The 57,671-nt window shown below is 71.9% G+C and carries 47 protein-coding genes and 1 tRNA gene (2 of these 48 only partly in view); 24 read left to right on the top strand and 24 right to left on the bottom strand.

The window, feature by feature from the left end; genetic code table 11:
* A protein-coding gene (locus CUC05_RS00680) for a hypothetical protein (protein ID WP_108664148.1) crosses the window boundary here: on the bottom strand, positions 1-427 show its 5' portion. Its footprint begins 107 nt before the window's first position; only the first 427 of its 534 coding nucleotides appear in the window; it begins with the start codon at positions 425-427; its stop codon lies off the left edge, out of view.
* Positions 428-547: 120 nt separating this feature from the next.
* Between CUC05_RS00680 and CUC05_RS00675 the strand changes: the two genes are divergently transcribed.
* From CUC05_RS00675 to CUC05_RS00665, 3 genes are all read left to right on the top strand, one after another.
* On the top strand, positions 548-1,414 hold the full coding sequence (locus tag CUC05_RS00675; RefSeq protein WP_108664147.1) for a PaaX family transcriptional regulator: 867 nt from the start codon (positions 548-550) through the stop codon (positions 1,412-1,414).
* A 67-nt stretch (positions 1,415-1,481) separates the two neighbouring features.
* Positions 1,482-1,554 (top strand) — tRNA-Arg (locus CUC05_RS00670).
* 301 nt (positions 1,555-1,855) lie between these two features.
* Positions 1,856-2,341 (top strand): cyclic nucleotide-binding domain-containing protein, encoded by a 486-nt coding sequence (locus CUC05_RS00665; RefSeq protein WP_108664146.1) that lies wholly within the window; start codon positions 1,856-1,858, stop codon positions 2,339-2,341.
* Positions 2,342-2,347: 6 nt separating this feature from the next.
* On the opposite strand, the gene CUC05_RS00660 is transcribed toward CUC05_RS00665, so the two are convergent.
* The 6 genes from CUC05_RS00660 to CUC05_RS00635 all read right to left on the bottom strand — a co-directional run bounded on the left by CUC05_RS00660 (position 2,348) and on the right by CUC05_RS00635 (position 9,080).
* Positions 2,348-3,499 carry an osmoprotectant NAGGN system M42 family peptidase gene (locus CUC05_RS00660; protein ID WP_205712058.1) on the bottom strand — a complete coding sequence of 384 codons (1,152 nt, stop codon included), beginning with the start codon at positions 3,497-3,499 and terminating at the stop codon, positions 2,348-2,350.
* Positions 3,496-5,307 (bottom strand): N-acetylglutaminylglutamine synthetase, encoded by a 1,812-nt coding sequence (gene ngg, locus CUC05_RS00655; RefSeq protein WP_108664145.1) that lies wholly within the window; start codon positions 5,305-5,307, stop codon positions 3,496-3,498. Before ngg ends, CUC05_RS00660 begins: the two co-directional genes overlap by 4 nt.
* Positions 5,308-5,310: 3 nt before the next feature.
* Positions 5,311-7,086, bottom strand: a complete 1,776-nt coding sequence (locus CUC05_RS00650) for an N-acetylglutaminylglutamine amidotransferase (protein WP_108664144.1) — start codon at positions 7,084-7,086, stop codon at positions 5,311-5,313.
* A 189-nt stretch (positions 7,087-7,275) separates the two neighbouring features.
* The gene (locus tag CUC05_RS00645; protein ID WP_108664143.1) at positions 7,276-7,674 is read right to left on the bottom strand and encodes an FKBP-type peptidyl-prolyl cis-trans isomerase; all 399 of its coding nucleotides are present in this window, start codon (positions 7,672-7,674) and stop codon (positions 7,276-7,278) included.
* A gap of 49 nt (positions 7,675-7,723) precedes the next feature.
* Positions 7,724-8,755, bottom strand: coding sequence for an FKBP-type peptidyl-prolyl cis-trans isomerase (locus CUC05_RS25475; protein ID WP_240606172.1), 1,032 nt, complete (start codon positions 8,753-8,755; stop codon positions 7,724-7,726).
* A 121-nt stretch (positions 8,756-8,876) separates the two neighbouring features.
* A complete protein-coding gene (locus CUC05_RS00635) occupies positions 8,877-9,080 on the bottom strand; it encodes a hypothetical protein (RefSeq protein ID WP_108664142.1) in 204 nt (67 codons plus the stop codon).
* 208 nt (positions 9,081-9,288) lie between these two features.
* Between CUC05_RS00635 and CUC05_RS00630 the strand changes: the two genes are divergently transcribed.
* Positions 9,289-10,152, top strand: a complete 864-nt coding sequence (locus CUC05_RS00630) for an Fpg/Nei family DNA glycosylase (RefSeq protein ID WP_108664141.1) — start codon at positions 9,289-9,291, stop codon at positions 10,150-10,152.
* Between the two features lie 5 nt (positions 10,153-10,157).
* Here CUC05_RS00630 and CUC05_RS00625 read toward each other — a convergent pair whose 3' ends face one another.
* On the bottom strand, positions 10,158-14,873 hold the full coding sequence (locus CUC05_RS00625; protein ID WP_108664140.1) for a DEAD/DEAH box helicase: 4,716 nt from the start codon (positions 14,871-14,873) through the stop codon (positions 10,158-10,160).
* A 116-nt stretch (positions 14,874-14,989) separates the two neighbouring features.
* Between CUC05_RS00625 and CUC05_RS25065 the strand changes: the two genes are divergently transcribed.
* Both CUC05_RS25065 and CUC05_RS00620 read left to right on the top strand, forming a co-directional pair.
* Entirely contained in the window at positions 14,990-15,349 is a 360-nt protein-coding gene (locus CUC05_RS25065; RefSeq protein ID WP_170127869.1) for an ATP-binding protein, read from the top strand.
* Entirely contained in the window at positions 15,346-16,119 is a 774-nt protein-coding gene (locus tag CUC05_RS00620; RefSeq protein WP_205712057.1) for an RNA polymerase sigma factor SigF, read from the top strand. The genes CUC05_RS25065 and CUC05_RS00620 overlap by 4 nt, the downstream gene beginning before the upstream one ends.
* Positions 16,120-16,168: 49 nt before the next feature.
* Here CUC05_RS00620 and CUC05_RS00615 read toward each other — a convergent pair whose 3' ends face one another.
* Positions 16,169-16,888 (bottom strand): YczE/YyaS/YitT family protein, encoded by a 720-nt coding sequence (locus tag CUC05_RS00615; RefSeq protein WP_108664139.1) that lies wholly within the window; start codon positions 16,886-16,888, stop codon positions 16,169-16,171.
* 82 nt (positions 16,889-16,970) lie between these two features.
* On the opposite strand from CUC05_RS00615, the gene CUC05_RS00610 reads away from it, so the two are divergent.
* Positions 16,971-18,332, top strand: coding sequence for a serine hydrolase domain-containing protein (locus tag CUC05_RS00610; protein ID WP_108664138.1), 1,362 nt, complete (start codon positions 16,971-16,973; stop codon positions 18,330-18,332).
* 26 nt (positions 18,333-18,358) lie between these two features.
* Positions 18,359-19,228 carry a DUF1028 domain-containing protein gene (locus tag CUC05_RS00605; RefSeq protein ID WP_108664137.1) on the top strand — a complete coding sequence of 290 codons (870 nt, stop codon included), beginning with the start codon at positions 18,359-18,361 and terminating at the stop codon, positions 19,226-19,228.
* Positions 19,229-19,246: 18 nt separating this feature from the next.
* Here the strand turns inward: CUC05_RS00605 and CUC05_RS00600 are convergent, their stop codons facing one another.
* The 7 genes from CUC05_RS00600 to CUC05_RS00575 form a co-directional block, all read right to left on the bottom strand.
* On the bottom strand, positions 19,247-20,182 hold the full coding sequence (locus tag CUC05_RS00600) for a mechanosensitive ion channel family protein (protein WP_108664136.1): 936 nt from the start codon (positions 20,180-20,182) through the stop codon (positions 19,247-19,249).
* A gap of 119 nt (positions 20,183-20,301) precedes the next feature.
* On the bottom strand, positions 20,302-22,572 hold the full coding sequence (locus tag CUC05_RS00595) for a cell wall-binding repeat-containing protein (RefSeq protein WP_108664135.1): 2,271 nt from the start codon (positions 22,570-22,572) through the stop codon (positions 20,302-20,304).
* Positions 22,573-22,659: 87 nt separating this feature from the next.
* A complete protein-coding gene (locus CUC05_RS00590) occupies positions 22,660-23,241 on the bottom strand; it encodes a hypothetical protein (protein ID WP_157965050.1) in 582 nt (193 codons plus the stop codon).
* Positions 23,242-23,274: 33 nt separating this feature from the next.
* A complete protein-coding gene (locus tag CUC05_RS00585; protein ID WP_108664133.1) occupies positions 23,275-23,955 on the bottom strand; it encodes a hypothetical protein in 681 nt (226 codons plus the stop codon).
* Positions 23,956-24,045: 90 nt separating this feature from the next.
* Positions 24,046-24,552, bottom strand: a complete 507-nt coding sequence (locus tag CUC05_RS00580) for an HNH endonuclease (protein ID WP_170127882.1) — start codon at positions 24,550-24,552, stop codon at positions 24,046-24,048.
* 16 nt (positions 24,553-24,568) lie between these two features.
* Positions 24,569-24,727, bottom strand: a complete 159-nt coding sequence (locus CUC05_RS24370) for a hypothetical protein (protein ID WP_157965048.1) — start codon at positions 24,725-24,727, stop codon at positions 24,569-24,571.
* A 68-nt stretch (positions 24,728-24,795) separates the two neighbouring features.
* The gene (locus CUC05_RS00575) at positions 24,796-25,476 is read right to left on the bottom strand and encodes a GntR family transcriptional regulator (RefSeq protein WP_157965047.1); all 681 of its coding nucleotides are present in this window, start codon (positions 25,474-25,476) and stop codon (positions 24,796-24,798) included.
* A gap of 355 nt (positions 25,477-25,831) precedes the next feature.
* Between CUC05_RS00575 and CUC05_RS00570 the strand changes: the two genes are divergently transcribed.
* From CUC05_RS00570 to CUC05_RS00530, 9 genes are all read left to right on the top strand, one after another.
* Entirely contained in the window at positions 25,832-26,821 is a 990-nt protein-coding gene (locus tag CUC05_RS00570; RefSeq protein WP_205712056.1) for a cation diffusion facilitator family transporter, read from the top strand.
* 43 nt (positions 26,822-26,864) lie between these two features.
* Positions 26,865-28,985: an ABC transporter ATP-binding protein gene (locus tag CUC05_RS00565; protein ID WP_108664129.1), complete on the top strand. Its 2,121-nt coding sequence runs from the start codon at positions 26,865-26,867 to the stop codon at positions 28,983-28,985.
* A 13-nt stretch (positions 28,986-28,998) separates the two neighbouring features.
* Positions 28,999-30,750: an ABC transporter substrate-binding protein gene (locus CUC05_RS00560; RefSeq protein WP_108664128.1), complete on the top strand. Its 1,752-nt coding sequence runs from the start codon at positions 28,999-29,001 to the stop codon at positions 30,748-30,750.
* Between the two features lie 77 nt (positions 30,751-30,827).
* Positions 30,828-31,802 (top strand): ABC transporter permease, encoded by a 975-nt coding sequence (locus CUC05_RS00555; protein WP_108664127.1) that lies wholly within the window; start codon positions 30,828-30,830, stop codon positions 31,800-31,802.
* Positions 31,799-32,695, top strand: a complete 897-nt coding sequence (locus CUC05_RS00550; protein ID WP_108664126.1) for an ABC transporter permease — start codon at positions 31,799-31,801, stop codon at positions 32,693-32,695. Before CUC05_RS00555 ends, CUC05_RS00550 begins: the two co-directional genes overlap by 4 nt.
* A 94-nt stretch (positions 32,696-32,789) precedes the next feature.
* Complete coding sequence (locus CUC05_RS00545) at positions 32,790-33,326, top strand: cupin domain-containing protein (protein WP_157965046.1); 537 nt, start codon at positions 32,790-32,792, stop codon at positions 33,324-33,326.
* Positions 33,327-34,361, top strand: coding sequence for an alpha/beta hydrolase family protein (locus CUC05_RS00540; RefSeq protein WP_108664124.1), 1,035 nt, complete (start codon positions 33,327-33,329; stop codon positions 34,359-34,361).
* A 109-nt stretch (positions 34,362-34,470) separates the two neighbouring features.
* A complete protein-coding gene (locus tag CUC05_RS00535; RefSeq protein WP_157965045.1) occupies positions 34,471-36,747 on the top strand; it encodes a LuxR C-terminal-related transcriptional regulator in 2,277 nt (758 codons plus the stop codon).
* Positions 36,748-36,828: 81 nt separating this feature from the next.
* Positions 36,829-38,079, top strand: a complete 1,251-nt coding sequence (locus CUC05_RS00530) for an EAL domain-containing protein (protein WP_108664122.1) — start codon at positions 36,829-36,831, stop codon at positions 38,077-38,079.
* A 119-nt stretch (positions 38,080-38,198) separates the two neighbouring features.
* Here CUC05_RS00530 and CUC05_RS00525 read toward each other — a convergent pair whose 3' ends face one another.
* Both CUC05_RS00525 and CUC05_RS00520 read right to left on the bottom strand, forming a co-directional pair.
* A complete protein-coding gene (locus tag CUC05_RS00525; RefSeq protein ID WP_108664121.1) occupies positions 38,199-39,746 on the bottom strand; it encodes a GTPase family protein in 1,548 nt (515 codons plus the stop codon).
* Complete coding sequence (locus CUC05_RS00520; RefSeq protein ID WP_157965044.1) at positions 39,743-41,425, bottom strand: GTPase family protein; 1,683 nt, start codon at positions 41,423-41,425, stop codon at positions 39,743-39,745. Before CUC05_RS00520 ends, CUC05_RS00525 begins: the two co-directional genes overlap by 4 nt.
* A gap of 271 nt (positions 41,426-41,696) precedes the next feature.
* Between CUC05_RS00520 and CUC05_RS00515 the strand changes: the two genes are divergently transcribed.
* Positions 41,697-43,772, top strand: a complete 2,076-nt coding sequence (locus CUC05_RS00515; protein WP_108664119.1) for a SpoIIE family protein phosphatase — start codon at positions 41,697-41,699, stop codon at positions 43,770-43,772.
* A 27-nt stretch (positions 43,773-43,799) separates the two neighbouring features.
* Here CUC05_RS00515 and CUC05_RS00510 read toward each other — a convergent pair whose 3' ends face one another.
* Positions 43,800-45,698, bottom strand: a complete 1,899-nt coding sequence (locus CUC05_RS00510) for an alpha/beta-hydrolase family protein (protein WP_108664118.1) — start codon at positions 45,696-45,698, stop codon at positions 43,800-43,802.
* Between the two features lie 58 nt (positions 45,699-45,756).
* Entirely contained in the window at positions 45,757-46,740 is a 984-nt protein-coding gene (locus CUC05_RS24365) for a LysR family transcriptional regulator (RefSeq protein WP_205712055.1), read from the bottom strand.
* A gap of 95 nt (positions 46,741-46,835) precedes the next feature.
* On the opposite strand from CUC05_RS24365, the gene CUC05_RS00495 reads away from it, so the two are divergent.
* The 6 genes from CUC05_RS00495 (at position 46,836) to CUC05_RS25805 (ending at position 53,024) form a co-directional block, all read left to right on the top strand.
* Entirely contained in the window at positions 46,836-47,771 is a 936-nt protein-coding gene (locus CUC05_RS00495) for a DMT family transporter (protein ID WP_170127880.1), read from the top strand.
* Positions 47,772-47,853: 82 nt separating this feature from the next.
* Complete coding sequence (locus tag CUC05_RS00490) at positions 47,854-48,975, top strand: 6-phosphofructokinase (protein ID WP_108664115.1); 1,122 nt, start codon at positions 47,854-47,856, stop codon at positions 48,973-48,975.
* A 76-nt stretch (positions 48,976-49,051) separates the two neighbouring features.
* Positions 49,052-51,253 (top strand): transglycosylase domain-containing protein, encoded by a 2,202-nt coding sequence (locus CUC05_RS00485; protein ID WP_157965042.1) that lies wholly within the window; start codon positions 49,052-49,054, stop codon positions 51,251-51,253.
* A 22-nt stretch (positions 51,254-51,275) separates the two neighbouring features.
* Positions 51,276-52,205, top strand: coding sequence for a diacylglycerol/lipid kinase family protein (locus tag CUC05_RS00480; RefSeq protein ID WP_157965041.1), 930 nt, complete (start codon positions 51,276-51,278; stop codon positions 52,203-52,205).
* Positions 52,206-52,548: 343 nt separating this feature from the next.
* Positions 52,549-52,800, top strand: a complete 252-nt coding sequence (locus CUC05_RS00475) for a WhiB family transcriptional regulator (RefSeq protein WP_108664332.1) — start codon at positions 52,549-52,551, stop codon at positions 52,798-52,800.
* 95 nt (positions 52,801-52,895) lie between these two features.
* Entirely contained in the window at positions 52,896-53,024 is a 129-nt protein-coding gene (locus tag CUC05_RS25805) for a hypothetical protein (RefSeq protein ID WP_276308876.1), read from the top strand.
* Between the two features lie 15 nt (positions 53,025-53,039).
* Here CUC05_RS25805 and CUC05_RS00470 read toward each other — a convergent pair whose 3' ends face one another.
* The 4 genes in view from CUC05_RS00470 to CUC05_RS00455 are tightly spaced (at most 60 nt apart) and all read right to left on the bottom strand, a layout consistent with a single transcriptional unit that may run on beyond the window.
* The gene (locus CUC05_RS00470) at positions 53,040-54,488 is read right to left on the bottom strand and encodes a sensor histidine kinase (protein ID WP_108664112.1); all 1,449 of its coding nucleotides are present in this window, start codon (positions 54,486-54,488) and stop codon (positions 53,040-53,042) included.
* Positions 54,485-54,724, bottom strand: coding sequence for a biotin/lipoyl-binding carrier protein (locus CUC05_RS00465; RefSeq protein ID WP_205712054.1), 240 nt, complete (start codon positions 54,722-54,724; stop codon positions 54,485-54,487). The genes CUC05_RS00470 and CUC05_RS00465 overlap by 4 nt, the downstream gene beginning before the upstream one ends.
* Before the next feature lie 60 nt (positions 54,725-54,784).
* Complete coding sequence (locus tag CUC05_RS00460; protein WP_108664111.1) at positions 54,785-57,460, bottom strand: cell wall-binding repeat-containing protein; 2,676 nt, start codon at positions 57,458-57,460, stop codon at positions 54,785-54,787.
* Positions 57,461-57,503: 43 nt separating this feature from the next.
* Positions 57,504-57,671, bottom strand: partial view of a sigma factor-like helix-turn-helix DNA-binding protein gene (locus tag CUC05_RS00455; protein ID WP_108664110.1) — the 3' portion only. 177 nt of this gene lie beyond the right edge of the window; 168 of the gene's 345 nt are visible here — the last part of the coding sequence; the start codon falls outside the window, past its right edge; its stop codon occupies positions 57,504-57,506.

The following is a 57,671-nucleotide window of genomic DNA, read 5'->3' as shown; positions in this document are numbered from 1 at the left end:
CCTCGATGCGCAGCGTACCGGACTCTGCGCGGACCCGTCGGCGGTCCCCGAACTCGAAGTCGATGACCGCGGCGTCGAGGACCTCGTCGCACGCCTCGTCGGTGGCGCAGTCCGAGCCGACGGGCAGGACGGCCCCTTCCTGCAGCGCGACGGGGTTCTCGAAGATGACCCGCAGCAGCTCGCCGTTGATGTCGCGCGTCACGATGCACACGTCGCGGTCCGGCCCCTCGTTGACGTCGCAGTCGGTCGTGTTGAGGACCGGCAGCCCGTCGCTGACGGCGATCTGGCGGTCGCTGAACAGCCCGGACATCTGCAGGCCGGAGCGCCCGCCACGGGGGTCGGGCAGCACGTCGGGGGCGTCACCGCACGCCGCTCCGAGGACGGCGAGCAGCAGGAGGAGGAGGGGCAGCACTCTGGCGGAGGTCACCCGAGGAGTTGTACCCGCCTGCCGCGGGGCCGCCACAACCCGCGCCCCGGACGTGTGACGCCGCCCCGACGATCCGGGCCTATGCTGTAACACGTCAGGTCACCGTCCCGGGAGGTCCACGTGCGCGCACGATCCGCGCTGTTCACCCTCTTCGGGGACGTCGTCCGGCCGACGGGCGGGGAGGCGTGGCTCTCGACGATCACCGCCGCGATGGGCACCCTCGGGTTCAACCCGCAAGCCGTCCGCACGGCGCTGCACCGCATGACGGGTGAGGGCTGGGTCGAACCCCGACGGGCCGGGCGGTACGCCGCCTACCGGCTGACCGACAAGGGCGTGACGCGCCTGGACGAGGCGGCCGAGCGGATCTACCGGCTGCGAACGCGGCCGTGGGACGGGTCGTGGCGCATGTTGGTCACCCCCGGGCTGGACGAGTTCGACGCCGACGGCGAGCTGGCCGCGGAGCTCGGGTGGATCGGCTACGGACGCCTCGAGCCGACCGTCTGGGTCAGCCCCCACGACCACGGCCGCGCCGTCGAGGCGGTGCTCGACCGCATGCCCGAGGCGGCCCGCGTTGACGTGATGCGGATGACCGCTCGGGTCGAGGGCCCCGACGACACCCTGGCCCACCTGGCCTGGGACCTGGAGCGGCTGCGGGCGGACCACCGGGCGTTCCTCGAGGAGTGGACCGACGTGCAGGTCCCCGAAGACGGCGAGGCCGCGTTCGCCGCCCGGCTGCGGCTGGTGCATCGGTGGCGGTCGTTCCTCTTCGCCGACCCGGGCCTGCCGGCAGCGGTCCTGCCCGACGACTGGCTCGGCCAGCCGGCCGCCGAGGCGTTCCGCCGGGCCTACGAGGCCCTGCTCGGACCCTCGCTGGACTGGTACGCCGACCAGCGCGAGGCCGCTGCCGCGACCGCCGGGCCGACCGAGACCCCGCACCCCGTCACCCCCGACCCCAACCCCTTCGCGCAGGGACTGGCGGCGCTGTAGCCGGGCGATCGGACGCCGCGGCGCCATGTGGCCCGAGCCGCCCCGACCGGCTACCATCCCCTCCCTTGCCCCCGTAGCTCAGGGGATAGAGCACTGGTTTCCGGAACCAGGTGTCGGGCGTTCGAATCGCTCCGGGGGCGCTTGGGACAGCAACGCATAGCGTTGCTGTCTCGCGCCCGAAAGGGCGCTCGAGGTCCCAAGCGCCTACGGCGCTGTCCTCCCCAAGGGGGCTCCGCCCCCTTTCGAACCCCCGAGGGCCGAGTCCCTCAAGCGCGTCGACTCACCGTTGTGGCCCGCCGACCAGGCGACACACACCACAGGCCTGTCGTCTCACCGGCACCCGCCGCCGACCCGGGCGACACGCGTCGGGGTGGGCCGGGCGACCGGCACACGGAATCCGGGGGCGTGTATCAGCGAGGCCGGTCGGCGCTCCTTGAGGGCATGACCATCGCACCCACGCTCCCGGAGGTCCGCGCCATGCGCGACACCACGACCGCACCCGATGACCTGCGTCCGTCCACCTGCCTGCGGATCGGGCTGACGCTGGAGGAGGCGCTGGCCCCACCCGTCCTGCCCGTTCCGCTCGACCCGGCCGAGGTCGAGGTGGCCAGGCGCATGTTCACCATCGTGTCGGTGACCGACGGCGACCGCCTTGCCGTGCCCGGCCCGCCCTCGCCGCGTGCCTTCGTGATCGTCAGCGGCAGGGCAGTCGCCAGCCGTCCCGGCCACCGTGACCTCGTCATCTCGCGCGGCACAACCATCGGCCTGCGCTGCATGCGGCAGCGGCGGATCCAGCTGCGGACCGTGCATGCCCTCACCGACATGCAGCTGCTGCTGATCCGCTGCTCGGTCGCCGACACGCTCGACGCGGCGCTCCCCCGACTCGCCGACGCCCTCGACCGGTGCGTCGACGGCGCGTCGTCCTGAGACCGATCAGGACGGGTCGACCTTCAGGCCGACCTCCTGCTCCTGCTCGGGGAACGTCTCCACCGGCCCGGAGGGCTCGGCGTCGTGGGCGAAGATGAACGGCACCTGGAGGTACCCGGCCACGAGCTGGGCGATCCGCTCGACGCCGTCGATGTGGGTGCGCTCCCAGCCATGGCTGGCGTCGGTGCCGAAGCCGATCAGCGCCGCACGCATCTCGGCCCCGGCCTCCAGCGCCGCCGCGATGTCGGAGCGGTAGAACGTGAACAGGTCCCGCTCGAAGGGGATCCCGAGGTGCCGACACATGGCGTCCATGCGCCGGGTCAGGTGGTAGTCGAACGGGCCCGACATGTCGTGCATCGCGATGTTGACGGTGTCCTCGCGGGAGTGCTGCCCCGGCGCGACGACGGCGGCGTCGATCGACAGCGTCTCGGCCACGTCCGGGCCGAGGTTGGTCGCCCCCAGGCCCACCTCCTCGGCCACGGTGCACACCAGCGTGGCGGTCACCGGGACGGGCAGCCCGGACTCCTTGACGGCCTTGAACGCCGCCATCGCCGCCGCCACACCGGCCTTGTTGTCGAGGTGCCGCGCGTTGATGAACCCCGAGTCGCTGATGGACGGCAGCGCGTGCGGGGCGACGAAGTCACCGATCTGGATGCCGAGGGCACGCACGTCCTCGGCCCCCTCGACCCGCTCGTCGATGCGCACCTCGACGTTGTCCCACGCGACCGGCTGGGTGTCGACCTCGATGTCGAAGGCGTGCCCCGAGGACTTCAGCGGCAGGATCGTGCCGGTGTAGCTGGTCCCCGGCTCGTCGGTGAAGATCGTCACCCGGGCGCCCTCGGCGAAGCGGGCCGCCCACGTGCCCACCGGGACGACCCGCAGCCGTCCGTTGGGCTTGATGTCCTTGACCATGCAGCCGATCGTGTCGGCGTGCACGACGACGACCCGCTTGAGGTCCTCGCGCTCACCGGTCATCTCCGCGTGCAGGACACCTCGCCGGGTCAGCTCGACCGGCAGGCCCAGCTGCTCGACCTCCTCCCCCAGCAGCCGCATGATCTCGTCGGTGCGACCGGTGGGGCTGGGTGTCTCCAGCAGCCGGACCATCAGGTCCACCATGTAGTCGCGGTCGATCTCCAGCAGCTTGGGCTCGGTGGTCACTCGTCGGTCGCTTCCTCGGGGGTGTCGGTGCGGGGCAGTCGGGCGGGGGTGCCTGCCGTCCTGCGGGTGCGCGGGAACAGCAGGTCGAGGAACGCCTGGGCGGTCGGCTGGGGCTCGTGGTTGGCCAGGCCCGGGCGTTCGTTGGCTTCGATGATGACGTACTCGGGGCGTTCGACATCCGGCACCAGCAGGTCGATGCCCACCACGGGGATGTCGAGGACCTCGGCGGCGGACACGGCGGCCTCGGCGAGCGTCGGGTGCAGGCGCGCGGTCACGTCGTGGATCGTGCCGCCCGTGTGCAGGTTGGCGGTGCGACGCACCTGCACCGTGCGGCCGGCAGGTACGACGTCGTGGGTGGCGAACCCCTGGTCGGCGATCGTGTCGTAGGTGTGGTCGTCCATCGGGATCACGGACTCGCCGCCGGTAGCGGCCTGGCGGCGCCGGCTCTGCGAACCGATCAGCTGGTCGAGGGACTTGCGGCCGTCGCCGACGACCATGGCGGGCCGACGCACGGCCGCCGCGATCACCTTCCCGTCGATGACGATGATGCGCAGGTCCTCGCCGTCGACGAGCTCCTCCATCAGCACGATCGGGCAGACCCGGGCGGCCTCGTCGATGGCCCGCATCAGGTGGTCGGGCGTGCGCACGCCGACGGTGATGCCGTTCCCCTGCTCACCACGGGCAGGCTTGACGACGACCTCGCCGTGGGCGTCGAGGAACGTCAGGTCCTCGGCGTCGCGCCCGACGACACGTCCCGCGGGCACCGACAGGCCGGCGCCCTCCAGCAGCCGACGGGTCAGGCGCTTGTCGTCGCAGCGGGTCATCGCCACGGCCGTGGTCAGGTCCGACAACGACTCGCGGGTGGCGATGGTCCGGCCGCCGTAGGTCAGCTTCATCAGGCCCGACTCGGCGTCGACGACATGGACGGCGATGCCCCGGCGGTGGGCCTCGTCGGCGATGATCTTCGCGTACGGGTTGAGCTTGCCCTCCTCCCCCATCGCGGTGTACAGGCCCTCGTTGATGGGGTTCTTGCGCTTGACCAGGAACACGGGGACACGTTCGAAGCCGAGCTTCTCGTACAGGCGGATGGCGGCGGTGTTGTCGTGCAGGACCGACAGGTCCATGTAGGCCCGGCCACGCGCCTTGAACCGCTCCGACAGGTGGCGGACCAGCGCCTCGCCGACGCCGGGGCGGGCGGTCTGGGGGTCGACCGCCAGGCACCACAACGACGATCCCGACTCGGGGTCGCCGAAGGCGTCGGTGTGGTCGATGCCGGTGACGGTGCCGACGATCTCGTTGCGGTCGGTGTCGACGGCCAGCAGGTAGACCACGCCGTTGTGTCGGTGGTTGGCCGACATGACGTCGGGGTCGGCGGTGACCATGCCGCAGGCGGCGTAGATCCGGTTGATCTCCTCGGCGTCGCCCGGCCGGTCCATCGGCCGCACGACGATGCCCTTCACCGGGTCCTTGCGGCTGCGGTAGCGATGCAGCCACAGGCGGTAGGTCAGCGACGGGTCGATGAACAGCTCCGCGGGGGCGCTGCCGACGAGCACCTGCGGGTCACGCAGGTACATGGCGATGTCGCGTTGCCCCGCACCCTCGTCGAGCAGGACGTCACGGATCGACCCGTGGTCGGCGAAGGTCTGGCCGAAGATCAGGCGCCCCCAGCCGAGGTCGACGGTGGACTGGGGACTCAGTCCCTCGGTCAGCCCCTCGACGGAGGGGTCGTGGTGACCTGTGGACAGCCGGTCACCACGGTTGACGCGTGGGTCGAAGCGCTTCGGGTTGCCAGGGTTGGCGGACGCCATGGGTCACACCCCGTGTGTCTGCAGCCACAGCTCGAGCAGCGCGAGCTGCCAGAGACGGTTGCCGCGCAGCGGTGTCAGGTCCTCGTTGGGGGCCTCGAGCAGTCGATCCAGGTAGGCGGGCGCGAAGAGGCCGCGCTGTCGGGCCGTGTCGCCGGTCACGGCCCCACGCACCATGTCCAGCACCTCGCCCTCCAGGTACTTCAGCGCCGGGACGGGGAAGTACCCCTTGGGCCGGTCGATGACCTCGCTGGGGATGACCTTGCGACCGGCTGCCTTGAGCAGCCCCTTGCCGCCGTCGGCGAGGTGCAGCTCCGGCGGGGCGGACGCGGCGAACTCCACGACCTCGTGGTCCAGGAACGGCACACGGGCCTCCAGGCCCCACGCCATCGTCATGGAGTCCACGCGCTTGACGGGGTCGTCGACCAGCATCACGTTGGCGTCCAGGCGCAGGCCCCGGTCAAGGGCGCTGTCGGCACCCGGGGCACCGAAGTGCTCGGCCACGAAGGCTCCGGAGGCGTCGTGGTCCAGCCGGTAGGCCGGCGAGAGGACGTCGGCCATGTGCTCGTGGGGACGGTCGAAGAACGCCGCACGGTAGGTGGCCAGCGCCTCCTCGGGCGTCACGTCGGCCAGCGGCGGATACCAGTGGTACCCGGCGAACAGCTCGTCGGCGCCCTGCCCGGACTGCACGACCTTGATGTTCTTGGCGACCTCCTGGCTGAGGAGGTAGAAGCCGACGCAGTCGTGGCTGACCATCGGCTCGTTCATCGCGGCGATGGTCGGCGGCAGCGCCTCGAGGGTCCGCAGGCCGGGCACGCGGATCTGGTGGTGGTCGGTGTCGAACTCGCGGGCGATGATGTCGGAGTACTCGAACTCGTCACCGGCCTCGCCACGTATGGCCCCGAAGCCCACGGAGAAGGTCGACAGCCCCTGCTGGCCCTGCTCGGCGAGCAGCCCGACGACGAGGGAGGAGTCGAGGCCGCCGGACAGCAGCACACCGACAGGCACGTCGGCGACGAGCCGGCGGGTGACCGCCCGGCGCATGACGTCGAGGGTCCCGTCGACCCAGTCGGCGTGCGTCCAGTCCGAGCGGTCCTCCCGGCGGGCCCACTCGGCCTTCCAGTAGGTGCGCTGGCTGGTCGTGCCGTCACCGGCGATGCGCATGACGGTGGCCGGGGGCAGCTTGCGGACACCGCGCAGGATCGTGCGCGGGGCAGGGACGACGGAGTGGAACGTCAGGTAGTGGTGGAGGGCGACCAGGTCGATCTCGGTGTCGATCCCGCCGCCGGCCAGCAGGGCCGGCAGGGTCGAGGCGAACCGCAGCCGACCGGCCCCCTCCGCGAGGTACAGGGGCTTGATGCCCAGGCGGTCGCGGGCCAGCACCGTCTCGCCGGTGCGCTCGTCGTGGATCGCGAAGGCGAACATGCCCTGCAGGCGGTCCAGCAACCCCTCGCCCCAGTGCATCCAGCCGACGAGGATGACCTCGGTGTCGCTGGTGGAGCGGAACTCCCAGCCGGCCTCGGCCAGCTCCTGCCGCAGCTCGGGGTAGTTGTAGATGCAGCCGTTGAAGACCAGCCCGTACCGGTCGCGACGCATCGGCTGCGCGCCGGCGTCGGACAGGTCGATGATCTTCAGCCGGCGGTGGCCGAGGGCGACGCGGCCGAGGATCTCCATCCCCTGCCCGTCGGGTCCTCGGTCGTCCATGGTCGCGGCCATCCTGGCCACGGCACGATCATCCGGATGGCGTCCGTCGAAGCGATGCTCGCCGGCGAAGCCGCACATGTGTGGTCACACCCTTGGGTGGGATAGAGGTCAAGGTCGGTTCGTCGCGGTCGCCCGACCCGCAGCCCGCAGGGGCGGCGGTGACATCGGCGGGCGGCCTCGATCTGGTCACGCATGGTTCCCAGGACTGGCCTCGGTCATACCTGTTCGGGCCGGCGAACGCCAGCCCGAACAGCTGCATCGTGGGTTCTAGACGGCCACCAGGTCGATGACGAAGACGAGCGTGTCGTTGGCCGCGATGGCGGGGGTGGGCGACTGGGCGCCGTAGCCCTTGTGCGGCGGGATGACCAGCATGCGACGGCCGCCGACCTTCATGCCGGGGATGCCCTCGGTCCAGCCGGCGATGACCTGGTTGAGGCCGAAGGAGATGGTGTCCCCCCGGTCCCAGGAGGCGTCGAACTGCGTGCCCCCGTGGGTCCACGACACGCCCACGTAGTGGACGGTCACGGTCGCGTTGGGGCCGGCCTCGGGGCCGTCGCCCTCGACCAGGTCGGTGACGACCAAGTCAGCGGGGGGCGGCGCGTCGGGGAGGGAGATGACGGGCTTGGCGCCCCGGTCACCGGTGACGGTGATGTCTGCTGCGGACATGGATGACTCCTGTGGATGCTTGGGGGTGTCGGCGGTCGGGGCCGGCTGGTCAGCCGGCGATCTCGACCATGTCGATGACGAAGACGAGCGTGTCGTTGGCCGCGATGGCCGGGCTCGGGGCAGAGGCACCGTAGGCCATGTCCGGCGGGATGATCAGCAGCCGGCGGCCGCCGACCTTCATGCCCGGGATGCCCTCGGTCCAGCCGGGGATGACGCCGGACAGCGGGAAGGTGGCGGGTTCGCCGCGGTCCCAGGAGGAGTCGAACTCCTCGCCGTCGTTGGTCCACGACACGCCGACGTAGTCGGTGGTGACGGCGGCGTCGAACGGCACGACCTCGCCGTCGCCCTCGACGATGTCGACCACGACGAGCTCGGCCGGCGGCTCACCGCCGGGCAGCGTGATCTCGGGCTTGCTGTCCAGGTCGCCCTCGACCTCGACGCCGCGGGCGTCGGTTGTGGGGGTGATGGGCTCCGGCGGCGGGACGACCTCGACGAGGTCGATGACGAACACGAGGGTGTCGTTGGCCGCGATGGCCGGGCTCGGGGCCGCCTCGCCGTAGGCCTGGTCCGGTGGGATGATCAGCAGCCGGCGGCCGCCGACCTTCATGCCGGGGATGCCCTCGGTCCAACCCTGGATCACGCCCGACAGCGGGAACGTCGCCGGTTCGCCACGGTCCCAGGAGGAGTCGAACTCCTCGCCGTCGTTGGTCCACGACACGCCGACGTAGTCGGTGGTGACGGTCGCGCCCTCGGGGACGACCTCGCCGTCGCCCTCGACGATGTCCACCACGACCAGCTCGGCCGGCGGCTCGCCGTCGGGCAGCGTGATCTCGGGCTTGCTGTCGAGGCCCTCGGAGACCTCGACACCGCGGGCGTCGGTCGACACCTCGACGGTGGAGGTGGCGTCGGCGTCATCCTCGGCCGCGGAGTCCTCGCTCGTCGTGTCGGTGGCCGTGTCGGTCGCGGCGGACTCCGAGGCGTCCTCGGTGGTGGCGTCCGTGCTGGCACCGCAGGCGGTGGCGAGCAGGGACAGGCAGGCGAGCAGCACGGCCAGCGTGCGCGTGGAGGGGCGTGAAATCATGGGCGGCGACGGTAGCAGCACGATCGGGGCCCACCGCTCGGCCCCCCGGACCGGTACGGCCGTCCGACCGGCGTATCCAGGCCAGGTCCTGTCGAGCCCGGTCCTATCGGGCCTGGTCGTCTCAGGCCTGGTCTTCGTCCTCGGCGATCCGCTGCTGGCCGAGCACCTCGTCGATGCGGGCGAGCAAGTCGTCGTCGGCGTCCCCACCGGCTGGTGCGGCGGTGTACCGCAGCGGCACGAGTCCCTCGGCGCGGGCGGCAACGCGTTCCTGGCGGTGCCGCGCTCGCAGGCGGAGCTCCCGGCGGTCGATCCGGATCTGCTCCATGCCTGCCCCCTTCCGGGCTGTCACGAGGTCGATTTTCCTTCACCTGTGATATCGGCACGCGGGCGGCCAACTCAAGGATTCGGTGTGGGTGCGATCAGTTGAACGTCGAGAAGTGTCCGATCGGTTTCGCCATGGTTTCCCCCACGAGGGTTTCGTCACACCTGCTCGTTAGGATGGCCACGATGACGACCGGGCTGGATGGCTGAGGGTGCCCGAGGGCGACACCATCTTCCGGGCCGCAGCGACGTTGCAGCGCGCCATGGCCGGCAAGGTCATCACCGGGGTCGACACGACGGTGCCGCAGGTCCGGCGACTGATGCCCGAACGGCTGGTCGGCCAGACCGTCGAACGGGTCGAGGCGCGGGGCAAGCACCTGCTGCACTGGTTCGCCCCGTCGGGTCTGGCGTTGCACACCCACATGCGGATGACCGGGTCGTGGCACACCTATCCACCCGGCGGCAAGTGGCGCAAGCCCGCCCACTTCGCGAAGCTCGTGCTTCGGACCGCCGACGTCGAGGCCGTGGCGTTCTCCGTCCCGGTCGTCGAGCTGCTGTCGGCGGCGCAGGTCGCCAGCCACCGGGCGATCGCCAACCTCGGCCCCGACCCGCTGCACGTCCCCGAGGGCGAGCAGCTGGACCTGCCGGAGTCCCGCAAGCGGCTGGACACGCTGGCCGACACCCCGATCGGCGTGGCCCTGCTCGACCAGCGGGTGCTGGCCGGGGTCGGCAACGTCTACAGGAACGAGGTCCTGTTCATCTGCCGGGTGGACCCGTGGACACCCGTGGCCGAGGTGCCGCCGGAGGTCCGGGATCGACTGCTGGCCGTGTCCGCCGCGCTGCTGCAGGCCAACATCGCCCACGGCGGGTCCGGTCGCATCACCACCCGTCCCCCCGCCCAGGTGGCACGGTTGACCGGCCGCCAAAGGGGATCGGAGTCGGTCTGGGTCTACGGCAAGGCGGGACGGCCGTGCCCCCGGTGCAGCACGCCGATCCGGTCGGCGTCGCTGGGTGATCACGCCCGGGTGACCTACTGGTGCCCCAGCTGCCAGGGGCCCGGTCCCCGTCGACGCTGAGCTGCCTACCGCCGGACCAGGCCCTTGGGGTGGTCGGTGAAGCCGGCCTCACGCAAGGAGGTGATCAGCGGCTGCTGGGCCGGGACCTCGCCGTCGACCTTGGTGATGCGCAGGTCGCGGACCCGGCCGGCCTCGACCAGGCCGGCGGCCGCAGCCGCGGCGGCGTCGAGCCGTGCCCGGTCGTCGGTGAAGGTCAGCACGGTGCGGCCGCCCTTGTCGAGGAACAGCACGAGGTGACCGTCGACCAGCACCACGTGGGCACCGGCGACCCGTCGAGCACGTCCCTTGCCCCCTTCGGAGGGTGTCGGCCAGGCGACCGCGGCGCCGTAGACGTTCGCCGGGTCGGTGGCGGCCAGCGCGATGACCTCGGGTTCGACATCGGGACGTTCGACGTCCTCGCGCATCGATCGCAGCCGGTCAACGGCGCCCGCCAGCGCGAACTGCGCCCCGCCCATGCCCTCCACGAAGTACCCGCGACGGGCACGGCCGGCCTCCTCCATGGCCTTCAGCACCGGGTAGATGCCGCTGAACGAACCCGGCGTCGCCACGTGTGCGGCGTCGATCACGTTGCCCTCTGCCACGACCGAGTCCCTGGTCACGACGCCGTAGCGGGCCAGCATCACGGCAGCCCTGGCGGCGATCCGTTCGGTGGCAGGCACACCCGGTCCGACGACGTCGGCCACGAGCGACCAGCGGCCGGCCGCCGATGGCGGCCCGGTTCGGCTGGCGACACGGCCGGGGCGCCTCGCCCGGCCCGAACGGCCACGGCGGAGCGGGCCGGCCCCGGTCAGGGCGCGCAGCGGCTGGAGGCTGTCGTTGGTGACGAGGCCCTGCCAGACCAGGTCCCACAGGGCCGCCAGCGCGTCGGCTTCGTCGCCCCCACCCGCGGCCCGGTACAGGTCCGGCCAGAAGGAGGCGCCGCGGCTGGTCAGGTGGTCGACGATCGCCTGCTGGGGCTCGTCGAGGCCGTCGGGGACCGCAGGCACGTCGATCAGCAGTGCGGCCTGGTCGCGCAGGTACAGCCCGACGCGGCCGTCGCTGGACCCGAGCGCGCCCAGCCCGGCCCAGACGATGTCGCCGGTCGCCGCGAGCTCGTCCAGCCACGCGGGGGTGTAGCCGCGGACCCTGGTGGACAGCACGTCGCGTTCGAGGATGGACGCAGGGATGGGCGCGCCCTGCAGCTGCTCGACGACCTCGAAGGTGCGGTCCACCCCCGGCGTGCGGGGTGACATCGCCGCGCCCTGCCAGGCCGGGACGAACCGGGCCAGCACCTCGGGGCCGACGGGTTCGACCTCGCGTCGCAGCGCCGCCAACGATCGGCGACGCAGCCGTCGAAGGACGCTGTTGTCGATCCACTCGCGGCCGGCTCCCGGCCGGGCACCACCGACGCCGTCGGGCCTGAAGTGGCCCGAGGTCAGGCGTTGCTGCTCGGCCAGCGCCGCGCAGGCCAGGTCGACGGCGTTGCGTGGCAGCCCGAGCCTGGCCGACACCTCGGCCGGCAGGAACGGGCCATGGGTGCGCGCGAACCGGGCGACGAGGTCCAGCAGCGGCTGCTCGACCGCCTGACCCAGCACCGCGGGCAGCCCGACGGGGACGGGCACGCCCAGCCCGTCGCGCATGCGGGCGGCGTCCTCGACGGCGACCCACCGGTCCTCCCCCGCCACCCGGGCGAGGTAGATCCGTCGTTCGCGCTCGAGCTCGGCCAGCCACTCATCTGCGGGGCCGTCGGTGCGTGCGACGACCTCGTCGGTGCGCAGGTCACCGACGACGCGCAGCAGGTCGGCGACGTCGTCGGCGGTTCGGGCGTGGCGCTCGGGCACCAAGCGCTGCAGCTCGAGCTCCAGCTCGGTCAGCGCGTCGGTGTCGATCAGGTCGCGCAGCTCGTCGGCGCCGAGCAGCTCGGCCAGCAGGTCGCGGTCGAGCGTCAGCGCCGAGGCCCGCCGTTCGGCCAGCGGGGCGTCGCCGTCGTACATGTAGCCGGCGACGTAGTCGAACAGCAGCGACGACGCGAAGGGCGAGGCGATCTCGGTGGCGACCTGGGAGACCCTGACCTTGCGGCTGTTGATGTCGCCGAGCAGGCCGCGCAGCGCCGGGACGTCGAAGACGTCGCGCAGGCACTCGCGATAGGCCTCCAGCACGATGGGGAAGGACCCGAACCGGCTGGCCACCCGCAGCAGGTCCTGTGCCCGCTGGCGTTGCTGCCACAGGGGGGTTCGGCCACCCGGCCGTCGCTTGGGCAGCAGCAGCGCCCGCGCCGCGCACTCGCGGAACCGGCTGGCGAACAACGTGGAGTTGGCCAGCTCGCCGACGACCAGGTCCTCGACCTCGTCGGCGGTGGGCAGCAGCACCTCGAGCAGGGTGCGGTCGTCGGTCCAGTCCGGGACCGGCTCGGGTGCCGGCGCCGCGTCGTCGTCGGCCCCGTCCGGGCCGAAGCCCCCGACACCGAAGTCGTCCAGCCCGTGGAGGCCGGGCAGGTCCCCCCAGCCGGCGTCGGGGAGCCGCAGGACGATCCCGTCGTCGGAGACCATCGTGGCGATCTCGATCCCGAACCGCTCGCGAGCACGTGCCTCGATCGCCAGCGCCCACGGGGCATGGACCCGTCCGCCGAAGCTCGAGAGGATGCAGACACGCCAGTCGCCGATCTCGTCGCGGAACCGCTCGACGACGATCTGCCGGTCCGACGGCAGGACCCCGGTGGCCTCGCGCTGGTCCTCGACGTAGGCGCTGAGGTTGGTCGCGGCCAGCTCGTCCAGGCCGTACCGCTCGCGCAGCGTGGCGATGGCGTCAGCCGGCGCGGACCTGGCGACCTCGCCGAGGAAGGCCCCGACGGCCCTGCCGACCTCAACCGGGCGGCTGGGCGTGTCCCCGTGCCAGAACGGCAGCCGGCCGGGTTCGCCGGGGGCCGGGGTGACCAGCACCTGGTCGCGGGTGATGTCCTCGATCCGCCAGGTCGATGCACCGAGCACGATCGTCTCGCCCGGGCGGGTCTCGTAGACCATCTCCTCGTCGAGCTCGCCCACCCGACGGCCCGGGCCCTCGCCGGCGAGGAACACCCCGTACAGGCCACGGTCGGGGATGGTGCCGCCGGAGGTCACGGCGATCCGCTGGGCCCCGCGACGTCCCGTGATGGAGTCGGCGACGCGGTCCCAGTTGAGCCGTGGGCGGAGCTCGGCGAACTCGTCGGAGGGGTAGCGGCCCGCCAGCATGTCCAGCACCCCGTCGAGCTGCGACCGGGACAGGTCGGCGAACGGCGCGGCACCCCGCAGCACGGCGAACAGATCGTCGACCTGCCAGGTGTCCATCGACACCATGGCGACGACCTGCTGGGCCAGGACGTCCAGCGGATTGCGCGGGTAGGACGTCGTCTCGATCTCGCCGTCGAGCATCCGTCGCGTGACCACGGCCGCCTCGACCAGGTCGCCCCGGTACTTGGGGAAGATCTTGCCGACCGAGGGGGCCCCGACCTGGTGTCCGGCACGGCCGATCCGCTGCAGGCCGCTGGCGACGCTGCCGGGCGACTCGACCTGGATGACCAGGTCCACCGCCCCCATGTCGATGCCGAGCTCGAGGGACGAGGTGGCGACGACGCACGGCAGGCGGCCGGCCTTGAGGTCCTCCTCGATCAGCATCCGTTGCTCGCGGGCGACCGAGCCGTGGTGGGCGCGGGCGATGATCGGCGGGGCACCGGGGGGGTCGGCGCCGTCCTCGGTCGACTGCTCGGCCAACCACCGTTCGGCCGCCAGGTCGTTCAGCCGGGCGCACAGCCGCTCGCTGAGGCGCCGGGAGTTGGTGAACACGATCGTGGACCGGTGGGCCATGACCAGGTCGAGCACCAGGGGATGCACGGCCGGCCAGATCGACCGGCGTGCGTCCATCGACGGGGTCTCCGACATGTAGCCGGTCGACCCGGCCGACGCGGGTCCCTCGGGCGTGGACGGGATCGTCTCGCCCAGCCGCGCCATGTCCTCGACCGGGACGACGACCTCGATGTCGAGCACCTTGTCGCTGGCGACCTCGACGATCCGGACCGGTCGGGGCTGCCAGCCGTCGGCGCCGACCGTGCCGCCGCCGAGGAACGTGGCGACCTCCGTCAGGGGTCGCTGGGTTGCCGACAGGCCGATGCGCTGCAGCGGGCGGTCGGCGCCGGCCTCGGCCCGCAGCGCCTCGAGACGTTCCATCGAGGCGGCCATGTGGGCGCCACGCTTGGATCCGGCGACCGCGTGGACCTCGTCGATGATGACGGTGTCGACGCCGGCGAGGGTCGTCCGCGCCCGCGACGTCAGGTAGAGGAACAACGACTCGGGCGTGGTGATCAGGATGTCGGGGGGGTCCGACACCAACCGGCGGCGTTCCTTGGGGTCGGTGTCACCGGAGCGCAGCCCGACGGTGACGGGGTTCAGCTGCACGCCGAGCCGGGCGGCAGCCTGCTGGATGCCGACCAGCGGTGCCCGGAGGTTGCGGTCGACGTCGTAGGCCAGGGCCTTCAGCGGGGAGATGTAGAGCACCCGGGTGTGATCGGCAGGTGGTTCGGTGGTCAACCGGTCGATCGCGGCAAGGAAGGCCGCGAGGGTCTTGCCCGACCCGGTGGGGGCGCTGACCAGGACGCTGTCCCCCTCCACCGCGTGGCTCCATGCCCCGACCTGGGCGCGGGTGGGCGCGGGGAACGCCGCCCGGAACCACTCCCGCGTGGCCGGTCCGAACCGTTCCAGCACCTCGTCCATCCCGCAGGATCCTAGGTGCCCCCTGTGACATCGGGTGCCCCACGGTCGCGTCGAAGGCACTTTCGGTGTCGGGCCATGCGTGGATCCGCAGGACGTGGGTAGCCTGCCATTCACCCATGATCAGCCTGACCGTTCCCGCAGAGCCCAGTGCCCTGGCCGTCATCCGTGCCACCGCTGGGTCAATCGCCGCCCGTGCGTCACTGACGCTCGACCAGATCGACGACGTCCGCATGGCCGTGGAGGAGGCGGGCGTGGTGCTGCTGGCGGCTGGTGTACCGATCACGATGACGGCGGACCCCACGTCCTCGCCGTTTCGCATCGAGGTGTCGGTGCAGTCGGCGGACGGCGTGGAGATGGGCCGGGACACCCTTGCCTGGGTGATCCTCCAGGGCATGACCGACCACGTCGACCTGCAGCAGTCCACCGGCCAGACCACCGTCGTGATGCAGTTCCAGCAGGTGGCGACCGCCCGGTGAGCAGCGACGCCACCCGCGGTTACGACCGCGACGACACGCGTGAGCTGTTCCGACTGCTCCGCGAGACCGGCGACGAGCAGTACCGGGAACGGCTCTCCGAGCTGCACCTGCCGTTGGTGCGGTACCTCGCCAAGCGCTTCGCCGACCGCGGCGAGCCGTTGGAGGACCTCGTCCAGGTCGGCTCCGTCGGGCTGATGAAGGCCATCGACCGCTTCGACCTGGAGCGAGAGGTCAAGTTCTCCACCTACGCCACCCCGACGATCGTCGGCGAGATCAAGCGGTACTTCCGCGACTCCGGCTGGTCGGTTCGGGTGCCGCGCCGGCTGCAGGAGCTGTCGCTTCGCCTCGGCAAGGCCACGGCTCGGCTGCGCCAAGAGCTCGGTCGTGCCCCGACGGTCGCCGAGCTGGCCGCCGAGCTCGGCGTCACCGAGGACGAGGCCATCGAGGCCTACGACGCCTCCCTCGCCTACTCCACCGGCTCGCTGGACGCCAAGGTCGGCACCAGCGAGGACGGCGCCACCCTCGGCGAGATGCTGGGCGACGAGGACGCACGCCTGGACCAGATGGAGTACTTCGCCTCCATCGCCCCGGCGGTGGCTGACCTCGACGAACGCGAGCAGCGGATCCTGTACCTGCGCTTCTTCCAGGCGATGACCCAGTCCCAGATCGCCGAGGAGCTCGGCATCAGCCAGATGCACGTGTCGCGACAGCTGACGCGCACGTTGCGGTTCCTCCGGGCGCGCCAGGACGACCCGGACGCAACCTTCTGACCCCGACGGGGGCAGCAGCCCTCGACGTTGACGATCGGGCCGGTGGTGTTCAGCCGGTCCGGTCGACCCGACCGGCGACAGCGGTCTCGACCGCCGCAGCAGGTGTGATCTCGGCGCCCTCGGGCGCCGGTGGCCGCATCGCCTCGGGCAGCGGGGTGTCGGCCAGCCGGTGGCCGATCCGCAGGGCAGGCTCGATCAGCAGCGGGACGCCGAGGGTGACCGCGAAGGTGCCGATGCCGAACTGGCCACCCAGCATGATGCCGAGCACCACCACGAGGGCGTCGACGCCGAACCGGACCCACGAGGGACGCAGCCGGTACTTGCGGTAGACCCCCACGAACAACGAATCCTGCGCGGACGCGCCGAGGTCGGAGGCCAGGTAGAAGGCGACGCCGAAGGCGAGCAGGACCATGCCGACCCCGAGCTGGATCGACTGGCCGAGGATCGTGCCGGGCACCGGGACGACGTCGATGGCAGCGGTGATGCCGATGCCGCCGAACGCCAGCAGGACCGTGGCGATCCACGGTCGTTCACCCAGCCAGACCCAGGCGAGCACGATCGCCAGCGCGGCCTCGCCGAGGATCACCAGGTCGAGTCCCGCACCGGTCACCCGGGCGAGTCCCGTCTCCAGGACCTGCCACGACCCCACGCCGAGGTTGGCGTTGATCGACGTGGCGATCCCCACCAGCAGCAGCGCGACGCCGACGCCGAAGACGGCCCAGCGGCGAGGGGTGCCGAGGCCCGGTGTCGGCGTGCGCAACGTGGTCACCGCGCCACGGTAGACGTCCGGTCCGGTGCCACATCCCCGGCCACCGATGACCGTCCGGCCACCCGGTGGCTATGGTTCGCGCATGAGCCGCCGCCGCATGCTCCTCCTCGTCCTGCTCCTCGTCGTCGTGGCCCTCGGGGGCGCCGTCGCATGGGCCCGCCCGCTGCTGCTGACCGGCACCGGGTACGCCTCGCACAACGCCTGCGCCGTCCAGCTGGTCGCCGGCCGCGACGCCGATGCGCCCGCCGCCGACCTGCCGCCCAACCCGCTGGTCCCCGTGATGTCGACGAGCGTGGACGCCTCGGAGGGGACGGCGACCGCGGGGGTGTTCGGACTGTTCCGGCAGACGGCCCACCACATCGACGGCCTGGGTTGCACGCTGGCCGAGGATCGTCCCGACCTGCCGAGCCCACCAGCCGTGACGACCGACGCCGACGGCGAGTGGCCGGACGGCGACCGGGTCGACGCCCCACCGGCAGCGGTCGACACCGGCTTGCTGGCGCAGGCCATCGACGACGCCTTCGCCGAGGACGACCCGGAGGACCGGGCCGTCGGGACCCGTGCCGTCGTGGTCGTCCACGACGGGCGGATCGTGGCCGAGCGGTACGCCGACGGGTTCGACGCCGACACCCGACAGCTCGGCTGGTCCATGGCCAAGTCGGTGACCAACGCCATGGTCGGCCGGCTGGTCGCCGAGGGCGAGCTCGACGTCGAGGAGGACCACCTGCACGAGGACTGGACCGACGGCCGTGCCGACATCACCCTCGACGACCTGCTGCGCATGTCCAGCGGACTGGAGTGGGACGAGGCCTACTCGTTGGGCAGCGTCATCACCGAGATGTTGTACCTGCGCGAGGACATGGGCGGCTTCGCGGCCGCACAGCCCCTGGTCCACGACCCGGGCAGCCACCAGCAGTACTCCAGCGGCACCACCAACATCGTCTGCGACCTGCTGCAGGACCGGACGGGCATGGGCGTCGAGCTGGCCCACGAACTGGTGTTCCAGCCCCTCGGCATGGCGTCGGCCGTGCTGGAACCCGACGCCGACGGCGGGCTGGTCTGCTCCTCCTACCTGTGGGCGACGCCGCGCGACTGGGCACGGTTCGGCCTGTGGTTCGCCCGCGGTGGCGAGTGGGACGGGGTGCAGCTGCTGCCGGAGGACTGGGTCGAGTACTCCAGCCGAACCGAACCCCGGGAAGGCGAACAGGAGGGTCACGCCGCCCACTGGTGGGCCAACCGGATGCCCGACGGCACCCTGCAGCATGCCGACCTCCCGTCGGACACGTTCTGGGCATCGGGCCACGACGGCCAGAAGGTCTTCGTCGTGCCGTCCGCCGACCTCGTCGTGGTCCGCATGGGCTTCACGCCGGAGATCACCGGTGACGAGCTCGGCCTCGACCAGCTCGTCGCCGCTGCCCTGCGTTCGGTCGGCGAGGACAGCTGAGCCGACGCGGTTCTAGGCTCCGCGGCATGACCCGCTCCCGTCGTCCGTCGCTGCACCTCTCCACCTTCTCCATCGTCGGCGCCGACCCGGACGCGGGCGACGTCGGGGTGGCGGTGCAGTCCAAGTTCCTCGCGGTGGGGGCGATCGTGCCGTGGGCACGTGGAGGCGTCGGCGCGGCGGCGGTCCAGGCGTTCCCGGACGTGACCGTGGGGCCCCGGGCGCTCGATCGGCTGGCAGCGGGCGAGGACCCCGACGCCGTGCTCGACGCGCTGGTTCGCGCCGACCCGATGGCGTCCCAGCGGCAAACCGGCCTCGTGGCGGCTGACGGGCGTGCCGCCTCGCACACCGGAGAGGACTGCTTCGACCACCGGGGATCCCTCGTCGGACCGGGCTACGCCGTGCAGGGCAACGTGCTGGCCGGCCCCGAGGTGCTGGCGGCCATGGCGACGACGTTCCTCGACCACACCGGTCCGCTGGCCCATCGGCTGCTGGCCGCGCTGCAGGCCGGTCAGGACGCGGGCGGCGAGAAGCGCGGGATGGAGTCGTCGGCGCTGGTCGTCGCCAGGCCCGGCGGCGGGTACGGCGGCAACCACGACCGGCTGGTCGACCTCCGGGTCGACCACGACGAGGACCCGATCAGCCGACTGGCCGAGCTGCTGGAGGTCAGGGACTTCCACTTCGACCGGACCCCGCCCTCGGCGTGGTTCCCGCTGGAGGGGGAGGTCCGCGGCGAGGTCGCCGCGCTCCTGCGCCGTGGTGGCTGGCTGGACGACCACACCGCCCTGCCGGCGGCGCTGATGGACTTCATGGGCTGGGAGAACCTGGAGGAGCGCTGGGCCGACGACGACCACGTCGACCCCGTCGTGCTGGCACACCTCCGTGGCGTGCACGGCTGAGCCCCCGGGGGGCGACGGTCAGGCCGCCCGGTCCTGGCGACCCCGGGTCACGGCCTCGCTGAACGACGCGCGGGCGTCGAGCTCGATCACGTCGGCCGGCATGGCGATCCCGGCCTCGTTGAGGGCGTTGGTCAGCGCCACGACGACGCGGTCCTGCACCGTCCGGATGTCTGCCTGACGCGAGGAGGTCCAGTACCGGACGTCGAAGTCGATCGTGGACGTGCCGAGCTGGGTGTACAGGGTCTGCGGCGCCGGGTCGGACTCGACGCCCTCCACCCCCTCGACGGCCTCCAGGGCGACCTGCCTGGCCCGCTCGAGGTCGGCGTCGTAGTCGACCCCGACCGCGATGACCGACCGCTTGACGTCGTAGGCGGTCTGGACCCGTACCGAGGAGGAGTAGACGTCGGAGTTGGGGATCAGGATGCGCTGCCCGTCGTAGGTCTTCAGGCGTGTCTCGCGGATGGTGATCGCCTCGACCGTGCCGGTGTGCCCGGCCACCTCTATCTGGTCGCCGATCTCGAACGGCTGTCGGAACAGCAGCAGCAGTCCGGCGAGGGTGTTCTGGAGGATGTCCTTGAACGCGAACCCGATCGCGACCGAGGAGATGCCCAGGCCCCCGATCACGGCCGCGAGGTCGACGCTCGGCACGGCGATGACCAGCGCGACCAGCACCCCGAGGAACACCACGCCTCCTCGGGCGAGACGGGACATGACGTCCAGGAAGGAGTCGGAACGGTCCGTGGTCGAGGAAAGCGCCTTGCGGACGAGCGTCGCGACGAGCCGTCCGAGCAGCACGAACACGACCAGGACGACGATCGCGAGCAGGATCTGCGGGACCTGCTCGGCGATCGACGCCAGCGCATCCTCCGTACCCTCGGCGATCCGGGCCGATGGGTCGACGTCGACCACGGCGTCGGGGGTGGGCGAGGCGGTCTGGGCGAGGATCGTGCGCATGGCCCGTCACCTACCCTGCGCCCCGGCGACCCAACCGCCGAAGGTGGTTCATCACCGTCGGACGACACGACCTCGGGGAGGGGGACTCCCCGAGGCCGTGGTGCATCACGCGGTCGATGTCACTCGTTCAGGGCGGCCTCGGCGGCGTCGCAGGCGGCGCTCGTCGTGGTCGTTCCACAGACGAGCGACGTGCCGCCACCCCGGAGGTAGTCGACGGTCGGGGCCGGCAGCGTCTCGCCCTGGCCCAGCACGATCGGGGCGAGGCTGCGGCTCGCTCGCAGCGCCGCGGGGAAGGCATCGGCCCATGCATCCGGGTCGGCACCGTCCACGAGGATGGTCTCGTCGGCGTCCGCGGCGGTGGGTGCCCCGCGTTCGGCCGCGATGGCGACCGCGGTCGCGTAGCGGGTGTCACCGGCCAGGCGCTCGACGGTGATCCCCAGCGCCCCGAGGTCGGTCACGACCTGCTCGTCGACGGCAGCAGTCCCACCGACCACGAGCACCTCGGTGACTCCAGCGTCGGTGAGGTAGCCGGCTGTCGCCGTCGACAGGGCGCCGGACTCCGTCAGCAACAGCGGGATGCCGAGGTCAGCAGCCAGCGCCCCGGCAGCCAGGGAGTCGGCGAACGCCTGTGTCGTGTCCGCATCACCTGCCGGGTAGCCGCGGACGAGCACGGCCCGGTCCGCTGTGGGGGCGATGTCACCGGCGATCTCGACCGCCGTCTCGATGCGGCTGGCGCCGCCGAGGCGCTCGACGGCGTAGCCGAGGTCAGCCAGGTCGGTGTCGACCTGCTCGGAGAGTGCTGAGGTGCCACCGAGCAGCACGACACGGTTGGCACCGAGCCGCTCCAGCTCGTCGGCGACGCGGGGGTCGAGGCCGTCACCTCCGGTCAGCAGCAGCGGTGCGTCCAGCAGCCCCTGCGCCCCGCCGGAGGCCAAGGAGTCGGCGAACAGGTCGTCACGGCCGACGAGGACCGTCTGGCCCCCGCCGTCCTGGGCGAAGGCGGCCCCGGTGCTCGTCGCCGTGGAGAGGGAGGGACTGCTGCCGTCGAGGGCGGCGAACGCCGGTCCGGTCGAGGTCAACCCGGACCAGGCGATGGATCGGTCGACGTTGTCGCCCGCGGAGTCCACGACGAGCACGTCGACGCCGCTCGGCGGCTCGGCCACGTCGATCGTCACGGTCGCCACGTTGCTTCGCCGCGCGCTCGCCAGGACCGTGTAGGTGAAGGTGTCGGTGCCTGCGAAGTCGGCGTCCGGGGTGTAGGTGAACGCACCGGAGGGATCGAGCTCGACGGTCCCGTTGGACGGGCCGTCCTCGAGGTCAGCGGTGAGCTCACCGAGGTTGTTGGCCAGGTCGTTGGCCAGCACCCCATCGGCGGGGACATCCAGCACCACACCGGCCGTGGTCTCGTAGGCGTCGTCGACCGCGGTCGGCCTGGTGACCGACGGCGTGCCGATGCGAACGGTGTTGTCCACGCTCGTCGAGGCCGGCGTCAGCTCGCCGCCGGGGGCGGTTGCGGCACCGGCCGGCACGGAGACGGTGATGACGCCCGTCCCGGTCGCACCGTCGACCAGCACCTCGTAGCTGCTGCCCATGCCGTTCACGGTCGCCGACAGCATGCCGGGCACGGTGCTGCCGGTGAAGTCGATGTCAGTGGCGTCGAAGCCGGTGACCGGTTCGCTGAACTCCACGTCGAAGGCGACCGGCAGCCGGTCGGTGGGGTCGGGCTGCGCCGCGCCCTGCTCGACGGTGACGGCGAGGGCCGGTCGGGGTGAGGCGTCACCGTTGACCTCGAGCACCATGTGCATGTTCGGGAACCCGAGGTCGCCGGTGGGGGTCGGCGTGGTCACGCCGCAATCGGGCGCGAGCAGGTAGCCGGGCGCCGTCTGGCCATCGCTGTTGGAACCGATGAAGAAGGTGTTGCCGGCACCCTGCCCGTTGGGGGTGAAGACCTCGACGACGAGGTTGGAGTAGTCGGGCACGGCCACCGGGGTGTTCAGCGCCACGTCCAGGAGCGTGAGGCTTTGGTTGCCGACGGCGATGGGGCTGTCGACCAGCAGGGTGAGCCCGTCGATGCCCGGTGTGTCGTTCTGCGTGCTGAACAGCCGTACGACAGCAGGCTGGGTCCCGGAGCCAGAGGACGCCGTTTCCACACCGATCGTCAGGCTGGTCACGTCCATGCCGCGGAGCCCGAGGGCGGGCAGGTCGAACAGCCGGAAGTAGCTGTTGTCCGTGTGCGCGCCGCTGTTGCAGGACACCGAGTTGAACTGGACGATGTTCTGCGTCGCGGTCTGTGACAACGTGGTCGGAACCGCTTGCGCAGGCAGCATTCCCGCCCACAGGACCGACCAGATGACGACCGTGGCCATGGACGACGTACGGATTCTGCGCATGTTGCCTCCCTCGGGTACCCCAACGTCTGCTCGTCGGTGAGAGTGCAACCTACGCACTCGTCCGCTCGTGCACTGCCCAGCCCGCGTTCAGGCAACACGCGTTCCTGAACGTGCGTCACCACCTGACCGGCCGATGACCCGTTCGGTGGCCGACGGAACCCATCCGTCGCCGGGACAGGCCCGCTGCAGGCTGATGCGGTCGAAGGCGCCGTCGACCGGCACAGCGACGTTCCCGTCGGGGTGGTCGAAGGCGTAGGCGCCGCTGAAGGGTGCATGCCGGACGATCCGATCCCAGCAGGACGGGCACGGCAACATGCAGCGGACGACCACGACTCGGCCGGAACGGATGCGCAGCGTCCAGCGGTCCGACGGATGGACCCCGACGACGGTGACGGTGCCGCGAAACCGCGACGTCCCGGCCTCCACGGGTGCGTCCGCGAGGTGGTCGAGCAGGTACGCCGCCCATTCGGCGATGGGCTCGTCCCGGGCGAGCACATCGACCACCCGAAGCGCGCGACCGTCGGCGGTCGGTTCCCACGGCACGACGTCCCCCGGACGATGCGCTCGGCCCGCCGGGTGGACCGACATGGCACGCAGGCGTTCGTGCTCCGCCCGGGTCAGTCGCGGAGACACGGCCAGCACGCCGGTGTGCAGGGGATGGTCCGTCACGGGCACGACACCGCCTCCGTCAGCCGACCGATGTCAGCCGGTCCAGGCCGACGAGTCGTCGTGCCAGCCGAGCGGGCGGGCGTCCGGGATCCGGGACAGGTCGATCCACCAGTCGTGGAGGAAGTCCGGCGACCACGGCCAGGTGATGCTGCGCTGTCGCTCCACGGGCGGCCAGCCGAAGGTGATGCAGCGCGCGTCGTGCCGAGCCGGCAGCTCGGGGACCCGGCCGTCGAGCATGTTGCCCTCCGCCACGGGATGCAGGAAGCGATAGGCGTTGCTCGGCCGCACGGTGAGCAACGTCCCGGCCCAGCAGGACGGACACGGCATCGAGAACCGGTCGACGACCACACCGTCCTCGTCGGCCATCAGCGTCCACCGGTCGGTGCTGATCTCACCGGTGACGGTTGCCTCTCCCAGGACCCGATGGTCGTAGGTGAAGCCCGCGAAGGTGCGGCCCACGAGGGCCGGCCCCTCCTCTCCCAGCAAGTGGGTCCGGAGGAACACGACCCACTCGGCGATCGGCTCCTTGGTGCCGAACTCGACATCCATCGACAGGGTGGCCCCGTCGTCGTCGATCGTCCACGGCAGCGACGACCCCGGCCACCGGCCGCGCGACGGCGTCCCGCGGCCGAGGCGGCGCAGGTAGGCCCGCTCGCGGGGGTTCAGCGGCGGGTCGACGGTCAGGGTGTCATCGGTGGTGCAGGCGTATCCCATGGCCGGATGATCCGACGCCAGGACGGCGCGGCGTCGAGAAACTGGTCCGGCCTCGTGGACAACTCCCGGTCCCGACTCGGGCAGGGCGCCTCAGGCGGCGGGCAGGTACGGCTCCCACGCGCCGCGGCCGAGGCGGGCCAGCTGGCGCGACAGCACGACCAGCCGGCTCGGGGCAACCGGCCGGACGCGCAGGGTGGACCAGTCGGGCATCGCGCTGCCCTTGTCGTTGTTGCACGACAGGCACGACGTGACCACGTTGGCCCACTCGTGCCGGCCGCCCCTGGACCTGGGCACGATGTGGTCGACGGTGTCACCCGGCATGCCGCACCAGCCGCACGACCACCGGTCACGGGCCAGCAGCGCGGACTTGGTGACCCGGGTGTGCACCCCCGCCGGTGACGGAACCCAGCCGACACGCACGATCACGGTCGGGGCCGGCAACGTGACCGATGGGCTGCGGATCACGCCCTCGCTGGCCAGCGTCTCGGCCCGCTGGGTCATCACCAGCGAGACGGCGCGGGACAGGGGAATGGCACCGAGGGGCAGGCCTGCACCGTTCAGGACCAGCGTTGGCCTCGTGGGCTTCACGGGGATCATCCGGTCCTGCACTGCGCTACCTCCCGAGGGGTCCTGGTGGCGACATCCGGGCGCCGCTGGGCCCGTGGAGCAGCATCATCTCCTCGAACACGTCCGTGTCGGCGGCCACGACGACACCGCGACCGCGGTCCCTGCGGACCGCCCCTGGCGCCTCGGCCGTGGTCACGTGCGTCACGTGTCCAGTGTTGCGCGTCCGGCGGTGTCGTGGGGCGGAACTTCGGCTGATCGTCCCGCGAACGGGTGTCAGGCGGTGGGCTGCTCGCCTCGGTACAGGTTCACCGCGGATGCCGCGCCGCCCGGGAGCGGGTTGGTCAGCGCCGCCGTCACGGCCGCGAGGATGTTGGCCCGGCTGGTCTCGACCTGTCGCCGTGCGGTTTCCCGCGCCAGCGCGGCGTCGCGCTTCTCCAGGGCCTCGAGCAGGTCGGCATGGTCGCTGTCGTGCACCTGCACGTCGGCGGTGAGGTCCAGGCCGAGGAAGAACAGCCGCTCCCCCTCCTCGAGCAGGTTCTCCAGCATCGCTGCCAAGCGGGCGCTGCCCGACGCGGCGGCCAGCAGGACGTGGAAGTCGCTGGCCTGCTGCACCAGTGCGGCGTAGTCGGCGTCGTGGCTGTGCACCGACAGCTCGCGCAGCTGCGCGAGCTGTGCCTCGGTGGCGTTGCGTGCGGCCAGCTCCGCCGCGGCCGGCTCCAGCAACACGCGCAGGTGGAACATCTCCTGGACGTCGGCCAGCGTGACCTCGGTCACGAGGTACCCCTGCCGCGGCCGCACCTTCACGAAGCCCTCGTGGGACAGCATTCCGAGCGCCTCGCGGACGGGCGTCTTGCTCATGCCGAGCGCCTCGGCCAGCGCGCCCTCGAACAGGGTCGCACCGGGCGGGATCGCACAGGTGAGGATCTGCCCCTTCAGGTGGCGGTACGCCCGCACCGTGGCGCTCTGCGCCGACGATGCGGACGGTTCGTGTGACGTTCCGCGATATCCGGACACAACAACCTCGTAACCTCTGATATATCTACGTCTGCTATCTCATATATCTACGTACATATCTGTACCCGTCCGAAACTCTCGAGGCTATCCCGTGGACCTTCCGAACGACCGACCGAGCAGCGGCGCCAAGCATGCCCCACACGAGGGACACGACCGAGGCCATGGCGCCGAGGACCACGCGCCGCACGCCGAGGACCACCACGAGGCCCATGACCACGGGCACGACCACGAGCACGACCACGGACACGACCACGGACACGACCACGACCACGAGCACCGGTCTGGTCTCCGCGGGATGATCGACGAGCTCTTCCGACCGCACAGCCACGACGCGGCCGACTCCTTCGACTCGGCGCTGGAGACCTCCGCGCAGGGCATCCGCGCGGTCAAGATCAGCTTGGCCGCGCTGATGGTCACGGCGGTCCTGCAGGTCCTCGTCGTGCTCGTGACGGGCTCGGTGGCGCTGCTGGCCGACACCATCCACAACTTCTCCGACGCCCTGACGTCGATCCCGCTGTGGATCGCCTTCGTCATCGGCCGCCGTGTCGCCACCCGGTCCTACACCTTCGGCTACCGCCGCGCCGAGGACCTCGCCGGCCTGTTCATCGTGGCGATGATCGCCCTGTCCGCCGTGATCGCCGGCTACGAGTCCATCCGCCGGATCGTCGACCCGGTCGAGGTCGAGAACCTCGGCCTGCTCGTCGCCGCCGGCATCATCGGCTTCCTCGGCAACGAGGCCGTCGCGGTGTACCGGATACGCATCGGCGAGCGCATCGGCTCGGCCGCCCTGGTCGCCGACGGCCACCACGCCCGCACCGACGGGCTGACGTCCCTCGCCGTCGTGCTCGGCGCGATCGGCGTCTACTTCGGCTTCCCGATGGCCGACCCGATCATCGGCCTGCTCATCACCGTGGCGATCCTCTTCGTGCTCCGCGACGCCATGCGCCAGGTGTTCCGGCGCCTCATGGACGGCGTCGACGAGTCGACCACACTGCGAGTGGAGTCCATCGCCGCAGCCGTCCCCGGCGTGCTCGCGACCGACAGCGTCCGTGTCCGTTGGGTGGGGCACCGGCTGGACGCCAGCCTGCACGTCGTGGTCGACGCGTCGTTGACCGTCGCCGAGGGCCACGCAGTCGCCGAGGACGTGCGCCACGAGCTCTTCCACGGTGTCGACAAGCTCGACGAGGTGGTCGTGCACGTCGACCCCGACGGGGATCACGAACATCACGAAACGACGCGCCACCACCTCGAGCGGCTTGGCATGCTCCCGCGGACCGACGCCTAGCGTCACGCCCCGGAAACCCGCTGTCACCCATGATCCACGCCGCATGCCACTGACGACACCGACCACCGCCACCACCGGTTCGCCCGACGCCAGGGGTCCCCTCCTGCACGTGGAGGACCTGCGCGTCAGCTTCCGCACCCCCCGGGGCCGCGTCCTCGCGGTGGATGCCGTCGACCTGCACGTCGACCCCGGTGAGGTCCTCGCCGTCGTCGGCGAGTCCGGGTCGGGCAAGAGCGTCTCGATGCTGGCCACGATGGGGCTGCTGCCCGGGACCGCGACCGTCTCGGGCACCATCGCGCTGGACGGCACGGACCTGCTGCAGTGCTCGGCCCGTCACATACGTCAGGTTCGGGGGCGCGACATCGCCATGGTCTTCCAGGACCCGATGTCGTCGCTCAACCCGGTGCACACCGTCGGGCAGCAGGTCGAGGAGATGCTCCTGCTCCACACCGGACTGGATCGTCGCGCCCGCCGTGCCCGGGCGATCGAGCTGCTGGACCGGGTCGGCATTCCCGCCGCGGCCGACCGGGTGGACAGCTACCCCCACGAGTTCTCCGGCGGGATGCGCCAGCGCGCCATGATCGCGATCGCCCTGGCGTGTGACCCCAAGCTGCTGATCGCCGACGAGCCGACCACCGCCCTCGACGTGACCGTGCAGAGCCAGATCATCGAGCTGGTCAGGACGCTGCAGGCCGACACGGGCATGTCGGTGGTGTGGATCACCCACGACCTCGGCGTGGTCGCCGAGCTGGCCGACCGGGTCGCGGTGATGTACGCCGGTCGGGTCGTGGAGTGCGGGCCGGCGGACCGCATCTACAACGCCACCCAGCACCCCTACACCTCCGGGTTGCTGCGGTCGATCCCTCGGCTGAACCGTCCGGTCGAGGACGTCCTGCCGGAGATCCCCGGGAGCCCCCCGACTCGCTCGGACCCCTCGGCGAGCTGCGCGTTCGCCCCCCGCTGCCCCGCGGCGACCAGCGAGTGCCACGACACGCTCCCCGTCCTGGAACACCACGGGGAGGCGACCCACCTGTCGGCCTGTCTGCACACCGGATGCGTGGACGACGGGCTGGCGTGGCAGCCCGACCGTCCCGTCGCGGACGGTGCCGTCGACACGGCGGCCGCCGCCACGGACGCGATCGTGGAGATGGACGGTGTGGCGGTGCACTTCCCCGTGCGTCGCGGGTTGCTGGGCCGGCACCGCAGCGTCGTGCGTGCCGTGGACGGCGTGGACCTACGAGTGCATCGCGGTCGGACGCTCGGCATCGTCGGCGAGAGCGGCTGCGGCAAGACCACCCTGGGCCGGACCGTCGTGGGGCTGATCGACCCGACCGACGGCGAGGTCCGCATCGACGGCACGCCCCTGTCGACCCGGCCCGGCCGTCACCGTCGCCGGGTGCAGATGGTCTTCCAGGACCCGTTCTCGTCGATGAACCCCGGCATGCGGGTGCGCGACATCGTCGCCGAGCCCATCCGGATCCACCGGTTGCACCCCGAGTCCGAGATCGACGAGGTGGTCGGCAACCTGCTCGAGCGGGTCGGGATCCGGGCGGCGACGATGGACCGGCACCCCCACGAGTTCTCCGGCGGACAGCGGCAGCGCATCGCCATCGCCCGGGCGCTGGCCGCCCAGCCCGAGGTCATCGTCTGCGACGAGGCGGTGTCCAGCCTCGACGTGTCGGTCCAGGCCCAGATCGTCAACCTGCTCCGCGAGCTGCAGGTGGAGGAGGGGCTGGCGTTCGTGTTCGTCGCCCACGACCTCGCGGTGGTCCGGCAGATCTCCCACGAGGTCGCGGTGATGTACCTCGGGCAGGTCGTCGAGCAGGGACCTCGCGACGTCCTGTACGCCGACCCCCTGCACCCCTACACCCGGGCCCTGCTCGACGCCGTGCCGACGCCCGAACCCGGCGCGGACGACGACCGCGTGCCCCTGCAGGGCGACCTGCCGAGCCCCAGCGCCCCGCCCGCGGGCTGTCGCTTCCACACCCGCTGTCCGCTTGCGGTCCCCGGTGTCTGCGACACCGAGGTCCCTGCCCTTCGCACAGCCGGACCGGACAGGCGGGTCGCCTGCCACCTGGTCGAGGTCGACGCCGACGGGGCCCGCCTCGTCGCCGACCGCCGGACCCCAACCGTCGAGCCGCCCCAGGACGTCCGAACCCGATGAGAGGAACCCAACCATGACGACCGTCTACAACCGGTGGGCAGCGCTGCTGCTCCTGCTGGTCCTCGTGCTCGCCGCGTGCTCGTCCACCGACGACACCACCGACTCCGCCGACGACGGAGGGGGGGAGGACGCCGCCGCGTCCGACGAGCCCGACGAGGGCACCGACGACGACACGGACGCCGACGACACGGATGCCGACGACACGGATGCCGACGACACGGGCGACGGCGCCGCGGTGGCTTCCATGCGTGCCGCCATCACCGGCGACGAGGGCACCCTCACGCCCTACACCTACGTCACCGGCTTCCCCGGCTGGAACCTGCTGATGCTGCAGTACGACTCGCTCATGCAGATCGACGTCGACGGGGTCCCGCAGCCGTGGTTGGCGGAGACCGTTGACGTCAGCGACGACGGCCTGACCTACGACCTGACCCTCGTCGAGGGGGTGACGTGGCACGACGGCGAACCCTTCACCTCCGACGACGTGGTCTTCACCGTCGACTACTTCCTGGCCAACGCGGCCGGCCGGTTCAGCCGCAACCTCGGCGCGGTGACCGAGGCAACCGCCGACGGTGACCTCGGTGTCACCCTCACCCTGGAGGCACCCAGCCCCTCCTTCCCCCTGAGCACCCTCAGCGACGTGCCGATCCTTCCCGAGCACATCTGGTCCACCGTGGAGGACCCCGAGACCCACCAGTTCGAGGGGCCCAACATCGGCACCGGCCCCTACACCCTGGAGGAGTACCAGGCCGACACGAGCTATCGCCTCGTCGCCAACCCCGACTACTTCCGCGGCACCCCGACCGTGGATGAGCTCGTGATCGTGCAGTTCGCCGACGACGCCGGTGCGCTGGCCGCCATCCGCTCCGGTGAGGTCGACGTCGTGTTCGACCAGATCGCCCCCGAGCAGGTCGACCTCCTCGGCCAGCAGGGCACCATCGAGATCGCCCAGGGCCCCGAGTACAGCTCGCAGCTGCTGTACTTCGACGCCTCCAAGGCCCCGTTCGACGACATCGCCGTGCGGCAGGCCATGTCGCTGGCCGTCGACCGACAGGACCTGGTCGACACCGTCTTCCTCGGCGCCGCCACCGTCGGCTCCGCCGGGTGGATCCACCCCGACCAGCCGACGTTCAACAGCGCCGTCGAGACGACCACCGACGTCGAGCAGGCCAACACCCTGCTGGAGGACGCCGGCTACACCGACGGCGACGGCGACGGCATCCGCGAGGCCGACGGCGAACCCATGAGCTACGAGCTGCTGACCCCGTCGGGCGACTCCCTGCGCCTGCGGACCGCCGAGCTCGTCGCGGCGATGCTGGCCGACATCGGCATCCAGGCCAACGTCTCGTCGGTCGAGCAGGCCACCTGGGAGGAGGCGGTCTGGCCCGGCTTCGACGTCGCCAACGGCCGCAACTACGACCTTGCCATGTGGGGCTGGTCGGCGCCGATCCAGGCCGACGCCAGCCGCGTGGCATCGCTGGTCCACTCCGAGATCGAGATCGGGTCGTTGAACCTGACCGCCTTCGCCGACCCCGAGATGGACGAGGTCGCCCAGGCCCTGACCGTCGAGGGCGACGACGCCACCCGCACCGAGCTGATCGGCGAGCTGCAGTCGCTGTTCGCCGAACGGCTCCCGTTCGTGACCCTGCTGTACCCCGACGGCGCGTACGCCTACGACGCCGCCGTGTACGACGGCTGGGCCTTCGTCAACGGGCAGGGCATCGTTTCCAAGCTGTCGCTGCTGGAGCCCGCCGCCCGCCCGTAACCCACGTCACGACCAGCCGTGCGGCCGGGGCCCCACCCCCCACCCGGCCGCACGGCCTCCACCCGAAGGACCGCACGATGGGACGCTTCGACACCCGACGAATCGGCCAGTACGGGCTCGTGCTGGTCATCGCCGTCACCCTCAACTTCCTGCTCCCCCGTTTGATGCCCGGCAACCCGCTGGCGCTCATCGCCGGCGTCGACGTCGGCCTGTTGACTCCCGACCAGCGCGCCGAGCTGGTCACGGAGTTCGGCCTCGACACCCCGGTCTGGCAGCAGTACGTGCGCTACTGGCAGGACCTGCTGACCCTGGACCTGGGCTACTCCTACCGGTCGGGACAGGCCATCCTCGGGATGCTGCTGGAGCGGCTGCCCTGGACCTTGCTGCTGACCGGTTCGGCCCTCCTGATCTCGGGCGTCATCGGCATCGTCGCAGGGGCCATCTCGGCCTGGCGACGGGGCGGCGCGCTGGACCTGACCCTGCTGACCTCCATGATCGGCCTGGAGTCGATGCCGGCCTTCTGGCTCGGGATGCTGCTGATCTCGGGCTTCGCCGTGTCGTTGGGGGTGCTGCCGTCCTTCGGCGCCGAGACCGCCGTCAGCGGGCTGGAGGGCTGGGACCGGTTCGTCGACATCGCCGAGCACGCCGTGCTGCCCGTCCTGACCCTGTCCATCGTCTCGACCCCGGGGGTCTACATGACCATGCGGTACAGCATGCTGGAGGTCCTCGGCGAGGACTTCATCCGCACCGGCCGCGCCAAGGGTGCAACCGAACGTCGGCTGCTGTTCCGCCACGTGGCCCGCAACGCGCTCGCACCGGTCCTGACGGTGCTTGCCCTGCGCCTGGGCTACGCCTTCGGGGGAACGGTGGTGATCGAGACGGTGTTCTCCTACCCGGGCCTCGGCCGGCTCGTCTTCGAGGCCGTGGGTGGCCGCGACTACCCCGTCATGCAGGCCGCCTTCCTGGTCTTCACCTTCGCGGTGCTGGCCGCCAACCTGCTGGCCGAGCTGGTCTACCCGCTGCTGGACCCGCGCACGAGGGCGTCGGCATGAGCCAGGTCGTCGATCCCGTGGACGTCCTGCCCGCCGAGGACCCTGCCGACCCGCAGTCCGACGAGTCGACTCGCCGGCTGCCCCGCCTGGCCACCGTGCTCGGCTGGGTCGGGGGCGCGATCGTCGTGGCCCTCGTGCTCATCGCCGTGTTCGCCCCGCAGCTGGCCCCCTACGACCCGACCGAACGTGTCGGCGTGCCGTTCTCGCCGCCGGGCGCCGACCACCTGCTGGGCACCAACGACGTCGGCCAGGACCTGCTGAGCGAGCTGATCCACGGCACCCGCGTGTCGCTGCTGGTCGGGATCGTCGCTGCCACGGTCGCCATCGTCATCGGCGGCACCATCGGCACGGTCGCCGGCTACTACCCCCGGCGGCTGGGCGCCACGCTCATGCGGGGCGTCGACGTCGTCCTGATCCTGCCGTTCCTCCCCCTGCTGATCGTGCTGGCCGCCTACCTGGGACGCAGCCTGATCACCACGACGCTGGTGATCGGCTCGTTGATCTGGGCCGGATCGGCCCGGGTCATCCGCGCACAGGTGCTGTCGCTGCGCACCCGTGACTACGTGCTGGCCGCCAAGTCCATGGGCGCCACCGACCGCTGGGCCATCAGGCGGCACGTCCTGCCCCGGACCGCGTTGCTGGCCAGCGGCGAGTTCGTGCAGGCGACGGCCAGCGCGATCCTGCTCGAGGCGGCGCTGAGCTTCCTGGGCCTCGGCGATCCGCTGCAGAAGAGCTGGGGCTCGATCCTGTACTGGGCGCAGGTTCGGGGCGCGTTCTTCGGCCCGGCCTGGAAGTGGTGGGTGCTCCCGCCCGGCCTGATGATCATGGCCGCCTCGCTCGGCTTCGCCCTCCTCGCGTTCTCGCTGGAGGAGCGCATCAACCCCCGCCTGTGAACAGTCCCGCCGCCGCTCCCCACCGTGGGAGCCCGACCTCGCCATGCCCACATCCGACCCCGAACCCGAACCCCAGCCGAGAGGACCCGTGACCATGACCGACCGTGCCACCACCACCGCCCTGCCCACCGAACCCGAGGGACTCGAACGGATCGGCGAGTGCCGGGTGCTCCGCAACGTCGCCGAGCAGCCCGGCGTGGAGACCCTGGAGGGTCGCCTCGTCCCGCTGATGGGCGGCATCGACATCCGCTCCCACCTGATCGTCATGCACCCGGGGCAGTGGTGCTACCCCCACCCCCACCCGACGGAGAGCCTGATCTACACCATCTCCGGGCGTTGGGTCTTCTGCACCACCGAGGACGGCGAGGAGGTCCGCACCGTCATCGAGGCCGGCGACCTGTTCCACTTCGTCCCCGACGTGCCGACCGGTTTCGAGACGCCCTTCGAGGAGCCCGCGGTCATCCTCATCCTGAAGGGCGAGCCGGGCACGTACGCCGAGATGCAGCAGGCGATGATCGGGGCTCGCGACCACCTGCAGGAGGAGGCCGACAACGGCGAGGTCTTCTCCCTTGCCGAGCTGCCGGAGGACCACCCGGCACGCACCTTCGCCCGTTCGGTGGTGTCGTCGTAGATGGACGGCACCTGGACCCGCACCGAGGTCAGCTTCCCCAGCGGCGAGGAGCTGCTGGTCGGCGACCTGGTGCTGCCCGACGGGCCAGGACCGCATCCGGTCGTGCTCAGCGTGGCGGGCACCGGGCCGCAGGATCGCTACGGCAACCAGGTCCTGCCCGACGGCACCGTGGACCCCCATCCACGGCATCGTTGGGTCGGCGATCGGCTGGCCGCGGCGGGTATCGCCCAGATGTGCTGGGACAAGCGTGGTGTGGGGGCGAGCACCGGCGGGGACCGTGCAGCGGGTGACCCGCCGGGCGACCGCGACGCTCACGCCAGCGTGGAGACCGACGTCGTCGACCTCCTGGCCGCGGTGGACTTCCTGGCCGCCCACGAATGGATCGACCGGCGACGGATCGTCGTCATGGGAACCAGCGCGGGGGCACACTTCACCTGTCGCGCCGCTGCACGGACCGACGTGCCCGCCGGCTACGTCCTGTGGGGCGGGGTGCACCAGGAGATCGACGAGTTCGCCGACTACATCTACGCGCTCATCCGATCCTGGGCCGCGCGTGGCGACGCCGAACGGGAGGCGCTGGAGGCGAACAAGCCCGGTGCCCTTGCCACGGCGGACCGGTGGCCGGCGATGCTCGAAGCCGCCCGCCGGGGCGAGACGACCTTCGAGTGGACCGACGAGGACGGCGAGCCCCACATCCGGTACCTGACCCGCACCATCCAGGAGCTCGAGCACGCCTACCCCGAGCAGTTCGCCAACGTGACCCAGCCGGTGATGGTGATCCACGGCGACAGGGACATCAACGTGCCGGTCCAGCAGGCCCACGACTCGGCAGCCGCGCTCCGCGCCGCCGGCAACGACGACGTCACGCTGGTGATCGTCCGAGGCGCCGACCACGGCATGCACGCCGTCGCCGTCGACGACGAGGAGCACCTGCGGCGATGGATGACCGGTGGCGACCGAGGCCCCCACTCCGAGCTGTTCATCGGTGCCGTGACCGGCTGGGTTCGTGACCTGTGGGCCCGCTACCCGGCCTGAGTCGCGGACGCGGAGCCACCCACCGTCATGGCAAATGAATCATGTTCATTGAATGCAATGGTGCGGTAGCCGGGAAAGCGGCTCCGTCGCTCCCGTACACTTACCGCACATGGCGGTTTCCCCTGCGGGTCGGAACGGCCGCGGGCCTCGCACGTGGCCGGGAAAGCTGCGGCCCCCACCGTTGCCCGACGGCCATGTCGCCCGGCCCGCACTCGTCTCGGCCATCGAGGACGGCCTGGCGCGCAGCGGCGTCGTCCTCCTCAGCGCCGGGGATGGCTTCGGCAAGTCCACGCTCCTCAGCGAGTACGCCCGCCATCCGCGACCGTCCGCGACCGCATGGTTGTCGTTGGACTCCCACGACGACGACCCCCAGGTGTTCCTCACCGCGGCCCTCGAAGCCCTCGCCATGGTGCATCCCGACCTCTTCACCGAGGCGCTCGTGGCCGCAGGAAACGCCACCGACGCCGCCCAGTCGCTGGCGTTCCGGATGGGCGTGTGCGACCTCGAGCACCTGGACGACCCCGTCACGCTGGTGATCGACGACCTCGACCAGCTCCGGCACCCGTCGATCGTCAGCGGTCTCCGTCGGCTGCTGCGCTACAGGCCCCCGCACCTGCGGTTGGTCCTGGCCACCCGCGATGACCTGCTGCTCGACCCCGACCGGCTGCAACGGGGGTCAGGCGCGCTCGTCCTCGGAGAGGACGAGCTGGTGCTCACCGAGGCGGAAACCGCGCGCATCGCCGCGTCCAGGCACGGCGCGCTGGACGACGACCGCGTGCACGAGCTGCACGTGGCCACGGGTGGGTGGGCTGCAGGGGTCGTCCTCGCGTCCCCCCGCGATCCGCACGGCCCCGTCTTCGACATCCGCGCCCAGCCCGTCGCGCGGTTCCTCCGGGAGGCGATCGTCGACGGGCTGCCCGACCACCTCTCCACCTTCCTGCTGGAGCTGTGCATGCTGCCCCACGTGTCGGTGGCGATGGCCACGACCGCCACGGGCCGCGAGGACTGCGCGCGGCTGCTGCAGGACCTGCAGGTCCGCCGGCTGCTGGAGCCAAGGACCGACCTGCACGGCGCCACGTGGGTCGTGCCCCCGATCATCAGGGACTTCGGTCGCCACGAGCTGCGGACGACCGATCCCGACCGGGCGACCGAAGTCGTGCTGAACGCCGCGTGGGCCATGGTCCGCAAGGGCGACTTCGAGGAGGGCGCGGTCCTCGCGATGCAGAGCGGCGACGACTACGAGGCCGCACGACTGCTGCTGCGCGTCCACCTCGGCATGTCGACCTCCGGCCACGGGCTGCGTGTCCACGAGCTCGCGTCGACCCTGCAGTCCCGTCTGCCCCACCTGCCGGAGCTGTCGCTGGCGTCGGCGTGGGGGGCGGTGCAGGCGGGCCTCGACGACCTCGCGACCGAGGCGATGCGCACCGCCGCGGCAACCACCATCCGCGGGCAACGGGGCAGGTTCATCCGCGCCGAGGTCCAGGGCCTCCGCGCCCACCTGCTGCGCAGGAAGGGGGAGTACGCCGAGTCCGTCCGGGCGGTCCGCGAGGGCCTTGCGCTGCTGCGCGACACCGAGGTCGATGCCGAGTGGAGCTACGCCGACTCCATCCGCACGCGGGCCCCCCTCGACATGGGCATGGCCTCCTTCCTCGCGGGCGACCTCGACACGGCGATCACCGCGTTCGAGATGGTGACCGGGGGTGACGTCCCGGGCCCGATGCGGGCGGTGGCCCACTCCTACCTCGCCCTCATCGCCTGGCTGGAGGGTCAGCACGACCCGGCCACGCATGCCGCGATGGCCAAGCTGCTGGAGCAGCGCACCACCCAGGCACCCGACCTCGCCCACTTCATCACCTCCGTCACGGTCGCCCTCTCCGAGGACGGCGTCGCGGGTCGTGACGGGCTGGTCGATGCGGAGCTGATCTCGGCCTGCATGCCCGAACCGGGAGCGCAGGCCATGGTCCGCCTGGCCCGCGCACGTCGGCTGGCGACGGGTGCGCCGGTCGGGGACGCAGTCGCCGACGCCTACGGGGCCGGCGTCCGCACCGACGACCCGTCGGCGCTGGTGGCCGACGTGCGACGGATCCTCGACGAGATCCCCGACCCGGGCGTCCTGCCGCGCATCGTCGAGCGGGTCCGCGGCGAGCTGGGCGAGGGCCCCACGCTCGAGGGCTACGGTGAGGAGCTGACCGACGGCGAACGCAAGGTCATACGGCTGCTCGACACCGCGCTCACCGAACGCGAGATCGCCATGGAGCTGCACCTGTCCCACAACACCGTGCGGACCTACCGGCGGCGGCTGTACCGCAAGCTCGGGGTGACCAGCCGGCGAGCCGCCGTCGAAGCCTGGAAGGCCCTGCAACCGGGGGCGCTCGACCAAACCTGAACGACAACGGGAGACGTCGTCGGGAAGTGTCTCCCGGGGTGATGGTTCGGCGTCACCCCGGTGCCTGTGAAGCTTGTTCACATGGCGACAGACCACATCCTCGGCAGCGGGTTCCTTCCCACGGACCTGGTGCGCCCCGTCGACGGTACCGAGATGTACCGCATCATCGAGGGCGACACACCTGTGATCGTCGCCGTGCTGCGCGTCGAGAACGTCACCATCGCCCGCTCGCTGACCGGTGCGATGTTCGACGACGCCGTCCGCATGCTCAAGTCCCGGCTGATCGGCGAGGGCTCCACCGCGGTCTCCACCAGGGTCGCGGAGCACGAGACGGTCGTGGCGGTGCGCATCGCCACCCCGGTGTCCGCACAGGACCTCGAGCAGTTCGTCCTCGCCCAGCTCCGACGACCGCTGGAGGTCGACGGGCAGATCGTCCCGGTCGAGCTGCGTGTCGGCATCAGCCGGCCCGATCCCCGCAGCGGCTCGGCCATGGAACGCATCTCCCGTGCTCGTCGTGCCCTGGCCCTGGCCAGCGCCGGACATCCCGTCCGCATCCACGACCGCACCGTCGAGGCACAGCTGCACCTGCGACACCTGGTCAGCGACGACCTGCCGCGCCTGCTTCGCGACAACCTGTCGGCGATCTACCAGCCCATCCTCGACCTGCGCGACAACGAGGTCGTGGGCGCAGAAGCCCTGATGCGCATCGACCACCCCTCCCTGGGACGGCTGTCCCCCGCGATCGTGTTGCCCCTGCTGGACGACACCCTCCAGCTGGAGCTGACCCGGCGCATGATCGGCCACGCCATGGCCACGGCGGTGGAGTGGAGCGCCCGTGCAGCCGACGTCCGCCACGTCAGCGTCAACCTGCCGCCCGAGCAGCTCGCCCGTGAGGAGCTGCTGTGGATGATCGACGACGCCGCGATCGCCACCGGTGCCGACCCCGACATGCTCGTGCTGGAGGTGCTGGAGACCGGCATCGCCTCACCCACCCCGGACTCCGCGGTCCGCAACGGCCTGCGGCGACGTGGTGTCCGCCTCGCGGTGGACGACTTCGGCACGGGGTACTCCACGCTGGAGCAAATGGCTCGGTTGGACGCCGACATGCTGAAGGTCGACCGCCACCTCACCGCACAGATCGGCCTCGACGAACCCGACGCGACCGCCGCCGCCATGGCCGTGCACATCGGTCGCAGCCGCGGGTTGCCCGTCATCGCTGAGGGCGTGGAGCACGCCGAGCAGCTCGAGGGCCTCCGCTGGCTCCGCTGTCGCTACGCGCAGGGCTGGTTCATCGCCCGCCCCGAGTCGCAGGAGGCCCTCCTCCAGCGCTGAACGACCTGCTGGCGGGAGCCGCCCACCCCCCTCAAGGCTCCCGTCGGCTTCGCGGCCCGGTCTCTCTCCCCTGTGAGGCCGGGCCGCACCCATGTGTCCAGCCACCTGCCGTCGCGGCGTCAGCGCGAGGCGGCGCCGGCGATCAGCTCGTCCACTCGTCCGGCATCGTCCCGCACCCCGTCGAGGGGGTCGAGGACCTGGCTGTCGGCCACCGCGGCGACCTGCTCGCGCAGCTGCGCCGTGGCCCGGCGCGCCTGCCGTCGCCCGCCCACACGAGCGGCGAGGCCCGCCACGGCGGCGACGACGATGCCGACGGCCAGGCCGCCGATGAGCAGCGCCGGGGGCAACGCGACGCCGCGCCAGCGCAGGACGAACGCGTCCGTGTCGATCAGGAGGAACGTCTCGGCGAGCGCGAGGCCGAGCAGCCACAGGCCACCCACCGCAGCGACGACCAGCAGCAGGCGATGCAGTCCGGAGACCGGTCCCCACCAGCGGGGCGGTTGTCGCAGCACCTGGACCTGCCGGCTGATGCCGGTGTCGAGCGCCTCGACGACCGCGTCCTGGCTGTCCCGCACGGTCGCCGACGCCGCGTGTGCCCAGCCTGCGTCGGCCCCGTCGGCCGCCGCGGCGGCGGTGCTGCGCAACGTCCGGCTGACCTCGGCGACGGCCAGGGTGTTGTCGACGGTGGTGCGCAGGCGACCAAGCGGGGCCCGCCGGAACCGGCGGATCCAGCGCAGGGGCGGCCAGCCGGTGGCGAGGGTCGCATCCCGGCGGTGCTGGGCGGCAACCAGCGCCGCCACCGCATCGACCCCGGCCGCGGCGGCCAGCCCGTCCACGAGCGGCCCGCGCAGGCGCTCGACGTCCACGCCGGCGCGTGCACCGGCGGCACTGCGCATGCGGGTGACCAGCTCGTCGATGTCGGCGGAGATGCGCTCGATGGCGGCCTGCTTGGCGTTGACCTCGGCCGCGAGCACTCCTCGGAGCTCGTCCAGCCCGTCGCTGCCGTCGGGGCCGGGGATCGTCGACCCGGCGATGGGCTCGAGCTGCGGCAGCCCGTCGGCCACGAGCAGGCGGCGGAGGTCGGCAAGGCACTCCCGGCGCGCCGCCGGGTCCAGGGTGTCGACCTTGTTCAGCACGACCTGCATGACGTCACCATGCGTGGACAGCGGCTGCAGGTAACCGGCGTGGAGCGATTCGTCGCCGTACTTCTGCGGGTCGGTGACCCACACCATCAGGTCGACCAGCGCCACGAGCCGGTCGACCTCCAGGCGGTGGGCGACCGTGACGGAGTCGAAGTCGGGCAGGTCGAGCAGCACCAGTCCCGACAGCGCGGGGTCGGCGTCGCCCAGGTGGTGCCGTTGCGTGATGCCGAGGCTGTCGAGCAGGCCGTCGGCGGTGTCGCCGAAGGTGACGGCCTGGGTGATGGCCGTCGTCGGCCTGGTCACCCCGGCCCTGGCGACCGGCGCCCCCGCCATGGCGTTGAGGATCGAGGACTTCCCGGACCCGGTCGACCCGACCAGCGCGGCGACGGTGTGGTCGGTGCCGTGCCGCAGCCGCCCACGGGACCGTTCGACGACCCCGTCGACGTCGTCGACGACGATGCCGTGCCGGGCGAGCAGGGTGGCGGCGTCGGCCAGCAGGTCCAGCCGTCGTTGCAGGTCGGTCATCGCGACACCCCGTCCACCGCATCCTCCATCGCGCGGATCGCATCGGCATCCGGCAGGCCGTCCAGCAGGGCCCGGAGCTGCTCGTGACGATCCTCGGCAAGCCGTTCCACCCGGTCGAGCAGGTCCGCGCGTGCAGCGGCGGCCAGGTCGCGGATCGCCTGCTCGCCGAAGACCGCCGACAGCACCGCCTGGCCGAACGCCGCCGTCCCACCGGCCACCGCGACCTCGCCGCCCGTCAGCCCGCCGGTGGAGGCGAAGATCGCCATCATGAGCGCGACGCCAACCCCGTTGACCCCCAGCGACATGCCGCGGGCGACGGCGATCTTGGACCCCGCACGTTCCCGGACCATCGCGACGACGTGGTCCTGCCACGCCGCCACCGTGGTCTCCACGGCCCGCAGGTCCGGGGCGGACAGGGCGACCGGGTCGTGGGCCTGCGCCAGCACCTCCGGTCCGCCGGGAAGCACCTGCCAGCTCTCCACCGTGCGCTCGAGGCCGGACGCGACGGCGTCGTCGATCAGGCCCACGAGGTTGGACCGCAGCTGTCCCTTGGCGGCCTCGACCTCCGGCGACCGCCCGGTCACCATCTGGCCGATCCTGTCGCGCAGCCTACCGACACCGCGCTGCAGCCGGTCCATCCACTCTGCGGTCCCGACCTGTTCTCGGAACCGGTCGAGCACCTCGCCGCGGAGCAGGACGCCGCTGGCCAGCTGGTCCCTGACCGCAGTCACCGTGCTGGCCTGTTGCGACGTCGAGGCCGACACGAGGGCGTCGGCCGCCTGACGGTGCTCGCGCATCGCCTGCATGACGCGTCCGACGCGGGGCTGGAGGGAGTCCACCGCACCCATGACCGTCCGGCGGATGGTCTCCGCCCGGGCGTCGGCGTCGTCGACCAGGGCCTCGATCCAGGCCCTGACCTCCCCTTCGGCCCCGTCGAGCCGACCGTCGACCAAGGGTGTCTCGACGATGGTGAACAGGCGGGCCTCCGACAGGCCGTTGGCGTCGAGCATGCGGCGAACGTCGGCCCCGATGTCGCGGACGGCGCTGCCGTCGGGTGTCGGCGGGATGCGGTTGACGATCAGCGCCACGGCGGCCGTCCGCTCGCTGGCCCGGGCGAGGTACTGCCACGGCACGGCGTCGGCGTAGCGCGCCGCGGTGGTGACGAACAGCCACAGGTCCGCGGCGCCGAGCAGCTGGGCGGCCAGCTCGTGGTTGGCGACCTCGATGGAGTCGATGTCGGGGGAGTCGAGCAGCCCGAGCCCCGGGGACATCGCCCGGCTGGCGACCAGGTGCAGGGCGTGGCCGGTGCCGCGTTCGCCCGTGGTGCGCGGCAGGTCGGGCAGCACCCCGTCGCCGGAGAACCACGCCGTGTCGTCGGGATGGTGGACCAGCACGGGCGCCCGGGTGGTGGGCCGGAGCACCCCGGCGGCCGACACCTCCTCGCCCACCAGGGAGTTGGTCAACGTCGACTTGCCGGATCCGGTCGACCCGCCGAGCACCGCGAGCAGCGGGGCGTCGAGGTGCGCCAGCCGTGGCAGCAGGTAGTCCTCGATCTGCGCGACGGCCTCGTCGCGGGTGGCGATCCCGTCCTCGGTCGCCGCGAGCGGCAACGACAGCGTCACCGCCGCCAGCTCGTCGCGCAGCTGCCGCAGCCCACCGGCAAGCGTGTCGTCCCGCATCGCCGCCACCTTAACCATCCGCGGTGGCTGCGACCGTCGGGTTACACCGCCGCCGCCACCATCTCGCGCAGGCGCGGCTCGAGGTCGGTCAGCCGACGGGTGCTGGGCCGAGGAGTCCCGCGACGACGGAGTCGGCAACGCCTGTTGCCGACTCCTGCCGAGCGTCGTCGCAAGGTGACCGGTGGTGCGTTCCTGTTCGGCCCGGTCGTCGCTATCGTGTCCACTGAGAAGGCTGGTCGACGCGCGTCGGCCCGGGCGGAGGAGCACGAGGATGAAGCCGGACGAGCAGTCCACCCTCGGCCTCGGCGACCTCGCGTTCCTCGACGCCGTCACCGACGTGGTGATCGCCGTGGACCCTGCCGGGGACGTGGTGTACGCCAACGCCGCGCTCAAGGGCATGCTCGGCTGGTCCCCCGCCGACCTGGTCGGCCAACCGCTGGCCGTCCTGGTCCCCGACCACCTTCGCGAGCGCCATTTCGCGGCCTTCGCCGAGCACATGGCGAAGGGGACGGCCCGCATCACCGGTGGCCCGCCGGTGGTCCTGCCGGCACGGCACCACGATGGCCACGAGGTCGAGGTCGAGCTGACCCTGACCGACCATCGCATGCCCGACGACACGCTGGTGTCGGTGGGGGTCCTGCGTGACCTGTCCACCGATCGCCAGCTGGAGTGGACGGCCACGATCGCGCAGTACCACGCGGTCACCGCCGAGGTGGCGACCGAGATCGCGCTGGTCAACGACGTCCACACGCTCAGCGACGCCTCCTCGGTGCTGCTGCGGGCGCTGACCAAGGCCCTGCGTTGGGACGCCGCCATCTTCTGGCTGGTGGCCGAGAACGGCAGCGCGCGACCGGCGGACTACTGGCACACCGACGCCCTCAGCGACGACTTCCAGCAGATGGCCGACCCCGGCCTCGTGACCGTTCCCGGCCGCGGGCTGCCCGGCCGGGTCATCAAGACGCGCAAGCCGGCGTGGATCGAGATGATCGCCGACGACCCGGGCTACTTCCGGCGCAGGACCGCCGAGCGGTTGGGCATCAGCACGACCTTCGCGTTCCCGATCCTCCGTGACGAGCGAGTGGAGGGCGTCGTCGAGCTGATGTCACGCGAACCGGTCGCCGTGGACGCCGGGCTGCTGACGATCGTCGCCGAGGTCGGCCGTCGCGTCGGGGAGTTCCTGCACCGACGGGCAGCCGACCGGGACGTGGCCAGGTCCGACGCCCGCAAGACGGCCATCCTGATGTCGGCGTTCGACGCGATCATCGGCATCAACCACCACGGCACCGTGACGGACTGGAACCCGGCCGCCGAGCGCATCCTCGGCTACGCCCATCAGGACGCCGTCGGGCGGGCGCTCGCCGACCTGATCGTCCCAGAGGACCTGCGTGAGGCCCACCGACAGGGCCTCCAGCGGTTCATGGAGACGCGGCGACCGCGGATCCTCGGCCAACCGCTGGAGCTGCGGGCCGTCCACGCCGACGGACGCGAGTTCCCCGTCGAGCTCGCCATCACCCAGCTCGAGGGCATCGAGCCGCCCGAGTTCGTCGGGTACCTCCGCGACATCAGCGAACGCAAGGCCGTCGAGGATGCGCTGGCCCGCAGCCGCGACGAGCTGTTCCGGGTCGCGACGACCCTGCAGGACTCGATGTTGCCTGCGACGCTGCCGCAGATCCCGGGGCACGACGTCGGGGTGGCGTTCCGTCCCGCCGGCGACGGTGCCGAGATCGGGGGCGACTTCTACGACGTCTTCCAGCTCGATGACACCCGCTGGGCAGCCCTGATCGGTGACGTCCGCGGAAAGGGGGTGTCGGCCGCGCGGCTGACCGCCCTGGTGCGGTACACCGCACGTGCAGCTGCCGTGGAGTCCCACGACCCCGTCCAGGTGCTGCGGCTGGTGAACCAGGCGATCCTGGTCCACGAGGACGAGGAACCCACGTTCTGCACCGCAGCCTACGTCGAGGTCGACCTGTCCCGACCGGGCACGCTCCGCCTGGTCCGCGCCGGCCATCCCTCGCCGCTGCGGCTGACCGCGGACGGCAGCGTGTCGCCGGTCGGCGCCCGCGGATCGTTGCTCGGTGTCCTCGAGGAGCCGTCGTTGACCACGAGCGAGGTGGACCTGGCCGTCGGCGAGGTCCTCGTGCTGTACACCGACGGGCTGATCGAGGCCCGGACCGAACACGGCCTGCTCGGCGAGGAGGGGCTGGCCAGCATGGTCAGCGAGGTGGGGGGCACGTCCGCGTCGGTCGTCGCCGACCACCTGAAGCGCCGGACGGTGGAGCTGCAGGGGGGCCGCACCAGCGACGACCTGGCCGTGCTCGCGATCAAGCGCCTCGACCCCGGCGCCTGAGGCCGTCCCCCGTCGGTTCGGGACCGGTCAGGCGTGCAGCGTGCCCAGGCGCTTGGCTCGGGCGAGGTCCAGGTCGACCAGGGCTTCCTCGACCCGGCGCATCGTCGCCTCGTCGACGTCGGGCATCCGGTAGGCCGCGTGCACGAAGCGGGCCATGTCGGCTCGGTAGTCGTGCCCGTAGGACGTGAAGGCCCCCGGCACCTGGACCATGGAGTTCACCGCGTCCACGGCCGTCTGGAGGAACGTCACGACCGGTGACCAGCGCATGCCGTCGGGAACCCCTCGCCCCCGGTGGTCGCCCTGCAGCCAGCGGGGCTGCTGGACGGCCAGGTCGGGGCCGAGCACGGCGATCGGGTCGTTGTCGTGGGACAGGATCACCGCACGCAGGCGCTCGCGCTCGGCCGGGGAGCGAGCCTCGAGCTGTGCCCACCGGTCGAACACCCCGACGGTGCCGGGCGGGACCAGGTCGGAGCTGCCGCGGATCATGCCGCTGCGCGACCACCTGGCCATCCACGGCAGGCCCACCCAGAGGGCCCGGTCGATGCCGTAGTGGTCGAACCCGCCGATGCCGAGGTGCATGATCACGTCCGACGCGGTCCACGCCCCGAGGCTCTCGCCGAACACGAGGACCGTGGGACGCCGCTCCGGTGGGACGGCCCGCAGGCGCTCCCGGACACCGAGCAGGAGGATGCGGAACTGGCTGCGGCCCAGCGGGATGTTCTGCAGCGCCAGGTAGGAGGGATAGCGGCCGTACTGGATCGCACACGTGGCGATGTCGCCACGCGCGAACAGCTCGGCGGACTCCACCAGCGTCTGGTCAACCCATCCGGTCCCGGTGGGCGAGGTGAGCAGCAGGAAGCGCCGGTCGTAGGCGCCGGTGCGCTCGAGCTCCTCCAGCGCCAGCTCCGCGCGGGCGGTCGGATACAGCGGCTCGGCGTCGTGCCCGACGTAGACCCGAACCGGATCCGCGGCCGCTGGTTCGCCCATGACCCGTTGGATCAGGTCACGGTCCAGGACATCGGTGACGAACCGGCGTCCCTGCCGTCCGAGCTCGGCGAAGTGCGACTGGCTGCCCGGCCCGCCGGAGACGGTCGGCCGGGACGGTGCCCGGTCGTAGCCGGCCTCGATGGCGGCGTTGCCCTGCCCGACACGTTCCACGGCCGCGTGGTACAGGGCGTTGACGGCGCGTGTCCAGAGCATGCCGTTGGCCACGAACGCCAGGGCGGCCTTGGCGCGGCCGGGGCCCAGCCATGAACCCAGTGACCGTCCGGTCGCGTGCACGGCCTCGCCGAGCAGACGTCCGCCGAGCACGACGGCGGCGCTGATCGCCGCGCTCTGCGGGACCGCGGTCCGCTGCTCGATCGGCCACGGCTCGATCGCGGCGATCCGCTGGTGCAGCCGGCGGTCGGCCCACAGGCCCACCCCGGCCACGACCGAAGCCGTGGCCACGACGGCGCGCACCCCCGATCGTTCGGGCTGGCGTGCCCAGGCCGCATGTCCGATGTCGTGGATCGCGCCTCCGGTGGCGATGGACCGCAGCATGGCACCGCCCCCGCGGAGGCTGGACCACCACAACCGCTCGTGACCGCGCTCGGGCAGGTTGGACAGGCCCAGCCCGAGCACCGCCAGGCCGCCACGGACGAGCAGCCGGCGGCGGGTGGCGAGATGTGGGCCGAGGAGTGGTTCGAGCGCTGCCTCGCTCCGGTCGGCGATGGCGCGGGCGGACAGCACGGCGAGGCCGCCCACGACGCCCTGGAGCGCCGAGGTCCGCGGCATGAGCGATGGCGAGAAGGAGTCCAGCCACGCCACGGTGGCCATCGGGGCCGACGGCGACGCCGGATCCGGACGCAACCACTCCACGCCGGACCGGACCGGCCGCGATCGGGCGAGCCGGACCACCCCGTCGACGAGCCGTCCTGCGCGCATGCCTCCGTGACCTTCCTGCCGAGCTCCACACCGCCTGCCGACCGTGGGCGCCCGGAGCCTAGTTGTCCGTCGGAGGCGCGGTCGACTCGTCGTGCGCCAGCAGCTGCGGTCGCAGCCCCATCACCCGCGCGCGGTCGGCGAGGACCTGCAGCAGCCGGTCGACCGCGGCTACCGGCCGACGCGACGGACGGCACAGGGCGCGCACACGGCGCATGCCCAGGTCCGGGGCACCGTCGAGGAACCTGACCGTGCGGGACTCCGCCCCCGACACGTGCGCCGGCACCGCGAGGTGGGGTGCGAGCGTGGCACCCAACCCGGCCTCGACGAGGGTGACGGCGCTGACGTACTCGTCACAGATGTGGACCAACCGTGCGGAGAAGCTCCAGCGCCGCTCGAGGTCGGCCAGCATGGCCCCTCCGGCGCTGCCGGGGACCTGCCCGATCCAGGGGCGCGCGACGAGGTCGGCACGCAGCCGATCCGGTGTGGCGTCGTCGACGTCCCACGCGGCGGGGACGATGACCCGGTAGCGGTCGTCGATCAGCAGCCGGGTGACCGGGGCCGACCGGTCACCGCGGGGCGGCGCCGTCCCCAGCAGCTCCTCGGTCATGACGACATCCACCCGACCGGCGTGCAGGGCAGCGAGGGCGGGAGGGCCCTCGAGCTCGACGATCCGCAGGTCCAGTCCCGCGTCCCGCAGCACGCCCGACCCCATGAGCGGCGCCAGCATCTGACAGATCACGGTCTGGAACGTGGCGATCTCCACGGGCCTGGCGTCGGAGTCCGACCAGTCCGCCAGGTCGTCCGTGGCAAGGACGACCTCTCGGCCGATCGTCCGGCCGCGTGCGGCCAGGCGCGCACCCGCCTCGGTCAGGCGGATCTGCCGACCGGACCGGTCCAGCAGCCCCACACCGGCCTCGCGCTCGAGCTGGCGCAGCTGCTGGGACACCGCAGACGGGGTCAGGTGCAGCGCTGCGGCCGCACCCACCACCCCACCGTGATCGTCGACGGCGGCGAGGGTCACGAGGCGAGTGGGGTGCAGCACCGCCACAGTAAACCACGCTCGATGAAGCAGCACTTCATCTTCGATGAAGAACATCGAAGCTGTGCTTCGACATGTACCGGTGCACGCTGTGCTCGATGTTGCTGTCACCCCCATCCCGCACCGCTGTCCGTTCGCCGCTCGTCGGCGCCGTCGTCGGATCCCTCGGCATCGCGATGAGCGGGATCTGGGTGGTGCTCGCCGACGTGCAGCCCGCGCCGGCCGCGTTCTTCCGCTGCGCCTACGCCCTCCCCCTGCTGGCGTTCGTGGCCTGGCGCCGACGGCCCGCCGAGCCGGTCGCGATGCGAGCCCGGCTCATGGGTGGGCTGGCAGGGCTGTTCTTCACCGCTGACCTGATCATGTGGCACACCGCCATGGACCTGGTCGGTGCCGGCCTGGCGACCGTGCTCGCCGCCGGTCAGGTCGTCATCGTGCCGCTGGCCTCCTGGGCACTGCTCGGCGAGAGGCCGCACGGCCGGGTGCTCGCGGCCATCCCGGTCCTGGCGTCGGGGGTGGTCATCATCTCCGGCGTCCTGGGGACCGGCACCTACGGAACCGATCCCGTGCGCGGATCGCTGCTGGGTGTGGGGACCGGTGTGGCCTACGCGGGGTTCCTCCTCGCGCTGCGCCAGGCGAACGTCGGGGGTGTCCGCCCGGCGGGTGCGCTGCGGGATGCCACTGCGCTCGGGGCGATCGGGACCGCGGTGGTCGCCGTCGCACAGGGGCAGGCTGGATCGCTGGTGCCGTCGTGGCCGTCGGCGGGCTGGCTGCTGGCCCTTGCCGTCGGTTCCCAGGTGATCGCGTGGCTGCTGATCACCTCGTCGCTGCCGAGGCTGCCGGCGGCGGTCACGTCCGTCGTGCTGACCCTCCAGCCCGTCGGCTCGATGCTGCTGGGCGCGGGCCTGCTCGGGGAGCGGCCCACCCCTGTGCAGCTGGCCGGGGTGGCGCTGGTCGTGCTGGCCCTGCTGCACGCCACCGGGGCGACCGCCCGCCGACGGGTCGCGCGGCCCGAACCCTCGGTCGCCGTGACGTGACGTGACGCGACCGACCCCTCACCGACCCCTCCTCGACGTCGTGGGCAACTAGGCTGGTCTGACTCGGCGAGGAGGAAGACCCATGGTGAAGAGCATCGGCGTGCTGACCGCAGGCGGTGATGCCCCTGGGCTCAACGCCGCCATCCGGGCCATCGGCAAGTCCGCGATCCGCAAGCACGGCCTGTCGGTCGTCGGTTACCTCGACGGGTTCCGCGGCCTGATGGACCGGCGCCACGTCCGGCTGGACTCCGACGCGCTGTCGGGGATCCTCATCAAGGGTGGGACCATCCTCGGCACGTCCCGCGACAAACCCCACAAGATGCGCGTGGGCGACCAGACGCTGGACATGACCGCGGCCATGGTCGAGACCGCCGCCAACATGGGGGTGGAGGCCATCGTGTGCCTCGGCGGGGGCGGGACCCAGAAGAACGCCAAGCGGCTGGCCGACGCCGGCATGAACGTCGTCACGCTGCCCAAGACCATCGACAACGACGTGTGGGGCACCGAACGGACCTTCGGCTTCGACACGGCCCTGTCGATCGCCACGGAGGCCATCGACCGACTCCACTCCACGGCCCACAGCCACCATCGCACGATGGTCGTGGAGGTCATGGGGCACAACACCGGCTGGTTGGCGCTGGGCGCGGGGCTTGCCGGTGGTGCCGACGTCATCCTCATCCCCGAGATCCCCTACAGCCTCGAGAAGGTGGCGGACACCCTCATGGCCCGCAAGTCGTCGGGCAGCCGGTTCTCCATCGTGGCGATCAGCGAGGGTGCGGTCTCCACGGAGGAGAAGGCCGAGCTCGACCGGCTGCTGGCCGCCAAGGCCGACGCGACGAACGGCGACGAGAAGGCCGCGGCGAAGCAGGCCATCGCGGCCTACGAACACCAGCTGACCCAGTCGACGGCCACGCTGGCCGAGAAGCTGGAGGGCTTGACCGGCATCGCGTCGCGGACCACGATCCTCGGGCACGTCCAGCGTGGTGGCAGCCCGTCAGCCGTCGATCGCCTCCTGGCCACCTACATGGGTGCCGACGCCGTCCAGGCGATCGTCGAGGGTGACTTCGGCAAGATGATCGCCACCTCCGGCCGCCACATCGTCCGCCTCCCGCTGGAGGAGGTCGCCGGCCGACGCCGGACCGTGCCGCTGGACCACAAGTGGATCGAGGCGGCCCGCACCCTCGGCGTGGGCTTCGGGGACTGACGCGCAGGCGACACGACGTCGCCCCGGACGGCGGTCGTGCCCGGCCGACGGGTCCGAGCTGCGCGACACTGGCCGCGTGACCCGCCGGTGGAGCATGTCGTGGCTGGGGGTGCTGCTCGCCTGCGCCCTGCTCGCCTCGGCCTGCGAGCAGCTGGTGTCCATCGAGGTCCGCGAGGTCGACCTGCCGGAGGTCGACTCCTTCGCCCAGTCCTTCGTCTACGCCGCAGACGGGACCCAGATCGCGACCTTCCGCTTCAGCCACCGCGAGCCGGTCGAGCGCGATGACCTTCCCGAGCACCTCGTCACCGCCCTGGTCGACGCGGAGGACCGGCGTTTCTGGGACCACGAGGGCGTCGACCCACGAGCGGTCGTCCGGGCCTTCGTGGCCAACCGGCAGGCCGGCGAGGTCGTCCAGGGCGGCTCGACGCTGACCCAGCAGCTGATCAAGAACCGGTACTTCCCCGATCCGCAGAACACCGTCGAGCGCAAGCTCCTCGAGGCGCGCCTGGCCTGGGAGCTCGAGCAGGACGCGACCAAGGACGAGATCCTCACCGAGTACCTCAACACGGTGTACTTCGGCGCCGGTGCCTACGGCATCGAGGCCGCCGCCCAGGTGTACTTCGACACGACCACACGCGAGCTGACGCTCGCACAGGCCGCGCTCCTCGTGGCGGTCATCCGCTCGCCCGAGGCCGCCAACCCCTTCTCTGCCCCCGACCGTGCCCGGGCGGAGCGGTCCCGCGTCCTCGAGGCGATGGCGCGCAACGGCGACCTGTCCCCCACCGACCGCGACACGCTGGACGCGGCGCCGCTCGGGCTGACCGTCCCACCGGAACCCCCGCCGGTGCAGTACCCGTTCTTCGTGGAGTACGTGAAGCGCCAGCTGGTCGGCGACGAACACTTCGGGGTCGACGAGTCGCGTCGCTGGCGTCGCCTGTTCGGCGGCGGGCTGCGCATCCACACCACCATCGACCCCCGGGTGCAGGCCGCCGCCGACGCCGCATCGACGGCCTTCTGGTCGGGCGCCGATGACCCCGAGGTGGCCATCAGCGTCGTCGATCCTGCCACCGGCCACATCGTCGCGCTCGTCGGCGGCCGCGACTTCGCCACCAGCCAGTTCGACCTTGCCACGCAGGGCCGGCGCCAGCCCGGCAGCACCTTCAAGGTCTTCGCCCTCACCGCGGCCCTGTCACGCGGCTGGCGCCTGGACTCCGTGATCGAGTCGGGGCCCGGCAGCTTCGAGGTCGGCGACCCCGAACCGTGGACCGTCCGGTCGGGCACGACGGGCGAGATCACGCTGCGGGAGGCGCTCGTCCGGTCCTCCAACGGGGCGTTCGCACGGCTGGCGCTGGAGCTGGGCCCGGGCGCCATCGAGAACATGGCCCACTCCATGGGCGTGCGCGGTCGCATCGGCAGCAACCCCTCCATCGTGCTGGGTGGCCTGTCGGAGGGCGTCAGCCCCCTCGACATGGCCAGCGCGTTCGGGACGCTGGCCAACGGTGGGGTGCATGCGGCCCCGACCGCCGTGACCCACATCACCGACGCCGACGGCAACGTCGTGTGGGAACCCCGGGGGCTGCCCGTGACCGTCGTGGACCCCGAGACCGCGTGGCTGGTCACCGACACCATGCAGCAGGTCATCACCGACGGCACCGGGCAGGCAGCGTCGCTGGGCGACCGACCGGCCGCCGGCAAGACCGGCACGGTGCAGGAGAACCGGGACGCCTGGTTCGTCGGCTTCACCCGGGAGTACAGCACCGCGGTGTGGATCGGCTACCCCGACGAGGCGAGGCCGCTGGTCGACGTGCACGGCGTCGCCGAGGTCCAGGGCGGGACGTGGCCCGCCCGGATCTGGCAGCGGTTCATGGCCACCGCCCTCGTGGACCGGCCGATCCAGCCGTTGCGCTACCCCGAGGACCTGGCGGTCACCGTGGAGATCGACCCCGAGACCGGCGGCATCGCCACGCCCTTCTGCCCGGTCACCGAGACGCTGACGGCCCTGCCGGCGGAGCTGCCCACCTACTCCTGCCCGCTGCACCAGCACCCGCCCGTGCCCACGCCCGACCCCTCGGCCAGCCCGTCGGCCACGTCGTCGCCGTCCGCTGACGGGCCGCTGACCGCACCGCCCGATCCCGGCGTGGCCCCTCCGCCCCCGACGGCCCCCGCTGCCACCCCGACCGCCGCACCCCCGTCACCGTCGCCGTCGCCGAGCCCCACTCCAACGCCCACCCCGGCGGACGACGGCCCACGGGCCCCCTCCGACAGCACGTTCGGCTGATCCGACCAGTAGCCTCGTTCGCGTGCAGATCCTCGTCGTCACCAATCCGGCCGCGCGCCGGACCAAGCCCCACCTCTCGCGTTGGGTGGCCGATCGCCTCAGCGACGTGGCCAAGGTGGACGTCATCGCGACGACCCACCGCAACCACGCCACCGAGATCGCCCGCGATGCGGCGACGCGGGGGCTGGACGCCGTCGTTGCCCTCGGTGGCGACGGGACGGTCAACGAGGTCCTGCAGGGGCTGGCGGGCAGCCAGACGGCGCTCGCGGTCCTGCCCGGCGGGTCGACCAACGTCTACGGACGCATCCTCGGGCTGCCCCGCAGCCTGACCGGTGCCACGTCGATCCTCTTCCAGGCGCTCAAGGAGAACCGGGTTCGACAGGTGCCCGTCGGTCGGGCCAACGACCGCTGGTTCGCCTGGTGCGCCGGGTTCGGCTACGACGCCGACGTCGTGCGCGAGGTCGAGTGGCACCCCCGGATGAAGCGCTACCTGGGCCAGACGTCCTTCCTGTACCACGGCTGGGAGGCGCGCAAGCGGGCCGCCGAGATCACCATCGACATCGAGGCCGGCCCTGCCCGCCCGAAGGGCCGCCAGCGAGGCGCGCTCAAGCGCGAACGGGTGCTCGGCGCGGCGGTCGTCTGCAACGCCGACCCGTACACGTTCTTCGGTCCCCTCCCCTCGCGCATGTGCCCCGAAGCAACGCTTGAACGCGGCCTGGACCTGACGGCCCTCACCGACATCTCGTTGCCGGCGCTGCTGCAGACGATGCGCAAGGCCCTGACCGGCCGCGACGTCCGCGACCTGCCGTGGATCACCGGGTGGCACGACCGCGAGTACTACGAGCTGACGGCCAGCCGACCGATCCCCGTCCACACCGACGGCGACCCCGTCGGTACCACCCAGCACCTCCGCGTCGAGGTCGTCCCCGACGCCCTGCAGCTCATCGTCTGAGCAGCCGGCCGAACCGACTCACACCCCCTGTCCGTTCGGCCACCCAAAAGGGGTGCGAGTTCTTGCAAGCAGGTCTGGACGGGCCTCCACAGCGCTTGTACTCTGCTTCACAAGCGAGCGCGAGCCCCTCGCCAGTGACCGGCTTCACTTGGGTCCCGGTTTCACGCCCCCCTCCATCGAGGTGTTCTCGCGCCATCTGGGTACCACCGTTGCTACCCGCAGAACCCAGCCGTTCGCAACCGTCGAACGGCGATGCCGACGCAGGTCCGTCTGTCCCGAGCCGATACTCCCGCCACCGCGGACACGAGCTTGCCATATCCCGAGAAGGAGCGAGGCGCACATGCTGTCCTGGCGTAGTCGATCCGCCTGCCTCGACGAGGACCCCGAACTGTTCTTCCCGGTCGGTAGCACCGGCCCTGCGCTGGAGCAGACCGAACGAGCGAAGGCCATCTGCCAGGCCTGCCCCGTCGTGGCCGAGTGCCTCGAGTGGGCGCTGGAGTCCAACCAGGACGCCGGTGTCTGGGGTGGCCTGAGCGAGGACGAGCGTCGCGCGCTGCGCCGTCAGCGCCAGCGCCGCCGTCGTCTGGCCAGCTAGTCCACGGTCCCCCGCTGGACCCCTACCTGCATCCCCCCGCGGAACGCCGTCCGCGGGGCCGCCTGGACGGACTTCGTCCATGGCTCTCGACGGCCGTGATCGTGTTGCTCCTGCTCTCGATCGCGGCCGTTTACTTCGTCACCGCCCGCCAGGATCCCTCGCTGGAGGTCCCGCTCGACGCCGCCCCCGTGCAGGACGTCGACGTCCCCCAGGCGCCGGACTGATCACGGCAGGACTCGTCAGGGGAGGGGGATGACCAGCTCGACCGAGGTCCCCTTCTCCGGGGACAGGGTCGTGATGGTGCCGCCGAGCTCGCTGGTGACCAGGGTTCGCACGATCTGCAGCCCGAGGTTGGCCATCGACTCGAGGTTGACGCCCTCGGGCAGGCCGACGCCGTCGTCGGCCACGATCACCGACAGGGTCGACGGGTGGCGCTCGAACCGCAGGGTGACCGTCCCGCCCGCCTCGGTGAAGGCATGCTCGACGGAGTTCTGGACCAGCTCGGTCAGGACGAGCGCAAGCGGCGTGGCGATGTCGGCGGTCAGCTCCCCGGGGTTGCCCTCGACGCTGAACGCCACCTTCTGGTCGGGACCCACCAGCCCCTCGGCCAGCATGTCCACGATGCGCGTGGCGATCTCGGAGAACGACGCCGCCTGCCGGGCCTCCCGCGACAGGATCTCGTGGACCAGCGCGATGGAGGAGATGCGGCGGACGGACTCCGTCAGCGCCTCCTTCCCCTCCTCGCTTGCGACCCGTCGTGCCTGCAGTCGCAGCAACGACGCAACCGTCTGCAGGTTGTTCTTCACCCGGTGGTGGATCTCCCGGATGGTGGCGTCCTTCACGCGCAGCGCCCGCTGGTGGCGACGCAGCTCGGTGATGTCGCGGACGAGGATCAGCGCACCCGTCAGCTGGTCGCCCTCCATCAGCGGCATGATCCGGCGCAGCACCACCGCGCCGTCGCCCTCGATCTCGCCCAGCACGGCGTAGCCCTCGTCGAGCGCGGCGTCGGTGTCGTCGGGCCGAGGGTCGACGTCGGCGATGTTGGCACCCTGGAGCCCCTCCATCTGCCCGATCCGCCGGTAGGCGCTGATGGCGTTCGGGGACGCGAAGGTGATCGTGCCGACCTCGTCGATCCGCATGATGCCGTCGCCGACGCGGGGGCTGACCTCGTGCTCCTCGGGGCGGTCGCCGGCGGCGTAGGGGAACTCGCCCTCGCAGAGCATGCGCGCGAGCTGGCCGGCCGCCTGGAGGTAGGTCAGCTCCAGCTGGCTGGGCGACCGGGCGGTCGCCACGTTGGCCTCACGGCTGATGACGGCGATGATCTCGCCGCCGTACCCGACGGGAATGGCCTCCTCGCGGACGGGCACGCCGGTGGACCAGTCGGGGTCGGCGTCGCGGATGACGCGTCCCTCGGCGAACCCCCGTCCCACCATGGGCCGCTGGTGGCGCAGGAAGAAGTCGCCGACCAGGTCGTCGACGTAGATGGTCTGGGCGGTGTGGGGACGCATCTGGCCGACGCAGCGGTAGCCCTCGTCCCCGCGCTCGTCGGTGTCCTCCACGAACAGCAGCAAGTCGGCGAAGGACAGGTCGGCAAGGACCTGCCATTCCGCCAGCAGGCGCTGGAGGTGGGCAGCGCCGGGCTTGTCCAGCCCGTCGATGCGTTCGAGGAGGTCGGTCAGGATCGTCACCGCCGGATCGCCACCAGCGCGTCACCCTCCTGCACGATGTCGCCCAACGCGACGCCGATCGAGGTGACGGTGCCTGCGGTCGGTGCCGTGATCGGGATCTCCATCTTCATCGACTCGACGACGAGGAGGGTCTGGCCGTCCTCGACGACGTCACCGACGGCGGTGTGGATGGCGATGACGTTCGCGACCATGTCGGCGGTCACGGTCAGGTCGGTGGAATCTGGTTGGCTGCTCATCGTTGTTGAGTCTCCCAGCAGGGCGGACGTGCGCGGGTGGCCGGACGGACCGGCCGATGGTCAACGACCGCGGCGGATCTCGTCGCTGGCAGCGTAGGACACCTCGGGGTCGACCAACGCCGCAGAGCCCAGCACCGTCCCGTCCCGGACGTTGCCCTCGGCCAGCAACGCAGCCGTGGGAGCGGCCAGATGGGTCGGGGTCGTCAGCAGGAGCGGCGCCCCACGACGGGCGGCGGTGGGGGCAGCCGCAAGCGCCCAGGCCCATGCGGTGCCGTCGTACCCGTTGGCCAGGAGCACCTCGTCGAAGGTGCCGTCGGCCCCCCACAGCTGCTGCGCGACCGCGACGGCGGTGGCCGTCCGGTCGCCGCCGGACATGCGGATGGGTGAGGGCAGCGCGTCCATGGCGGCGTCGCTGACCGCGGCGGTACCACCCAGCACCACCGCCGAGGTGATGCCGAGCCTCCTGATGGCGTCGGCGGTCTCCGTCGACAGCGCGGCGGTGTCGGTCAGCATGACCGGGACACCCGTCGCGGCACCGTACGCCCCGCCCGACAGCGCGTCCGCCCATGGCGCAGCGTCATCGGGACCGGCCCGGGCGATCATGACACGGTCCTCACCCGAGCGGTCGAGCACGACCTCCGCCACCGCCGCCGCGGTGGCCACACGGGAGGCGCCGGCCAGCCGGACGACGGTGCCGTGAACCGCCAGCTGATCGGCCACGGCGGGGGACACCGCGGCGGTCCCGCCCAGCACATGGATGGTCGCACCGGGGGCCAGCACACGGCCGAGCTCGGCATCGACGCGCGGGTCGAGGCCGTCCGAGGGCGTCAGCAGCAGGGGGCCCTCGGTTCCCGCCAGCGGCCCACCGGACAGCGCGTCGGCGAAGACGTCGTGGCGGGCGATCACCGCAACGGTGGCCTCACCGGGGTCGAAGGTGGCGGCGCTGACCGCTGCGGCAGCGGCGATCGGGTCGTCGGTGTCGGCCAACCGGTCGAGGACGTCGTAGCGGACCTCCACCGACCCCGACACCGGCTCGGCGTCCTCGGCGGTCAGCGTCCAGACGTAGGTGCCGGGGGCGGCCGTCCCGTCGTCCCAGACGGCGTCGACGCGGTCCCCCGAACCCTGCTGGTGGTACACGGCCGCCCCGTCGGGCCCGGTCACGTCGACCTGCCACGTCGCCCCCGGCCAGAGGAGCGCGGAGAAGGCGACCGGGGTGGCCAGCGCACCGTCGAGGTCGGCACGGGCAAGGGTGGGGCTGGCCAGCGCCCCCTCGATGACAGGCGGCTCCAGGTCCAGGTGGCCCAGGGCGGTGCGGCGACCGTCTGCGGAGACGGCCCACTCGTAGCGCCCGAGCGCCCAGCCGGTGCCGGCGAGGTCAACGGTTCCCGTCGCGGCGGAGCCGGACCCCTGCGCGCGGAAGACGACGTCGCCGTCCGGGCCGCGCAGGTCGATCTGCCAGTCGCCCGGCGGGTCGAGTGTGGCGGCGAACGTCACGCGGTCGACGTCGGGATCACCGCGGATGACCCGCGTCGCCACGATGTCGGACGCCTGGTCCACGATCAGGTCGCCGGCGCGCTCCCGCACGGCCGTACGAGTGGCCGGCAGACCGTTGTAGGGCCCGTCGCCCGGACAGGTCGTCGTCGACACGTCGCGGTGTCCCGAGATGTTGTCGAGCGTCACCGCCTGCCCCTCGGGATACCTCGAGGACCCGGCGCTGACGGCCACCGACGTCCCCGTGGGGTGGAAGTGGTGCACATCGGCCTTCCACGCGACGAGCTGCTCGAGGGCGGTCTGCATCGCGCTGCCCGGGGTTGCGGCGGTGTAGGTGCCCAGGAGCGCGACGCCCGAGGAGCCGGTGTTGAACCCGCCGGCCTGCGCCCCGATGACGGCCCGGTCGATGCCACCGGCGCGACCCTCGTAGATCGTCCCGTAGGCGTCGATGAGGAAGTTGTAGCCGATGTCGTTCCAGCCGTTGCCGGTCACGTGGTAGGCCTGCACGCCGCGGACGGCGGCAGCGGCCTGCGCCTGGCTGTAGCCGTTGGAGCTGACCGTGTGGTGGACGAACATCCGGTCGACGTCGGCGGCGTAGGACGGCGGATCGTCGACGATGGACTCGTCGGCGCCCCACTCGGCACGGGTCACGATGTCGGGCTGTGCTGCCAGCGCGGTCGCCGTGTCGCGAGGCGTCCCGTTCCAGGCGGTCACCAGTGCGTCCCGGGCCCGTTGGAGGCCCGATCGGTCCAGCCCGAGCGGGTCGATGAGGATGGCCTCGGCGCCGGTGAGGTCACCGTCGAGCGCCCTGACCTGCAGCCGGTCGGCCGGTCCGGTCCACAGGGGATGGGTGTGCTCGACCGTGCCGCTCGAGGCCGCGTCTGCGGCCAGCGCTTCGGGGGAGCCCGGGTCGGGACCCTCGTCGTGCAGGTGACCCAGGACCGTCCACGACGACCACTCCCCGGTCCCGCGGGCGGTCCGGACCTCGACCTGGACCTCGCCGGGGAGCGCCAGCGCCAGCATGGCGAACGGCGTGGTCTCGTGGACCTCGCTGGTCACGGCCCCGGCGGCGGCGAAGGTGCCCGCGGGGGGCGCCGCCAGCGGGACGTGCTCCAGCCGTACGGGCACGACGGCCTGGACCGGCGTGGGGGCGATCGCACCCAGCAGGCAAATGGCGACGATCACGGCTGGCAGCACGAGGGTGCGCACCAGACGCCGTCGCGGAGTGGCGGTGACGTTGACCACGCGCGCCACCGTATCGCCGAAGCCGTCGACGATGGGGAACCCGCTACTTGCCGAGGAACCGCTCCAGGCCCTTGAGGGGCCCGATCTCGCGGATGCGCTCGAAGGCACGCGTCTCGATCTTCTTGACCTCGTGGATGGTGATGCCCAGCCGGTCGGCGACCTCGCCCGGCTTCATCGGGGTGCCGTCGACCAGGCCCATGCGGGCCTCGAG

Origin of the sequence: Euzebya rosea (assembly GCF_003073135.1) — a bacterium.
Taxonomy (GTDB): domain Bacteria; phylum Actinomycetota; class Nitriliruptoria; order Euzebyales; family Euzebyaceae; genus Euzebya; species Euzebya rosea.
This window is presented reverse-complemented; position numbering and strand designations above follow the sequence as displayed.

What these genes read in the sequence shown, in the direction of transcription:
- CUC05_RS00665 (WP_108664146.1), top strand. Translation starts at nt 1,856, where the DNA reads ATGACCATCGCACCCACGCTCCCGGAGGTCCGCGCCATGCGCGACACC.
- ngg (WP_108664145.1), bottom strand. Translation starts at nt 5,307, where the DNA reads ATGGCGTCCGCCAACCCTGGCAACCCGAAGCGCTTCGACCCACGCGTC.
- CUC05_RS00650 (WP_108664144.1), bottom strand. Translation starts at nt 7,086, where the DNA reads ATGTGCGGCTTCGCCGGCGAGCATCGCTTCGACGGACGCCATCCGGAT.
- CUC05_RS00645 (WP_108664143.1), bottom strand. Translation starts at nt 7,674, where the DNA reads ATGTCCGCAGCAGACATCACCGTCACCGGTGACCGGGGCGCCAAGCCC.
- CUC05_RS25475 (WP_240606172.1), bottom strand. Translation starts at nt 8,755, where the DNA reads ATGATTTCACGCCCCTCCACGCGCACGCTGGCCGTGCTGCTCGCCTGC.
- CUC05_RS00635 (WP_108664142.1), bottom strand. Translation starts at nt 9,080, where the DNA reads ATGGAGCAGATCCGGATCGACCGCCGGGAGCTCCGCCTGCGAGCGCGG.
- CUC05_RS00625 (WP_108664140.1), bottom strand. Translation starts at nt 14,873, where the DNA reads ATGGACGAGGTGCTGGAACGGTTCGGACCGGCCACGCGGGAGTGGTTC.
- CUC05_RS25065 (WP_170127869.1), top strand. Translation starts at nt 14,990, where the DNA reads ATGATCAGCCTGACCGTTCCCGCAGAGCCCAGTGCCCTGGCCGTCATC.
- CUC05_RS00610 (WP_108664138.1), top strand. Translation starts at nt 16,971, where the DNA reads ATGAGCCGCCGCCGCATGCTCCTCCTCGTCCTGCTCCTCGTCGTCGTG.
- CUC05_RS00605 (WP_108664137.1), top strand. Translation starts at nt 18,359, where the DNA reads ATGACCCGCTCCCGTCGTCCGTCGCTGCACCTCTCCACCTTCTCCATC.
- CUC05_RS00600 (WP_108664136.1), bottom strand. Translation starts at nt 20,182, where the DNA reads ATGCGCACGATCCTCGCCCAGACCGCCTCGCCCACCCCCGACGCCGTG.
- CUC05_RS00595 (WP_108664135.1), bottom strand. Translation starts at nt 22,572, where the DNA reads ATGCGCAGAATCCGTACGTCGTCCATGGCCACGGTCGTCATCTGGTCG.
- CUC05_RS00585 (WP_108664133.1), bottom strand. Translation starts at nt 23,955, where the DNA reads ATGGGATACGCCTGCACCACCGATGACACCCTGACCGTCGACCCGCCG.
- CUC05_RS00580 (WP_170127882.1), bottom strand. Translation starts at nt 24,552, where the DNA reads ATGATCCCCGTGAAGCCCACGAGGCCAACGCTGGTCCTGAACGGTGCA.
- CUC05_RS00570 (WP_205712056.1), top strand. Translation starts at nt 25,832, where the DNA reads ATGATCGACGAGCTCTTCCGACCGCACAGCCACGACGCGGCCGACTCC.
- CUC05_RS00565 (WP_108664129.1), top strand. Translation starts at nt 26,865, where the DNA reads ATGCCACTGACGACACCGACCACCGCCACCACCGGTTCGCCCGACGCC.
- CUC05_RS00560 (WP_108664128.1), top strand. Translation starts at nt 28,999, where the DNA reads ATGACGACCGTCTACAACCGGTGGGCAGCGCTGCTGCTCCTGCTGGTC.
- CUC05_RS00555 (WP_108664127.1), top strand. Translation starts at nt 30,828, where the DNA reads ATGGGACGCTTCGACACCCGACGAATCGGCCAGTACGGGCTCGTGCTG.
- CUC05_RS00550 (WP_108664126.1), top strand. Translation starts at nt 31,799, where the DNA reads ATGAGCCAGGTCGTCGATCCCGTGGACGTCCTGCCCGCCGAGGACCCT.
- CUC05_RS00545 (WP_157965046.1), top strand. Translation starts at nt 32,790, where the DNA reads ATGACCGACCGTGCCACCACCACCGCCCTGCCCACCGAACCCGAGGGA.
- CUC05_RS00540 (WP_108664124.1), top strand. Translation starts at nt 33,327, where the DNA reads ATGGACGGCACCTGGACCCGCACCGAGGTCAGCTTCCCCAGCGGCGAG.
- CUC05_RS00535 (WP_157965045.1), top strand. Translation starts at nt 34,471, where the DNA reads ATGGCGGTTTCCCCTGCGGGTCGGAACGGCCGCGGGCCTCGCACGTGG.
- CUC05_RS00530 (WP_108664122.1), top strand. Translation starts at nt 36,829, where the DNA reads ATGGCGACAGACCACATCCTCGGCAGCGGGTTCCTTCCCACGGACCTG.
- CUC05_RS00525 (WP_108664121.1), bottom strand. Translation starts at nt 39,746, where the DNA reads ATGACCGACCTGCAACGACGGCTGGACCTGCTGGCCGACGCCGCCACC.
- CUC05_RS00520 (WP_157965044.1), bottom strand. Translation starts at nt 41,425, where the DNA reads ATGCGGGACGACACGCTTGCCGGTGGGCTGCGGCAGCTGCGCGACGAG.
- CUC05_RS00515 (WP_108664119.1), top strand. Translation starts at nt 41,697, where the DNA reads ATGAAGCCGGACGAGCAGTCCACCCTCGGCCTCGGCGACCTCGCGTTC.
- CUC05_RS00510 (WP_108664118.1), bottom strand. Translation starts at nt 45,698, where the DNA reads ATGCGCGCAGGACGGCTCGTCGACGGGGTGGTCCGGCTCGCCCGATCG.
- CUC05_RS00495 (WP_170127880.1), top strand. Translation starts at nt 46,836, where the DNA reads ATGTTGCTGTCACCCCCATCCCGCACCGCTGTCCGTTCGCCGCTCGTC.
- CUC05_RS00490 (WP_108664115.1), top strand. Translation starts at nt 47,854, where the DNA reads ATGGTGAAGAGCATCGGCGTGCTGACCGCAGGCGGTGATGCCCCTGGG.
- CUC05_RS00465 (WP_205712054.1), bottom strand. Translation starts at nt 54,724, where the DNA reads ATGAGCAGCCAACCAGATTCCACCGACCTGACCGTGACCGCCGACATG.